The 57,671-nt window shown below is 63.2% G+C and carries 48 protein-coding genes (2 of these 48 cut by a window edge); 22 read left to right on the forward strand and 26 right to left on the reverse strand.

The window, feature by feature from the left end; translation table 11 throughout:
- Positions 1-606 carry the 3' portion of a dihydrodipicolinate synthase family protein gene (locus tag KR227_RS09245; protein WP_218365163.1) on the forward strand. Its footprint begins 315 nt before the window's first position, so 606 of the gene's 921 nt are visible here — the last part of the coding sequence; its start codon lies off the left edge, out of view; it ends in the stop codon at positions 604-606.
- Between the two features lie 93 nt (positions 607-699).
- Positions 700-1,905: an aromatic acid exporter family protein gene (locus tag KR227_RS09250; RefSeq protein WP_255549249.1), complete on the forward strand. Its 1,206-nt coding sequence runs from the start codon at positions 700-702 to the stop codon at positions 1,903-1,905.
- Positions 1,906-1,929: 24 nt separating this feature from the next.
- Here the strand turns inward: KR227_RS09250 and KR227_RS09255 are convergent, their stop codons facing one another.
- On the reverse strand, positions 1,930-2,766 hold the full coding sequence (locus KR227_RS09255; protein WP_218365071.1) for a hypothetical protein: 837 nt from the start codon (positions 2,764-2,766) through the stop codon (positions 1,930-1,932).
- A 33-nt stretch (positions 2,767-2,799) separates the two neighbouring features.
- Here KR227_RS09255 and KR227_RS09260 point away from each other — a divergent pair, with 33 nt between their 5' ends.
- From KR227_RS09260 to KR227_RS09285, 6 genes are all read left to right on the forward strand, one after another.
- Complete coding sequence (locus tag KR227_RS09260; RefSeq protein ID WP_218365072.1) at positions 2,800-4,170, forward strand: deoxyribodipyrimidine photo-lyase; 1,371 nt, start codon at positions 2,800-2,802, stop codon at positions 4,168-4,170.
- Between the two features lie 87 nt (positions 4,171-4,257).
- Positions 4,258-5,550, forward strand: a complete 1,293-nt coding sequence (locus KR227_RS09265) for an adenylosuccinate synthase (RefSeq protein WP_218365073.1) — start codon at positions 4,258-4,260, stop codon at positions 5,548-5,550.
- Positions 5,551-6,265: 715 nt separating this feature from the next.
- Positions 6,266-8,719: an LPXTG cell wall anchor domain-containing protein gene (locus KR227_RS09270; protein WP_218365074.1), complete on the forward strand. Its 2,454-nt coding sequence runs from the start codon at positions 6,266-6,268 to the stop codon at positions 8,717-8,719.
- A gap of 254 nt (positions 8,720-8,973) precedes the next feature.
- Positions 8,974-10,503, forward strand: a complete 1,530-nt coding sequence (locus KR227_RS09275; protein ID WP_218365075.1) for a SpaH/EbpB family LPXTG-anchored major pilin — start codon at positions 8,974-8,976, stop codon at positions 10,501-10,503.
- A gap of 123 nt (positions 10,504-10,626) precedes the next feature.
- Entirely contained in the window at positions 10,627-11,523 is an 897-nt protein-coding gene (locus tag KR227_RS09280) for a class C sortase (protein ID WP_218365076.1), read from the forward strand.
- 4 nt (positions 11,524-11,527) lie between these two features.
- On the forward strand, positions 11,528-12,844 hold the full coding sequence (locus tag KR227_RS09285) for a SpaH/EbpB family LPXTG-anchored major pilin (RefSeq protein ID WP_218365077.1): 1,317 nt from the start codon (positions 11,528-11,530) through the stop codon (positions 12,842-12,844).
- 120 nt (positions 12,845-12,964) lie between these two features.
- Here the strand turns inward: KR227_RS09285 and KR227_RS09290 are convergent, their stop codons facing one another.
- Positions 12,965-14,242 carry a phosphoribosylglycinamide formyltransferase 2 gene (locus KR227_RS09290; RefSeq protein ID WP_218365078.1) on the reverse strand — a complete coding sequence of 426 codons (1,278 nt, stop codon included), beginning with the start codon at positions 14,240-14,242 and terminating at the stop codon, positions 12,965-12,967.
- A gap of 127 nt (positions 14,243-14,369) precedes the next feature.
- Here KR227_RS09290 and KR227_RS09295 point away from each other — a divergent pair, with 127 nt between their 5' ends.
- Positions 14,370-14,870 carry a phosphoribosyltransferase gene (locus tag KR227_RS09295; RefSeq protein ID WP_151530152.1) on the forward strand — a complete coding sequence of 167 codons (501 nt, stop codon included), beginning with the start codon at positions 14,370-14,372 and terminating at the stop codon, positions 14,868-14,870.
- Positions 14,871-15,012: 142 nt separating this feature from the next.
- Here KR227_RS09295 and KR227_RS09300 read toward each other — a convergent pair whose 3' ends face one another.
- The 6 genes from KR227_RS09300 to KR227_RS09325 all read right to left on the reverse strand — a co-directional run bounded on the left by KR227_RS09300 (position 15,013) and on the right by KR227_RS09325 (position 22,569).
- Positions 15,013-15,831 (reverse strand): metal ABC transporter permease, encoded by an 819-nt coding sequence (locus tag KR227_RS09300; protein WP_218365079.1) that lies wholly within the window; start codon positions 15,829-15,831, stop codon positions 15,013-15,015.
- 7 nt (positions 15,832-15,838) lie between these two features.
- Positions 15,839-16,684 (reverse strand): metal ABC transporter permease, encoded by an 846-nt coding sequence (locus tag KR227_RS09305; protein WP_218365080.1) that lies wholly within the window; start codon positions 16,682-16,684, stop codon positions 15,839-15,841.
- On the reverse strand, positions 16,674-17,330 hold the full coding sequence (locus tag KR227_RS09310; protein ID WP_218365081.1) for a metal ABC transporter ATP-binding protein: 657 nt from the start codon (positions 17,328-17,330) through the stop codon (positions 16,674-16,676). The genes KR227_RS09305 and KR227_RS09310 overlap by 11 nt, the downstream gene beginning before the upstream one ends.
- Positions 17,327-18,415 (reverse strand): metal ABC transporter substrate-binding protein, encoded by a 1,089-nt coding sequence (locus tag KR227_RS09315; RefSeq protein ID WP_218365082.1) that lies wholly within the window; start codon positions 18,413-18,415, stop codon positions 17,327-17,329. Before KR227_RS09315 ends, KR227_RS09310 begins: the two co-directional genes overlap by 4 nt.
- A 212-nt stretch (positions 18,416-18,627) precedes the next feature.
- Positions 18,628-20,997: a glycogen/starch/alpha-glucan phosphorylase gene (locus KR227_RS09320; RefSeq protein WP_218365083.1), complete on the reverse strand. Its 2,370-nt coding sequence runs from the start codon at positions 20,995-20,997 to the stop codon at positions 18,628-18,630.
- 204 nt (positions 20,998-21,201) lie between these two features.
- Positions 21,202-22,569 carry an FAD-dependent oxidoreductase gene (locus tag KR227_RS09325; protein ID WP_218365084.1) on the reverse strand — a complete coding sequence of 456 codons (1,368 nt, stop codon included), beginning with the start codon at positions 22,567-22,569 and terminating at the stop codon, positions 21,202-21,204.
- Positions 22,570-22,919: 350 nt separating this feature from the next.
- Between KR227_RS09325 and pta the strand changes: the two genes are divergently transcribed.
- Together pta and KR227_RS09335 are read left to right on the forward strand one after the other, a co-directional pair.
- Positions 22,920-24,275: a phosphate acetyltransferase gene (gene pta, locus KR227_RS09330; protein WP_370625221.1), complete on the forward strand. Its 1,356-nt coding sequence runs from the start codon at positions 22,920-22,922 to the stop codon at positions 24,273-24,275.
- Between the two features lie 2 nt (positions 24,276-24,277).
- Positions 24,278-25,480: an acetate kinase gene (locus KR227_RS09335; RefSeq protein WP_151549965.1), complete on the forward strand. Its 1,203-nt coding sequence runs from the start codon at positions 24,278-24,280 to the stop codon at positions 25,478-25,480.
- Between the two features lie 51 nt (positions 25,481-25,531).
- Here KR227_RS09335 and KR227_RS09340 read toward each other — a convergent pair whose 3' ends face one another.
- The 4 genes from KR227_RS09340 to KR227_RS09355 form a co-directional block, all read right to left on the reverse strand.
- The gene (locus KR227_RS09340) at positions 25,532-25,939 is read right to left on the reverse strand and encodes a hypothetical protein (RefSeq protein WP_218365086.1); all 408 of its coding nucleotides are present in this window, start codon (positions 25,937-25,939) and stop codon (positions 25,532-25,534) included.
- Between the two features lie 227 nt (positions 25,940-26,166).
- Entirely contained in the window at positions 26,167-28,500 is a 2,334-nt protein-coding gene (locus KR227_RS09345; RefSeq protein WP_218365087.1) for a serine/threonine protein kinase, read from the reverse strand.
- On the reverse strand, positions 28,500-29,516 hold the full coding sequence (locus KR227_RS09350; protein WP_218365088.1) for a glutamate ABC transporter substrate-binding protein: 1,017 nt from the start codon (positions 29,514-29,516) through the stop codon (positions 28,500-28,502). Before KR227_RS09350 ends, KR227_RS09345 begins: the two co-directional genes overlap by 1 nt.
- Positions 29,516-30,970: a hypothetical protein gene (locus KR227_RS09355; protein ID WP_218365089.1), complete on the reverse strand. Its 1,455-nt coding sequence runs from the start codon at positions 30,968-30,970 to the stop codon at positions 29,516-29,518. Before KR227_RS09355 ends, KR227_RS09350 begins: the two co-directional genes overlap by 1 nt.
- Positions 30,971-31,029: 59 nt before the next feature.
- On the opposite strand from KR227_RS09355, the gene KR227_RS09360 reads away from it, so the two are divergent.
- From KR227_RS09360 to KR227_RS09370, 3 genes are read left to right on the forward strand one after another with little or no spacing between them, the layout of a single operon-like run.
- The gene (locus tag KR227_RS09360; protein ID WP_218365090.1) at positions 31,030-31,518 is read left to right on the forward strand and encodes an NUDIX hydrolase; all 489 of its coding nucleotides are present in this window, start codon (positions 31,030-31,032) and stop codon (positions 31,516-31,518) included.
- Between the two features lie 45 nt (positions 31,519-31,563).
- On the forward strand, positions 31,564-32,517 hold the full coding sequence (locus tag KR227_RS09365; protein WP_218365091.1) for an ABC transporter ATP-binding protein: 954 nt from the start codon (positions 31,564-31,566) through the stop codon (positions 32,515-32,517).
- A gap of 3 nt (positions 32,518-32,520) precedes the next feature.
- Positions 32,521-33,303 carry a multidrug ABC transporter permease gene (locus KR227_RS09370; protein WP_218365092.1) on the forward strand — a complete coding sequence of 261 codons (783 nt, stop codon included), beginning with the start codon at positions 32,521-32,523 and terminating at the stop codon, positions 33,301-33,303.
- Here the strand turns inward: KR227_RS09370 and KR227_RS09375 are convergent.
- From KR227_RS09375 to KR227_RS09385, 3 genes are all read right to left on the reverse strand, one after another.
- Complete coding sequence (locus KR227_RS09375; protein ID WP_218365093.1) at positions 33,300-34,526, reverse strand: Na/Pi symporter; 1,227 nt, start codon at positions 34,524-34,526, stop codon at positions 33,300-33,302. The two genes, KR227_RS09370 and KR227_RS09375, sit on opposite strands and share 4 nt — an antisense overlap.
- 82 nt (positions 34,527-34,608) lie before the next feature.
- Positions 34,609-36,099, reverse strand: coding sequence for a cardiolipin synthase (cls, locus tag KR227_RS09380; protein WP_218365094.1), 1,491 nt, complete (start codon positions 36,097-36,099; stop codon positions 34,609-34,611).
- 14 nt (positions 36,100-36,113) lie between these two features.
- The gene (locus tag KR227_RS09385) at positions 36,114-36,893 is read right to left on the reverse strand and encodes an exodeoxyribonuclease III (RefSeq protein ID WP_218365095.1); all 780 of its coding nucleotides are present in this window, start codon (positions 36,891-36,893) and stop codon (positions 36,114-36,116) included.
- Positions 36,894-37,006: 113 nt separating this feature from the next.
- Here KR227_RS09385 and KR227_RS09390 point away from each other — a divergent pair, with 113 nt between their 5' ends.
- The gene (locus tag KR227_RS09390) at positions 37,007-37,588 is read left to right on the forward strand and encodes an RDD family protein (protein ID WP_151641171.1); all 582 of its coding nucleotides are present in this window, start codon (positions 37,007-37,009) and stop codon (positions 37,586-37,588) included.
- A 3-nt stretch (positions 37,589-37,591) separates the two neighbouring features.
- Here KR227_RS09390 and KR227_RS09395 read toward each other — a convergent pair whose 3' ends face one another.
- Positions 37,592-38,611 (reverse strand): GNAT family N-acetyltransferase, encoded by a 1,020-nt coding sequence (locus KR227_RS09395; protein ID WP_218365096.1) that lies wholly within the window; start codon positions 38,609-38,611, stop codon positions 37,592-37,594.
- Entirely contained in the window at positions 38,611-39,240 is a 630-nt protein-coding gene (locus KR227_RS09400) for a peptide deformylase (RefSeq protein ID WP_218365097.1), read from the reverse strand. Before KR227_RS09400 ends, KR227_RS09395 begins: the two co-directional genes overlap by 1 nt.
- An 18-nt stretch (positions 39,241-39,258) precedes the next feature.
- Between KR227_RS09400 and KR227_RS09405 the strand changes: the two genes are divergently transcribed.
- The 3 genes from KR227_RS09405 (at position 39,259) to KR227_RS09415 (ending at position 41,414) form a co-directional block, all read left to right on the forward strand.
- Complete coding sequence (locus KR227_RS09405; protein WP_151549979.1) at positions 39,259-39,474, forward strand: DUF3263 domain-containing protein; 216 nt, start codon at positions 39,259-39,261, stop codon at positions 39,472-39,474.
- Between the two features lie 52 nt (positions 39,475-39,526).
- A complete protein-coding gene (locus tag KR227_RS09410; RefSeq protein ID WP_255549276.1) occupies positions 39,527-40,171 on the forward strand; it encodes a LytR C-terminal domain-containing protein in 645 nt (214 codons plus the stop codon).
- Positions 40,172-40,232: 61 nt separating this feature from the next.
- Positions 40,233-41,414 carry a glutamate--cysteine ligase gene (locus tag KR227_RS09415; RefSeq protein WP_218365099.1) on the forward strand — a complete coding sequence of 394 codons (1,182 nt, stop codon included), beginning with the start codon at positions 40,233-40,235 and terminating at the stop codon, positions 41,412-41,414.
- Here the strand turns inward: KR227_RS09415 and KR227_RS09420 are convergent.
- The 7 genes from KR227_RS09420 to KR227_RS09450 form a co-directional block, all read right to left on the reverse strand.
- A complete protein-coding gene (locus KR227_RS09420) occupies positions 41,411-41,857 on the reverse strand; it encodes a monovalent cation/H(+) antiporter subunit G (RefSeq protein ID WP_218365100.1) in 447 nt (148 codons plus the stop codon). The genes KR227_RS09415 and KR227_RS09420 overlap by 4 nt on opposite strands.
- Complete coding sequence (locus KR227_RS09425) at positions 41,854-42,132, reverse strand: monovalent cation/H+ antiporter complex subunit F (RefSeq protein WP_151530177.1); 279 nt, start codon at positions 42,130-42,132, stop codon at positions 41,854-41,856. The genes KR227_RS09420 and KR227_RS09425 overlap by 4 nt, the downstream gene beginning before the upstream one ends.
- A complete protein-coding gene (locus KR227_RS09430) occupies positions 42,125-42,679 on the reverse strand; it encodes a Na+/H+ antiporter subunit E (protein WP_218365101.1) in 555 nt (184 codons plus the stop codon). Before KR227_RS09430 ends, KR227_RS09425 begins: the two co-directional genes overlap by 8 nt.
- Positions 42,679-44,313 (reverse strand): Na+/H+ antiporter subunit D, encoded by a 1,635-nt coding sequence (locus tag KR227_RS09435; RefSeq protein ID WP_218365165.1) that lies wholly within the window; start codon positions 44,311-44,313, stop codon positions 42,679-42,681. The genes KR227_RS09430 and KR227_RS09435 overlap by 1 nt, the downstream gene beginning before the upstream one ends.
- Positions 44,313-44,816, reverse strand: a complete 504-nt coding sequence (locus tag KR227_RS09440) for a Na(+)/H(+) antiporter subunit C (RefSeq protein ID WP_151530180.1) — start codon at positions 44,814-44,816, stop codon at positions 44,313-44,315. Before KR227_RS09440 ends, KR227_RS09435 begins: the two co-directional genes overlap by 1 nt.
- A complete protein-coding gene (locus KR227_RS09445; protein ID WP_218365102.1) occupies positions 44,806-47,724 on the reverse strand; it encodes a Na+/H+ antiporter subunit A in 2,919 nt (972 codons plus the stop codon). The genes KR227_RS09440 and KR227_RS09445 overlap by 11 nt, the downstream gene beginning before the upstream one ends.
- A gap of 636 nt (positions 47,725-48,360) precedes the next feature.
- A complete protein-coding gene (locus KR227_RS09450; protein ID WP_218365103.1) occupies positions 48,361-48,930 on the reverse strand; it encodes an acetyl-CoA acetyltransferase in 570 nt (189 codons plus the stop codon).
- A gap of 534 nt (positions 48,931-49,464) precedes the next feature.
- Between KR227_RS09450 and KR227_RS09455 the strand changes: the two genes are divergently transcribed.
- On the forward strand, positions 49,465-49,737 hold the full coding sequence (locus KR227_RS09455) for an immunity 51 family protein (RefSeq protein WP_218365104.1): 273 nt from the start codon (positions 49,465-49,467) through the stop codon (positions 49,735-49,737).
- Positions 49,738-49,828: 91 nt separating this feature from the next.
- On the opposite strand, the gene KR227_RS09460 is transcribed toward KR227_RS09455, so the two are convergent.
- Positions 49,829-51,184, reverse strand: a complete 1,356-nt coding sequence (locus tag KR227_RS09460) for a dipeptidase (protein WP_218365105.1) — start codon at positions 51,182-51,184, stop codon at positions 49,829-49,831.
- Between the two features lie 232 nt (positions 51,185-51,416).
- On the opposite strand from KR227_RS09460, the gene groL reads away from it, so the two are divergent.
- From groL to ppk2, 3 genes are all read left to right on the forward strand, one after another.
- Entirely contained in the window at positions 51,417-53,063 is a 1,647-nt protein-coding gene (gene groL, locus KR227_RS09465) for a chaperonin GroEL (protein ID WP_151549988.1), read from the forward strand.
- 82 nt (positions 53,064-53,145) lie between these two features.
- A complete protein-coding gene (locus KR227_RS09470) occupies positions 53,146-53,940 on the forward strand; it encodes a DUF2520 domain-containing protein (RefSeq protein WP_218365106.1) in 795 nt (264 codons plus the stop codon).
- Between the two features lie 37 nt (positions 53,941-53,977).
- Positions 53,978-54,883 carry a polyphosphate kinase 2 gene (gene ppk2, locus KR227_RS09475; protein ID WP_151530189.1) on the forward strand — a complete coding sequence of 302 codons (906 nt, stop codon included), beginning with the start codon at positions 53,978-53,980 and terminating at the stop codon, positions 54,881-54,883.
- Between the two features lie 73 nt (positions 54,884-54,956).
- On the opposite strand, the gene KR227_RS09480 is transcribed toward ppk2, so the two are convergent.
- Positions 54,957-57,671: the 3' portion of a Pls/PosA family non-ribosomal peptide synthetase gene (locus tag KR227_RS09480; protein WP_218365107.1), read on the reverse strand. Its footprint extends 1,173 nt past the window's final position; the window shows 2,715 of its 3,888 coding nt (coding positions 1,174-3,888); its start codon lies beyond the right edge, outside the window; the stop codon is at positions 54,957-54,959.

Below are 57,671 nucleotides of genomic sequence, written 5' to 3' on the forward strand. Positions count from 1 at the left end.
ACCGCCCCCTTCTATGCCATCACTGGCCCGGAGGAGATCACCCAGCACTTCCGTTTGGTGGCACAATCCACCGAGCTGCCGGTGATCGCCTATGACATCCCGGTGTGCGTGCACACCAAGCTCGCCCCGGAGCTGCTCGTGGCCCTTGGCACGGAAGGCGTGCTCGCGGGAGTGAAGGATTCCTCCGGCGATGATGTCTCCTTCCGCCGCCTCGTCCAGCTCAACGAGGCCGCCGGCCACCCGCTGGTGGTGCTCACCGGCCACGAGGCTGTGGTGGATGGTGCCTTCGCCGCGGGCGCTGATGGCTGCGTGCCGGGGCTGGGCAATGTGGATCCTGCCGGCTATGTGCGGATGTGGCAGGCCTATAAGGCCGGCGATTTCCCCACGGTGATCGCCGAGCAGAACCGCTTGGCCGCGCTCTTCGAGATCGTATTCCAGCCGGTGGGCAAGGTGGGCCCGGCCGCGGGAGTGGGAGCATTTAAAACCGCCCTCGAGCTGATGGGCGTATTCTCCTCCAACCTCATGTCCCCGCCGCTGCCCCAGATCACGGATGAGCCCTCGCGCGAGGCCATCCGCTCCATCGTGGACCGCGCCGGTTTGCTCTAGCAGCACAGCGCTTATCGACGCCCACCCTCCCGTTGCTCACGCTCGGGAGGGTGTATGTGCGGGGTAGGCGGGGCCGACCTAAAATAATGAGCCATGCCCCAGCCACCCCGCACGTCATCCACCACCGGCCGGGTTCTCCGCCGGCTCCGCGTCCCCAGCAGTCTCTCCGGCCGGGTGAAACGCGCCATCACTCATGGCACCCACCGCTTGAACGATTCCTGGCTGAGTATCGTTCAATCCGCGCTCGGTGCCGGTCTCGCGTTCTTCATTGCGCTGCACATCACCCACCACAACGTTCCCTTCTTCGCCCCCATGGCGGCGGTGATCGTCACCGGTATCTCCGGGGTGGGGCGTATGCGCCGCGCCATCGAGCTGATGGTGGGCGTGGTCATCGGCGTCGGCATCGGCGATCTTCTCATCGTGCAAGTGGGCTCGGGCCCCATACAGATCGCGGCCGCGGTGATCATCACCCAGGCGGTGGCCCGCTTCATGGACAAATCCCCGCTGGTCTCTAACCAGGCGGCGATCGGTGCGGTGCTGGTGGCCACCCTGCTCCCGCCGGGCGATGCCGGCGGCTTCGACCGCATGATTGATGCGGTGATTGGCGGGCTGGTCGCCATCCTCATGATGGCGCTCATCCCGGCTTCTCCGCTCAAAGCGGGCCGGCGGGAAATCGCCAAGGTGCTCGGCATCGCCTCCGATGTCCTGGCCGATGTGGCAGCCGCCCTGCGCAGCAATGATGCTCGCGCCATCGCGGAAGCCCTGGACGAGGTGCGAGGTACTCAGGGATATATCAACTCCATGATCGCCGCCGCCAAGGAGGGCAAGGCCTCGGTAGAGGTATCGCCTTTCCTCTGGGGCGATGCCTCCCGCCGCGTCAATACGCTGCTGAGCACCCTGGAGCAGGTAGATAACGCGGTGCGCACCACCCGCGTGCTGGCGCGCCGGGCCCAGGTGCTCATTGAAGATGGGGATACGGTCAGCGATGAACAGCTGGCTCTTATTGATGAGCTCTCGGATATCACCCTGCAGCTCTCCGAGCTTTTCGACCGCGGCGAGAAGAACGTTCGTTTCCAGCAAATCCCGCAGGTGGTGCGCCGGCTCCGCCGCCTCGGCGCCCGCATGGGGCTGGCCGTGGCCGAGGGGCGCGTGCTCTCGGCGCATATGATGCTCGGGCAGTCCCGCTCGCTGGTGGTGGATCTGCTGCAAGTATGCGGCTTGTCCCGTGATTCGGCGCAGGCGGTACTCAAGCCCACCTCCGATACCCCGCATGTGCCGCCCGAGCTCTGGGAGGACTAAGCCGCCCAGGTGCTCGCAGCCGCGCTAGAGGCGAATAATCTGCGCATCTCGTAAGTGCCGGTAGAAGGTCACAGCCTCTACTGGCTTCGGGCGGGTCACCCCATCAATACTCACCCGCAGCTGCGGCCCACCGGCCTGCACGGCACGGCCCGTGAGCAGGGAGGAGGCATCGCGTTCACCGGCGGGGCTGCGGCGAAACCACCGGCGACCGCGTGCCGGAGCGAGGGAGGTGCTCAGCCGCACCGCCGCGATCCCGGGCGCATCCACCATGGGCACCACGCGGGCGCCAAAATACCCGCGCCGAGCGGGGGAGTGCTCCTCGTTATGGTGCAGACGCGCATCATCGACGATGATCTCGCCGACGAGCTGCAGATCCTCGGGGTCGCTGATCGTCGCATGCCCGGCTATCACGCTGCCTTTATCGTCGCGGATGAGGCAGCTCGGCCGCGGCGAGCCATAGCGCGCCAGCCGCCAGGCAGCCGTCGGCTCGGTGGGAATCCCAAAATTCCGGGCGGCCACCGAGTCCGGATCCGTGGGCACAAAACCGATCTCGGCCCAGAGCGCGTCGATCTTCATCAACCGGCTGAGCACCGCTGATAGGGCGGCATCGCTGCCTACCACGATAATCCGCCACGGCTCCGCTGGTTGCTGCGGGGCAGGTTGGGGCTGGCCGAGGTGCTCCACATCGGGGCGCGCCTGGATCTCGGCCAGGCTCGGGGTGGGATCCTCGGGCAAAATATCGCGCGCCCGCGCGCCGAGAAACATCAGGTCACGCCGTTGCGGCAGCTCCGGCAGCTGCATGAGCTCGCCGGCGTCGAGGGGGCAGGAGTGAGCACCACAATTAAGCACGAGGGTGGACATGACTGCCATAGTATCTGGCTACACTGGGGGATTATGATTTTGGTGTGGTACCGCGATGACCTGCGCACAATCGATCACGCCCCGCTGGAATGGGCGAGGGAGCAGGGCGAGGACATCTGCGCGGTCTACATCTGGGAAACCCCGCCGCCGGGGCTGCGACCGCTCGGGGAGGCGAGCCGCTGGTGGCTGGCCTATTCGCTGCAGGCGCATCGCCGTCGCCTCGCCGCTCTCGGCATTCCTTTACATATTGTGTCTGGCGATCCCGCCCAGCTGCTGCCGCAGCTCGCAGCGGGGTGCGGTGCGCACACGGTGCTCTGGCAGCGCCGCTATGTGCCGCAGCTCGCGGAGCGCGATAAAGCCATCAAATCCGAGCTCTCCACCACCTATACTGTGCGCAGCTTTCCCGGCTATCTGCTGTCTGAGCCCTGGGAAGTAAAAACTAATAAGGGCACCGCCTATGCGGTCTATTCCCCCTATGCCCGTAAAGCGGGGGAGCTGCTCGAGGAGCAGGGCGGTGTCGCTGACGTGCGGCCGCCGGCGCCGCAGGAGCCGTCCTGGGAGCTTGATGAGGATATTCGCGCGCTCGGCTTGGTCAGTGAGATCGATTGGGCGGCGGAGTTTCGCGAGCAGTGGCAGCCCGGCGAGGTGGGGGCGTGGGCGGCGTTGCACCGCTTTGCGCAGCGCTGTGAATCCTATGGCGACTACGCAGATAAGCGCGATTTCCCGGCCGTGCCCGCCACCTCGCGGCTCTCACCCCATCTGCGCTTTGGTGAGATCAGCCCCGCGATCCTGTGGCAGCGGGTGTCCGATCCGACGTTCCGTTCCGAATTATTATGGCGCGAGTTCGCCTGGACCCGCCTATGGGAGCATCCGGACCTGGCCACAACGAATGTGCGGCAACACTTCAATTCCTTCCCGTGGGCGTGGAATGGCGACGCCACCGCCTTCCCGCTGACCCCGCCCCACGAGGAATATGCCGAGGAGCTCACCCAGTGGCAGCGCGGCACCACCGGCGTTCCGCTCGTCGACGCCGGCATGCGCGAGCTCTGGGCCACCGGCACAATGCATAATCGCGTGCGCATGGTGGTGGGGTCGTGGCTGACAAAAAACCTGGGTATTCATTGGCGCCACGGCGAGGAGTGGTTCTGGAATTGCCTTGTCGACGCCGACTATGCCGCCAACCCCTTCAATTGGCAGTGGGTAGCGGGCTGCGGGGATGACGCCGCCCCCTACTTCCGTATTTTCAACCCCCTCACTCAGGAAAAGAAGTTTGACGCCGAGCACCGCTATATCCAACGCTGGGTTCCGGAGTGGGCAACACCGCTGTATCCCGAGCCACATGTGGACGTGAAGGAGTCCCGCGCCCGCGCCCTGGCCGCCTATAAAGACACCACACAACGCTGAGATAGTGGTGATGTAGACTGATTCCGGCTCTTCAGGGGGCTAGGACACTCCATACCTCTCAATAGACATAAAGGGAAGTGACACACCATGGCGGTTGTGGTCATCGTCGGCGCCCAATGGGGCGATGAAGGCAAGGGAAAAGCCACCGATATCCTCGGCGGACAAGTAGATTATGTGGTCAAGCCCAATGGCGGAAATAACGCTGGGCACACCGTGGTGGTGGGCGGTGAGAAGTACGAGCTCAAGCTGCTGCCGGCGGGCGTACTGTCAGAAAACGCCACCCCTGTGCTGGGCAATGGCGTGGTTATCAACCTAGAGGCGCTTTTCGACGAGATTGATGGCCTTGAGGCCCGCGGCGCCAATGCCTCGCGGCTGCGCATCTCCGCGAATGCTCACGTCGTGGCCCCCTACCACCAGATCATTGACCGTGTGGGGGAGCGCTTCCTCGGCAAACGCGCCATTGGTACGACCGGCCGTGGCATTGGCCCCACCTATGCGGACAAGGTTTCCCGCGTGGGCGTGCGGGTGCAGGACATCTTTGATGAGTCCATCCTGCGCCAAAAGGTGGAGTCGGCCCTCGACCAGAAGAACCAAATTCTGGTGAAGATGTACAACCGTAAAGCCGTGGACCCGGAAGAGGTTGTGCAGTACTTCCTCTCCTATGCGGAACGCTTGCAGCCGATGGTGATCGAGTCCGAGTTGGAACTCAATCGCGCCATCGACGAAGGCAAGCATGTGCTCATGGAGGGCGGCCAGGCCACCATGCTGGACGTGGACCACGGCACCTATCCCTTCGTCACCTCCTCGAACCCTTCAGCGGGCGGCGCCTGCGTGGGCTCCGGAATCGGCCCCACCAAGGTCACCTCCTCGCTGGGCATCATCAAGGCCTACACCACCCGTGTGGGCGCCGGGCCATTCCCCACCGAGCTCTTCGATAAATGGGGCGAATTCCTGCAGACCACCGGCGGGGAAGTGGGAGTGAATACCGGCCGCAAGCGGCGCTGTGGTTGGTACGACTCCGTTGTGGCCCGCTACGCCTCTCGCGTGAACGGCTTCACCGATCTCTTCCTCACCAAACTCGATGTGCTCACCGGCATCGGAGAGATCCCCATCTGTGTTGCCTATGACGTCGACGGCACGCGCTTCGACGAGATGCCGATGACGCAATCTGACTTCCACCACGCCACGCCTATCTATGAGACCATGCCGGCGTGGGAGGAAGATATCACCGGCTGCCGCAGCTTTGAGGAGTTGCCGCCCAAGGCCCAGGACTATGTGCGCCGGCTGGAGGAGCTCTCCGGTTGCCGCATCTCCTATATCGGCGTGGGGCCGGGGCGTGACCAAACTCTCACACTCCACCATGTGATAGATCAGGCATAAAATAAGCCTCAGCTACCTCCCTCCGTGCCCAAACGGGGGGAGGTTTTTTGCAGCCGTGGCGGGGGAGCGCAGCGAGCCGGCGAGAGATTTTTTTAGGACGTCCTATCACTGCTAAAAGTGCAGGTGATAGGGTTATTTGCAGAGTTTCGTACGCAAATTTTTTCAGCTAATTTTCACTGACATGAAACGAACACGTATGTCTGCGCGATCTACCCAGTAGACACGCCGCAGATTTACCTGAAAAAAGGATAATTTTTTCCTCTTGTGGCGCCGCGCAGGGTGCTATAGCATGAGCACCATCGCTGAATTTTACAGCTATGAACTACAGGAATTTTTAGTCCTCCCAAGGATCACTCATTCTTGGTGCTTTTTCTTGTTAATCCTCTAACTTTCCGAGGTCAGTATATTGAATCCTTCACAACCCTCTAAGCGGCGGCTCATGAGCGCCATGGCAGTGCTCATGGTGCTTATGCTTGTTGTCGGCGTAATTACGTATGGTGCCGGTGGTGCAGCTTATGCTGAGGATATTGAAGATTCCTCTACCACTACGACCTCGGAGACTGAGAGTGAAAATGCTGAGGCTGTGCAAGACACTAAGCCCAGCAGCTCTACTACGTCCTCCCCTTCCGTAACTAAGACTCCCTCCAGCACCTCTAAGGCCCCCTCCAGCACGTCTAGGGCTCCGCAACCTCAGCCCAAAGAGACACAAACGCAGGTGGAGTCCACGAAGGAGACGGAGACTGTAGAGGCCACCTCTAAGGAGGAGGACGCAGCTGAGGACGAGGCCAGCTCCGAGGACGAGGAAAATTCCGAGGATGAGCCCGTTGACGAGCCACCGTTGAGGACCCTGAGCCGCAAGCCCCGTGCGGCCGGCGATCCTTATCAGAAGCTCTGTGGCCACAGAGTGGGCATTCTTATCGACGTCTCTGGTTCTACCACTAACTATAAGGACAAGTATAAAAAGGCTCTTCGTGTGGTTCGAGATAACCTGGCCGGTACCGGCTCTGTGGTCGGTGTGCGTCCCTTCGCCGACCAAGCACCAGCGAGGCCCAATAGGGGGTTCGCGCCTGTGGAGCTCGATGGTCCTGGTCTCGCCAAATTCGATAGGTTCATTGATGATCTCGACAAGGAATGGCCGAGTATAAAAACGGAAAATGACCTTGTCAACTCAAACTATAGTATCGCTCTAAAGAGTGCCCTTGGTAAAGGGTATGACGAGATCATTCTTATTGGCGATGGCTATATTGAAAACGGTGGTCTCGTTCCAGGTAGGAGCGGCACCTACAGTGGTCGAGTTTTTGATTCAATTGATTACGCCGACCAGTTACGCGCTGAAGGTACTCGACTTGTATCTCTGAAGTTGGATAATAGGAATACTGAAAACGCCAAGGTATACTGGTCAGACAGCCCTTATGGTTTGAATAACTACTTCCCAGACGAGTTAGATCCACCGCCCGGTTTCGAGCGTGGCACCGAAGGTGCGGTGCGGAGCAAAAATAAGAATCGAAAACAGCTCGTCAAGACTAAATGGAGCAAGGTCCAAGGTGAAGTTGGTAGCCGAACTGGTTTTGCTCAGGGTCGCCGCTCACCTCTCTACGTCAATTGGGTCTTTAGGAGTACTAAGGAATATCTCGACCGCTTAACGGATCGACTGATTAAGACTGACTACGATCAGATGGCTGAGCACTTAGATGCACTCACGTCTGGTTGTACCGGCACTGTCACGGTGAACAAGAAGCTTGTTGATGCCAACGGCAAGGTGAATAATCAAGCCGACACCAGTGGGTTTACCTTCCGAGCGGATCGTGCCTTCGTTGATCAGAGGGAAGAGTCCGACGTGGAGCGGTCTACCGGTAAAAAAGGTTTGGCCACGTTTAACTTCGCGGTCGAGAAGGATGGAACGACTTCCATGTCCATTCAAGAGATTTTGGAAGAAGGTTCCGTTCACAAGCTGCGCCCGCAGGACGTGTCCGGCGGTAAGAAGACTGTCGCAACCTGCGAAATAAAAAACTTAGGCAAGGGCGTCAACGTCAGCTACGGCAGCGGCTCGGATCGTGTAGTTACGTCCGATGTGTCCAACAATAGCTTCACTATCAGTGGGTTGAGGGGCAACGACATCGTCAACTGCACTGTTCATAACACTGCCGGTGAGCCTGATCTGAGCATTGCTAAGTCGGCCAGCACCGAGCCGCGAGTGATCACCAGTGACGGCCAGGAATTCCAGGCTAGCTATCACGTGAGTGTGAAGAACAGTGGTACCGCAGAGGGAACTCCCGAAAGCATTCGGGAACTTCCGGCGGCACCGCAGGGACTGCGCATCCTCCGAGTAGAGGTGGACGATCCCGAGATTACGGGTAATTCTCTGATCAAGGAGCCTATCGAACTTAATAACGACGGCTCTGCGTGGGTTCTGCCCAAGAGCGCTATGAAGCCCGTCCCTGCTAAGATGACACGCTCCGCCAAGGTGAATGTGATCTACCGCGTGGACAACATGGCCGATCTTCAGGGCAACCTTGAGTGCCCGGACGGCGGCCTGACCAACCGCGTGGAATTGGATGGCGACAACAACGCCGAAGCGTGTGTCGGCCTCTCCATTCCGAGTGTGGGCGTGGTGAAGTTCATCAACGGTGAAGATGCAGACACCCGCGAAGAGGCAGCCACTACTACCGGCGGCGGTGACACCACGATCACCTACGACATCCGTAATGATGGAACTGCCCCCTTGGAGAGGTTCACCATTACTGATGAGCGCTTGGACCCAGAGACCGGTAACCCAGCTGGAGCCATCGTTCCCGAGGGACTCACCTGTAATCGTGATTCCCGCGTAGAGAAGCAAGGCGACACCATCACGGTGATCCCCAACGAGCCCTTGGCTAATGGGCCTGTCATCACCTGCACGTGGACCTCTGCCAACTTGGCAGCGGAGCCCGGCGAGTATCACGCGAACCGGGTAACGGTGTCAGCTAGCGCGGCAGTGCCAGGTAACCAAAAACTCGAAGAAGGCGACATCGCACCGGTGTCCGCAACGGATGATGCGTGGTTGTTCACGCTGCCCGTTCTCACCGGCAACATGCCACTCACCGGTGGCAAAGGAGTCTGGCCATTCCTGCTCGCAGGCCTAGCTTTGGCTCTCGGAGGAGCATTCGCTCTACGTCGCAAGACAGCATAGAGCCGGTGCTTTCAGCAGATACTGGCTACGACCACAAGAACAATAAGGAGTGACAATGCAGATCGACCGTCCCCGGTGCAATAGCGAATGACATGGGCACCGCCCAGCTCATTCCCTCGCTTTCAACAGATGATGGCGAGGAGCAGCTGGAAACATCCCGTCACCACTCAACGGCGGGACCACCCCCTCGCCAACCATTAGGTGCTAGCACCCTGCTACACCTGATACTTTCTCTCAATCTTTAAGGATTTTTTATGAATAAGTTCGCACGCAGCGCCTTCGCTGTTGCCGCCTCCGGCGCACTCGTGTTCGGCTCCGCAGGAATCGCCGCCGCACAAGGTGGCTCCGAGGACGAAACGCCCAACTCCGGCGTTCAAGAGGGCCAGACCAACGAACAATGTGAAGGCATCGTCTGTGGCTCCATGGAAGCTGCTAAGGATGCCGGCATGAAGCTGCACATCCACAAGTTCGACAACGCCAACCCCGGCCCTGCCGGTAACGGCACCCAGATCGAGGGCGAAGGTTCCCTCGGCGACCCCCTCGACGGCGCGACCTTCAAGGTGGAAAGGGTCACTGGCGTTGATCTGAAGACCAACGACGGTCAGAAGCTGGCCGAGCAGATCGCCAAGGATCAGGCTGAGGCTCCCGGATTCAGCGAGGTGGGCTCTAAGACTACCTCCAACGGCCAGGCTGTCTTTGATATCACTGAGATCGGTCTCTACCGCGTCACCGAGACCGCTGCTCCCACCGGCTACGAGGCCACCCAGTCCGATCCCTTCTTCGTGGCTGTGCCGCTGACCGACCCGGATAACCGTCAGGGCTTCCTGCGTGAGGTGCACGTCTACCCGAAGAACAAGAAGCAGGAAGACGTCGTCACCAAGTCCGTGACTGACGCCGCCACCGTCAAGGCCGGCGACACCATCACCTACGATGTTGCTGCCAAGGTTCCTTCCGCTTCCGAGTTCGCCAAGGTCGTCCTGACCGACCAGTACCCCGCTGATCGCCTCGAGAGCCCTGTTGTCCAGCAGGTTTCCCTCGGCGACGGCACCGTGCTGCAGGATGCCGACTACACCGTCAACACCGACACCGCCGGCGAGGTTGTTATTGCGCTGACCCAGAGCGGCATCGACAAGGTCGTTGCCTTGGATGGCGCCCAGCGCACGGTGCAGGCCAAGATCGACTTCAACGTCAAGGAGAACGCGGACGGTCAGACCTCTCCGATCAAGAACAACGCCTCGATCACCACCTCTACCGATGAGGACGATCCGGGCACCACTGTTGACATTCCGGACGAGGATCAGCCGGAGACCTACTTCGGTAACGTGACGATCAACAAGACCAACACCGCTGGTGATGGTATTGCTGCAACCTTCGACCTCTACACCTGTAACGACGCCAACTCCATCGAGGAGAGCAACAAGGTCACCGAGGGCATCCAGGTGGCAGCCGCTGGCACCACCATCAAGGGCCTGCACGTGAACGACTACGTGAACGGCGAGGCTAAGGAAACCGACCCGACCGGCTACTGCCTCGTTGAGACCGAGGCTGCCGACGGCTACGAGCTGCTCGCTGAGCCGGTGTACTTCACCGTTGAAAAGGGTGAGGGCGAGACCATCGACCTCACCAACGTCAACATCGAGAACGTTGAGTCCAACGCTGGCTTCGACCTTCCGCTCACCGGTGGTCGCGGTGTCACCATGCTGCTGGTTCTCGGTGGCGTGCTGATCGTGGGTGGCGGCGCTTACGCCTTCTACTCCAACCGTCGCCAGAACGCTGCTTCCTAATAGGAGCTAGCCACAACGGCTGACATCTCTTTTGGGGTCAGAGACTAAACAGACCCCACCTAAACGTGAAAAATGTAATTTCATAGCCCGATATCAATAACTAGTGAAACTTAAGGAGGCGCCGTGACTACTATCGTTAATTCGGACGCGCCGAGGCCGACACAGGCACGTGCGGGGTCGCTCCGGCGCCGCCTCGTTCCTCTGATCATCATCTTTCTTGGGCTTGCGATCCTCAGCTATCCCGTGGTCGCCACGTATATGGCGAACTCGAAGCAGAGCTCAGCAGCACAGGCCTACTCTCAGACAATCGTGGATAACACCACCCAAGAAGAGCGGGACGACGCCATTCGTCGAGCACACGAGTGGAACGAACAGCACGCAGAAGGCCCAGTGCTCGATCCATGGCTCGCGCGAATCGATAGCTCTAATGCTCAATACCAAGAGTATTTGCAGCAGCTCGACCTCGCCGATGTCATGGGCCGTATCGTCATCCCGAAGATCAAATCCGACCTCCCGATTTACCACGGAACCGATGAGGAAACACTCAATCGTGGTATCGGGCACCTCTATGGCAGTTCCCTCCCGGTAGGCGGGGAATCCACGCACACCGTACTCACCGGTCACACCGGGCTATCACACGCAACGCTGTGGGATAACCTCACCGACGTGGAAAAGGGAGACGGGATTTACCTCAGCGTCTCCGGCCAAAAGATGAAGTACGTGGTGAGCGATATCAACGTCGTTCTTCCCGACGAAACCGATCTCCTCAAGCCAGAAATTGGCGCAGACAAGATCACCCTCATCACCTGCACCCCCTACGGCGTGAACTCCCATAGGTTGCTGGTTACTGGCCAACGGGCACCGTTGGATGATGAAGAAGCCAGCCAAACATTGGAACAGACCTACACACCGTGGCAATGGTGGATGTCGCTGGTCGCGGCAGTCATCGTGGCCGTGCTCATCGCAACGTTCGTGTGGATCATGAAACAGCGCCGGCGCGCCGCCGGACAAGGAGAGTAAGAGTATGCCCACCACTGCTCAACACCGCCTGCACAGTATCTGCGGCTGGATCATCGGAGCACTACTTCTCGTAGTCGTGTGTGCACCACAAGCGTGGGCTGCCGACACACCGCGACCCTCCTCTGTCGATCCCTACGCCCGCGGCGAACTCACCGTACACAAGGCGCTCGGCGATCCGCTCACTCAATTCGGCGATCCCACCAATCCCGATGCGGACCTCAGCAGGGAACCGATCCAAGGCCTGAAATTCCAGATCCAACGGATCGAGGGCATAGACCTCACTACGAACGACGGTTGGTACGAACTCGAAGACAGCTTTATTGTTGACTACTTCGAAGGCGGCAGGGAAGTCGACAACTTGGGCCAGGCTTATATCGAAGAAACCGATGACAACGGTGTGGCACATTTCAAAGAGCTTCCCATCGGCGCCTACCTCGTCCAGGAATTGCCGAGCGCTGCACAAAAGGATTCCCTCTCTCTGGTGAGCCCCTTTATCGTCACCATTCCGACGACGAATCCCGACAACCGCAGCGAATGGACCTATAGCGTCGAAGTGAACGCCAAGGACCAGCGCATCATGGCGAATAAGGATGTCTCCGCAACGTGCATCGAGGCTGGAGACACCATCACCTATGGAATTTCCTCCACCACTCCGGCTCCCGATCACAACGGTGTGATCCACCGCTTCGAGATTGCCGACCCGATCTCCCCAGAACTGGAGTTCATCAAGCTGAAGTCGAAGGTCAGCATTCAGCAGCCCGGCCCGGATGGCAAGAACATCACCTTACACGCCGATGAAGACTTCTCGGTCGTGCTCACCGGCGGTGTGGCAGTGCTGAAACTCCAAGACAGGGGTCTGGAGAAGCTCGCCAAGCTCCGTAGCGGCAATCCAGAAACCACTGTCTCGTGGACCTTCGAAGCTACGGGCCCCGCCGAGGCCACGGGCCAGAAGATTCACAACCGCGGTTACGTCCTCGTTGAGGGATACCCGCAGTTCGATCCCCTCACCACTCCAGGTGTGCAAACGAATCGCGTCACCACCCAGGTGGGGAGCTGCACGCCCACGACCTCGGATGTAGAGACCCCAGTCACCGATCCTCAGATGCCCGGTGACACCGACGAGCCCACCACCTCGACCCAGACCGGTGAACCTGGCACGGATTCCCCCGGTAGTAGCGGTGGCGGATCTTCCTCAGGCAGCAGCGGCAGCTCCGGCCCGCTCGCCAGCACGGGTGCTAGCGTGATCGGCCTCGTGATCGCTGGTGCACTCCTCGTGGCCATCGGTACCTGGCTCAGCACTCGCCGAGGACGCTCTGAATAAGAGCACCTAATCGGATACTCGCAGTGCGGCCGCTTCCCCTCAGAAGGAAGCGGCCGTAGTCGTATGTTCAGCGTTCCTCCCGCAACAGCGAGAGCTTAAACCCCGCCCGGGAGGCGGGGTTTAGGCATCATCGGTAATGGGGGTGACGGCCTTGGCGGCGCGGCGGGCATGGGTGCGCGCCTCCTCCACCGTTTCCGCGGTAGCCAGCGCCACTCCGAGGCGACGCCCAGGATAACTATCGGCTTTACCAAAAAGACGAAGATCCACCTCGGGGATACTCATGGCCTCAGAAATGCCGGTATAGCGCACGGCATGACCATCCTCTGCGCCATTAATCACCGCCGCGGCACCAGGCGAGGTGAGCGTGACATCGACAAAAAAGCCCATCACAGCCCGGGCATGCAACTCGAATTCCGAGAAACGCTGCGTGGCCATGGTGACCATACCGGTATCGTGCGGCCGCGGCGCCACCTCCGAGAAGTACACATCCTCGCCCTTCACAAAGAGCTCGACCCCAAATACTCCGCGCCCCGAGAGCGCATTGGTAATGCGGGCGGCAATAGAGCGCGCCAGATCACGGGTGGATTCCGACATCGGGGCGGGCTGCCAACTCTCCAGAAAATCACCGCTCGATTCGGCGCTATCACTGGCGCGCCCAGCACTCATGGCGCCCAATTCTGCGACCTCTCCCAACCGGGTATGGCCAATAGGCTCACAGAACCACGTGGCCTCAGAATCCGAATAGGGGTCCTTAGAACGCACGGTGAGGATCGTCACCTCATAGTCAAAGTCCACGAATTCCTCGGCGATCACCTGTGCCGGGCCACCATCGATGGCATCCAGCGCGTTAGCCCACGCCTGCTCTACATCCGCCATCTCCCGCACCAGAGTTTGGCCGCGGGCGGCGGTGCCCTGATTGGGCTTCACCACACAGGGCAGACCCACATTGAGTACAGCCTGTTTCAGCTCCTCTAGGGACGTGGCAAAGGCGAAACGACAGGTCGGCACACCCAGCTCATAGGCGGCGAGCTGCTTGAGTGTTTCCCGCGAATTCGTCATCTTCGTGGCATGAGTAGAAGGCACCACGGTCGATAGGCCCTCGGCCTCAATACGCTCAAGAGTGGCGGAATCCACCTGCTCGGTTTCGGGCACGAGATAGTCGGGGCGCACCCTATTCACCAGCTCGTAGAGCGCCTCACCATCGCGCACATCCAGCACATAGGCGGCGTGGGCCACCTGGTGGGCGGGGGCGTTTTCATAGCGGTCCACGGCGTGCACCTCTACCCCAAGCCTTTGGAAGGCGATGGCCACCTCCTTGCACAGTTCGCCGGCTCCGAGCAGCATCACTTTCGTGGCGGTATCGGAAAGGGCGGTACCGATCCAGTCCTGGGAATACACGCAGTGCCTCTTTTCCACACGGGTCGTAGGAATTAATGAGCTCTATTCTAGTGGGCGTGAGCGCAATGGGAAGAAGGCGCCGACACATAACGTAGGCAGAAAACAGTCGGCGGGGTAGAGTTTAAACATGGCTTATCACGCAGATTCAGCGGATCTACCCGAGAAGGAAATCCTCACCTGGGACGGTTTCGGCCGCGCTTCCCGCGAGCTCGCCCAGACGGTTGTCAATGACGGTTTCACGCCAGACATTATTGTGGCTGTCGCCCGCGGCGGCCTCGTACCGGCTGGGGCGCTGTCCTATTCCATGGGCGTTAAGCTCTCCGACGCCATCAACGTGGAATTCTATACCGATGTGCACGAAACCTTGCCGGATCCGGTGCTGCTGGAGCCACTGCTGGATATCGAGGCGATTAGCGATAAGAAGCTGCTCGTCGTCGACGATGTCGCCGACTCCGGCCGTACCCTGTCCCTCGTGCTGAAACTTTTGGCCACCCACGGCGCCGATGTGCGCTCCGCGGTGCTCTACGCCAAGCCCACCAGCGAAGTAGATCCCACCTATGTGTGGAAACGCACCGCCGAGTGGATCGTGTTCCCCTGGTCCGCGGAGCCGCCAGTGGAGGCCGAATAACGGCCACCGTCGCCCCTGTCCTGATTGCGCCCTGCACCCTTCATTGCGGTGCGGGGCGCGCTGCGTTGCGCATAAGAAAACCCCGCATCCTCCAGTGGGGGAGTGCGGGGCGTGGTGCGTGCCAGATAGTCTCTGGCGCGTCTTAGCTGCGTCCGAGGCCGGCGAGAGACATGAGCTTCGCCACGGCGTAGACCAGCGCGGCGGTCAAACCGATACAGCCGCCGGCGGAGAGATGAAAGACCACGGCTATCGCCAGCCCACTCAAGCCCATGATGATGCCCATCACGGGCGAAACGAGCAGCAAGGTGCTGGGGCGGGTGGCAAAGATCGCCACCGTGGCTGCAGGAGCGGCCAGCAGGGCGATGGACAAAATGGTGCCCACTGCCGGGATCAGCGCCACCAAGGTGAGCACGATGAGCGCGCTGATGAGTGCCTGGGCGAGGCTGCGTCGATGCGCCACCCCGAAACCAGCTGGGTCGAAAGCAAAGAACACCAGCCGTCGCCAGCCGCCGGCGAGCACGATGATCACGCTGGCGAGCAGGATCAGTGCGAGAGTCACATCGGTGCGGGTAACGGTGAGCACGCTGCCCACCAGGAAGCTCTCCACCTTGATCGGTAGCGGCGCGAAGAGCTTATTGAGGAAATAGCCCAAGGCGAAGCCGGTGGTGAGCACGATTCCCGCCGCGGATTGGGAGGTGCCCACCCGCGAGAGCGAAAACAGAGCACCAATGGGCCAGCACATCACCAGCGCGCCGATAAAGAGCGCGAGCGATAGCTGCGAATGGTTCAAGCCGAAGGCGGCACCGATAATCACGCCCACGACCGCACCGGGAAAGGTGGCGTGGGTGATGGCCTCGGCAAAAAAGATTTGCTTATTCAACAGGGCGAGGCTGCCGACCAAACCGGCGAGCGCACCCACTATAACGAGCTCCACAATGGGAAGCGTGAGAATGTCGAGCATGAGTGGCTCACCTCCTTGTCACGGTGCGGCTGCGACGATCCTGCAGCAAACGAATGATGAGAAAAACGAAGTACATGGCCACCACAGACAGCGCGACGACTGCCTGGGGCGAGATCGGCCCGAGCGGAACCAGGCTCAACCCAATGACGCCCGAAACCACCGAGATACCGATGGCGAGGGGAATCATGTGCTGGACGCGGTGTACCACCAGCCGCGCTGCGGCGCCGGGAACGATGATGAAGCCGATCACCAGCAGCACACCGATGGCGGCGGCGGAGGCCACCACCACGGCGGCGATGGCGGCGTTGATCGTGAGATCCACGATCCACAAATTCACCCCAGCGGCCTGGGCACCATCGCGGTCAAAGGCGGTAAACACCTGGGTGGACCAGGTGGCGATCAGCAACGCGAGTGCCACGGCGAAGACTAGGAGCGCCGTGGTGAGGCGGTCATCGGTGATTTCAAGGAGGCGGCCAAACATCAGCGCCTCTAACTGCCCAGAGCGATCTCCCTTATAGAGGGAGATGATCACGCCGAGCGAAAAGAAACCAGTAAGCACAATGGCCACCCCGGATTCGCCGACGCGGGCGCGGGAGACAAGGGTGAGCACAATGGCCACCACCACCGCCACGGCCGAGGCGGTGGGCACGATCATATCGATCCCGCCGAACACCGCTCCGGCCACCACTCCGGGGAAGATGGCGTGCACGCTGGCCTCGGCATTGAACTCGAGGCTGCGCAGGTTCACAATAACCCCCAGCACGCCACTAACTACGCCAAGGGCGAGCAACAAAATGAGGGGCCGAAACATGAAAGGGGCCATGCCCACTTGGTGAGCTAGCTCAGTCCACATAGGCCGCAACTCCCTCAGTCACCGGTCCGAACTGCGGGGGATTCAACAGCGCCAGAACGTTATCGCACGCCCCCTCTGCCAGTTCATAGTCGTGGGTCGAAGCGATCAGGGCCGTGCCGGTGCTCTTGAGCTCGTTGAGCAGCTCCAACAGGATCTCGCGATTGGCCGTATCGAGGCCATTGAAGGGCTCGTCGAGCAGCACCAGATCGGGTTGGGCCACAATGGCGCGTGCGAGCAGCACGCGCTGTTGCTGGCCGCCCGAGAGGCTGCCGAAGTGGGAACCGGCGCGATCGCCGAGGCCCACCTTCTCTAGGGCAGCGCGCACCCGGCGCTTGTGCTTACCCAGCGGTTGGAAAAAACGCAGCTGGGCAAGCACCCCCATGGCCACTACGTCGAAGGCAGTGACGGGGAAGGTGCGATCAATATCAGCTGTCTGCGGCACATAGGAAATACGGGGGGCCTGGACCTCCAGCTCGCCGGAACACAGTCGGGCAGTGCCGATGATGCCGCGCAGCACCGTGGTTTTACCGCAGCCATTGGGGCCGATGAGGGCTAGGCCCTCGCCGGCGTTGACATGGGCGGTGACAGAATCGACGACCGTTGCGCCGCCGTAGCTGAAGGAGGCGTCGCGAAGCGACACGATCATTGAAGCTGCTCCGGCAGTTCAGCGACCTGGCCATCCCATGCATCCACCAAGGTGTTCACGTTGTGCTTGATGGAGCCGATGTAGGTCTCGCCATCAGTGCCGGCCGGGCCGAGCGAGTCGCCATAGAGGGCGTCATCGCCCACCACGGCCTTGACTCCGGCGGCCTTAGCGACAGCCTCGATGGACTTGGAGTTATTGGAGTTCTCCGCGAACAGCACGGTAGCGCCAGACTCCTTCACCGTCTCTGCGGCTTCGTTGATGTGGCTGGCGGTGGCGTCCTGCTGATCGGAGAAGTCGCTCAGTGCGGCGCCAATGAAGTCCACGCCGTACTCCTTAGAGAAGTAGCCGAAGGCATCGTGGCTGGTGAAGAGCACCGGGTTGTTCACGCTGCTGATGGACTCGCGAGCCCACTGATCCAGCTGATCGAGCTTGGCGTTGTAATTCTTCACATTCTGCTGGATTTCTTCCTTCAGCTCAGTGTTGCCGCGCTCTTCGGCTTCCTTTTCCAAGGCGTAGCCGATGTTTTCCACCTGGATCTGAGCGTTCTTCGGGGAGGTCCACACGTGCGGATCGTAGGTGAACTCTGCCTCCTCGCCGGGCTCCGGGGCGAAGGGCCACGGGGCGACGTCCACTCGGGCGATGCCGCGGTCGATGTCATAGCGGCCGCTGGCGGACTTCTCCAGCTCCGACTCCCTATCGGTCGGGGCCTCATCCACATCGCTGGCGGTGAGCACGCCGGTGGTGACCAGCATGGTGCCGGAGAACTCGCTGGAATCGATGGCCGAATCGAGGAAGTGCTCGAGGTCAACGCCGTTGACCATGATCAGATCAGCCTCGGAGGTCTTGACGAGCTGCTCGTGGGTCATCTCCAGCTGGTGTGCTGTGGCATTCGGTGCCAGCAGGCAGGTGAGATCCACCTGAGAGACCTCAAGCTGCTTCACATAGTCACAAATTTGGGTGGTGGAGGCCACCACCTTGATGTCGTCATCTGAAGATTCGGACTCGGAGCTGCAGGCGGCCAGGCCGCTGCCAAGAAGGGCAGTGGAGGCCACAGCTGCGAGTACGCGCCTTGTGTAGATGTTCATGGTTATCCCATCGTGTGGAGGAAATCAGTCAAAGTGTTGCCGATGCCGCCCAGTGACACATCGCGGCGGAACGTTCATCGACCTTTAAATTTTTGCATACTGATAGCCTAAGTTCAATGCACTGAACATTTATGTGCAGGTGTGTTTCCTCACGTACACACAAACCCCCGCCCCTCCGGAGGGAGGAACGGGGGCGAGGTGCGGTGAGTGTATTAGGACTCGAGGGGCTGCGGCTCGATCTTCCATACCTCTTCTGCGTAGTCGCGAATGGTGCGGTCAGAGGAGAAACGGCCGGAGGAGGTGATGTTGATCCATGCCTTCTCGGACCACGCCTGCTGATCGGCATAGTCTGCGGCCATGCGGTCGCGGGTGGCGCGATAGTCGGCGAAATCGCCCAGCAGGTAGTAGACATCCGCCGGCTCCCAGTTATTGGAGTTCAACAGGGACCAGTGGAGATCGTGGAACCAGCCGGAGCCGGAATCGTCCAGAGTGCCGTCGACAAGCGCATCGAGCACCCGCTTCAGCCCGGGCACAGTTTCATACTCGTGCCGCGGGTCATAGCTCTTGCGCAGCTCGGGAAGCTCCTCTTCCGTGGCGCCAAAGATATAGGCATTCTCATCGCCCACCGAGTCGAGGATCTCCACATTGGCGCCATCCAAGGTGCCCAAGGTGAGCGCGCCGTTCATCATGAACTTCATATTGGAGGTACCCGAGGCCTCCTTACCGGCGGTGGAGATCTGCTCGGAGACATCGGCGGCGGGAATGATCTTCTCGGCGGGGGAGACGTTGTAGTTCTCCACGAATACCACCTTGATGGTGTCATTCACCGCGGGATCATTGTTCACCATGCGGCCCACCTCGTTGATGAGCTTGATGATGGCCTTGGCGCGCACATAGCCCGGGGCGGCCTTGGCGCCGAAGATGAAGACGCGCTTCGGCACCTCCAGCTCCGGGTTGTCCTTGATGCGGAAGTACAGATCCAGCACATAGAAGATATTGAGCAGCTGGCGCTTGTACTCGTGGAGGCGCTTGATCTGCACATCGAAGATGGCGTCCGGGTCGATCTCCATGCCGCTGCGGTTGCGGATCCACTCCGCGAACTCCACCTTATTAGCGTGCTTGATCTCGCTCAGGCGCTGATAGATCTCCGGGGTGCCCTTATCGCGATAGTCGGCGAGAACATCCAGCTGCCGCACCCACTCATCCGAGCCGGTAACCTCAGTGAGCAGCGCGGATAGGCGCGGGTTGCACTGGTTGAGCCAGCGGCGCGGGGTGACACCATTGGTCTTATTGTTGAACTTCTCCGGCCAGATATCGTGCCACTCGCTCAGGGTTTCACGCTTGATGATCTCGGTGTGCAGGGCGGCCACGCCATTGATGGAGTAGGCGGCATAGCAGGCGATCCACGCCATGTGCACCGAGTTATTAGATACCGGCGCCATGTAGTCGATGGTTTCCTGGGACAGGCCACGCTCGGCCATGTCGATGCGGAAGCGGCGATCGATCTCGCGCACGATCTCCATGATGCGCGGGAAGAGACGATCAAAGATCGAGCACTCCCACGTCTCCAGGGCCTCGGCCAGCACCGTGTGGTTGGTGTAGGCGAAGGTCTCGGACACGATATCCCAGGCCTTCTCCCAGCCCATGCCGTGCACATCCATGAGCAGGCGCATGAGCTCTGGGATGCCCAGCACCGGGTGGGTGTCATTGAGCTGCACCGAGTTGTACTTCGCGAAGGTGGACAGATCACCGTGCTGGGCGACGTGGTTCTCCACGATCTCCTGCAGAGAGGCGGAGACAAAGAAGTACTGCTGGCGCACGCGCAGCACCTTGCCCTCGAAGGTGGTGTCATTCGGGTAGAGCACGCGCGAGATGTCCATCACGGCTTCGCGGCCCACGATGGCGTCGGTGAAGCGCTGGGAGTTGAAGGCATCGTAGTCGAACTCCTGCATCGGCTCGGCCTTCCACAGCCGCAGGGTGCCCACATTGTCGGTGCCATAGCCGGTGATCGGCATGTCATAGGGCACGGCACGAACCTGCATGTCGTTATAGCTAATGATGCGCTGTTCGTGGATGCGGCGAATGATGAAGGGATAGCGCTCCTCCATCCAGGAATCCGGGTGCTCGGTCTGGAAACCATTATCGAATTCCTGCTTGAACAGGCCATAGCGGTAGAGAATGCCATAGCCCACCACGGGCAGGTCTTGGGTGGCGCAGGAATCCAAGAAACACGCGGCAAGACGCCCCAGGCCGCCATTGCCCAGTGCGGCGTCCGGCTCCTCCTCCAGTACCTCGGAGAGGTTCAGGCCATAGTTCTTGGCGGTGGCGGCGGCCTCATCGAACAACCCCAGGTTGAGCAGGTTATTCAGCAGGGCGCGGCCCATGAGGAACTCGGCAGACAGATAGTGCTGCCGGCGGCCCTTCTTATATAGCTCGGTGGTGGCCGCCCAGTTCTCGGCCAGGGCGTCCATCACCGTGGCGGACAGGCCCTGCCAGAACTCCATGGTGGTGGAATCGGTGGGGGTGCGGCCAGATACCGAACGGATATGCCCGCCGGCTGCCTCGTGGAATGTCTGCGTCATCTCTTAATAACCTTCTCTCACACTATGGGTAAATCAACGCAGACCACCTTAGCTGAGAGCCAGCTACTTGTAGAGTTGTCGCGAGCCGCAGGCCCATGGATATTACCCAGCTCACAACCGGCGACGCGGTGCCCCCGACGAGCAGCGCCCGCCACCACCTCCGCAAGGGGCAGTGACGGGCGCGATATGAGTTGTGGCTGATGCCTAGATCTCGTATTCGGGGTGGGCATGGCGCACCATGTCATCCCACTCCACAATCTTCTTGCGCTCGCGGCCCTCGGCCTCGCCGGCAGCGCGCTCGGCGGCATCTAGGTTATGCCAGCCCGTCCAGGTGGTATAGGGCACCTTGCGCTCCTCGAGCAGCTCAATAATGGCATCCTCGCCCGGGTGGGCGGGGGCTTCGAGGGTGCCGGCCTCATAGTCCTCGAGCAGCATAGCGGTGGTTTCCTTGGCATCGGACTTGGTATTGCCGATCAGCCCCACGGGGCCGCGCTTGATCCAGCCGGTGGTGTACAGCTTCGGCAGGGGCTGGCCGGTCTCGGAGTCCAGCACGTGGCCGCCATCATTGGGGATCACCGCGCGCTGGGAGTCGAAGGGCACATCCTTCACCTCATCGGAGCGATAGCCGATGGCGTGGTAGACGGCCTGGGCCGGCCACACGGTGAACTCGCCGGTGCCGGTGACCCCACCATTGCCGTCGAGCTGCATGCGCTCGGTCTTGAGCCCGCTCACATGCCCATCCTCGCCGAGGATCTCCACGGGGGACTCGAAGAAGTGGATGTAGAGCTTGTGCGGCGCGTCCTGGGGATCGCGGATGGCGTACTGCTCCAGGGTGGAGCACACCAGATCCTGCGACTTGGAGGTGCGGCGGGCCTCGATGGAGGCTTCGTCGTAGTCAATATCCTCCGGGTTCACCACAACCTCGATGGTGGGGGAGTGATCCAGCTCCTTCAGCTCCAGCGGGGTGAACTTGGCTTGGGCGGGGCCGCGACGGCCAAAGATGTGCACCTCGCGGGCCTGGTTGGCCTTGAGGTTGGCATAGACATTGTCCGGGATCTCGGTCACGTGCAGCTCATCGCCGGTCTTCGCCAGAATGCGGGCGATATCGAGGGCCACATTGCCCACGCCGATCACGGCCACCTGCTCGGCGTCGAGATTCCAATTGCGCTCGAAGTCCGGGTTGCCGTCATAAAAGCCCACGAATTCGCCGGCGCCATAGGCCTCGGGCAGATCCGCGCCGGGCACCTCGAGGGCGCGGTCGCCGGTAGCGCCGGTGGAGAAGATGATGGCGTCATAGAAATCGCGGAGCTCATCGACGGTGACGGTGCTGCCCACCTCGATATTGCCGAGCAGGCGCAGCTGCGGCTTATCCAGCACGCGGTGCAGCGATTGGACGATGCCCTTAATGCGCGGATGGTCCGGGGCCACGCCATAGCGGATCAGGCCGAAGGGGGCGGGCATCCGCTCGAAGAGGTCGATGGAGACCTCGTGACCGGACTTCATGAGCAGGTCAGAGGCGTAAATGCCGGCGGGGCCGGCGCCAACTACGGCGACGCGAATCGGGCGAGACATCGTATCCTTCACTTGTGCTGGTTGGGGGCGTTATCTGCGGCGTCGCCGGCGCAGAGAAAGGGTGCGGCGGCGACGCTAATCCGCATTTACCTTACGCTGGGCAAACACAAACTGCCAGTGGCCTGCGTCGTGGCGTGTCAGGCAAGCCTCACTCCGCCATGGTGTGTGTTTTGCCACAAATATAGTGTGGGTAGGTGCGTGCACTCGGCTGATATGTCCAGCGCGCACCGGTATTCTGTGTCCCAGTAAGGTTTAGCAGCCTAATCGATAGATGTACTACGTTGCCGCTAGACTTATGCGGTGAATCACATACAACGAATCACAAGCGATGTGCCAGAAGGAAAGGCTCGATTATGACCGCCGTACTGTTGAGTGCCCTTGGTGTCAATCTCGCCACCTATGATCCCACTCTTCTCGCCCAGCATCTCAACCTTAAGCCCCATTCGCTTATCGACGGCGCCCCGCAGCTGTCCACCGTACTGGGCAGCAGCTATCCCGAGGACGCCCTGCTGTGCGGCACCGGCGATCTCGATTTTGATGCCCGCGCCGCCGCCGGCCTCGGCCTGCCATTGCTCCTGCTCGCCGACGCCCCCGCCGCCACCATCGAACTGGTCACCAAAAAGGCTGCCGAGCAGCACGCGCCTGCCGCCGCGGTATTCGCGCCGGGCGAGGAGGCCTCTATTAATAAGGAGGAGTTGGCTGCCACGGAGCCGGTGATGAGCCCCGAGCTCTTCGAGCACTCCCTGCTTGCGCAGGCCCGCGCCATCGGCGCGCGGATCGTGCTGCCCGAGGGCGATGATGATCGCGTGTTGCAGGCCGCCGCGCAGCTGCTGTCCACCGAGGTGTGCGAGCTGACCATTCTGGGCGATCCGGAGGATATTTCTTCCCGCGCCGCCGCGGCTGGGCTGGATCTTTCCCGCGCCGAGCTGGTGAATCCGCTCACCACCCCCCGCGCCGAGGACTATGCCGCCGAGTTCGCCAAGCTGCGCGCCAAGAAGGGCGTGACTATCGAGCAGGCTCGCGAGCAGATGAAGGACGTCTCCTATTTCGCCACCATGATGGTGCACTGCGGCGACGCCGATGGCATGGTCTCGGGCGCGGCCCACACCACCGCCGAGACGATTCGCCCCGCCCTGCAGATCATTAAAACCACCCCGGATGCCTCCGTGGTCTCCTCCGTGTTCTTCATGGTGCTGCCCGGCCGGATCTGGGCCGTGGGCGATTGCGCGGTGAACCTGAACCCCACCGCCGAGCAGCTGGGCGAGATCGCCGCGATTTCCGCCCGCACCGCCCGCCAATTCGGCCTCGATCCCAAGGTGGCCGTGCTGTCCTATTCCACCGGCTCCTCCGGCGCCGGCCCCGATGTGGATCGCGCCGTGGCCGCCGTGGAGGCCGCCCGGGCCATCGACCCAGAGCTATCCATCGACGGCCCGCTGCAGTTCGACGCCGCCATTACCGCCTCCGTCGCCGCCAAGAAGGCCCCGGAGTCCCCGGTGGCCGGTGCGGCGAATGTGTTGATCTTCCCCGATCTTGAGGCCGGCAATATCAGCTACAAGGCTATCCAGCGCACCGCTGGCGCCCTGGCCGTGGGCCCAGTGCTCCAGGGGCTGAACGCACCCGTCAATGATCTTTCCCGCGGCGCGACGGTGCCCGATATCGTCAATACCGTGGCCATTACCGCCATCCAGACCGGAGGACACCGCTAACTATGAGCTACTCTCTCGTTCTTAACTCTGGCTCCTCCTCCATCAAGTTCCAGCTGGTGGATCCCGCCTCCCACGCCCAAGATGAGCCTTTTGCCTCTGGGCTGGTGGAGCAGATCGGGGAGGACTCCGGCCGCGTCACCCTCAAACACCTGGGGGACAAGCATGTGGTGGAGGCGCCGATTCCCGATCACTCGGTGGGGCTGAAGCTGGCCTTCGACCTCATGCGCGAGCATGGCTGCGGCATCGAGGATGTGGATATCTCCGCAGTGGGCCACCGCGTGGTGCACGGCGGGCTGGTGTTCTCCCAGCCGGTGATCCTCACCGATGAGGTCATCAGCATGGTTCGCGATCTCATCCCGCTTGCCCCGCTGCATAACCCGGCCAATATCGACGGCATCGAGGTAGCGCAGTCGCTGCTGCCGGACATCCCGCACGTGGGCGTGTTCGACACCGGTTTCTTCCATTCGCTGCCGCCCGCAGCCGCCCTCTACGCCATCAACAACGAGGTGGCTGGCGAGTATGGGGTGCGCCGCTATGGCTTCCACGGCACCAGCCACGAATATGTGTCGCAGCATGTGCCGGCGTTGCTCGATAAGCCCGCCGATATGGTCAATCAGATCACCCTGCACCTGGGCAATGGTGCCTCCTGTGCCGCTATTCGCGGCGGGCTGGCTATCGATACCTCCATGGGGCTGACCCCGCTGGCCGGTCTGGTGATGGGTACCCGCTCCGGCGATATTGATCCCGGCATCGTCTTCCACCTGGCCCGCCAGGCGAATATGAGCATCGATGAGATCGATGAGCTGCTCAACCGCAAGTCCGGTGTGAAGGGCATCGCCGGGGTGAATGATTTCCGCGTGCTGCGCGAGCGCATCGAAGAAGGCGATGATGACGCCTGGCTGGCCTACAATATCTACATCCACCAGCTGCGCCGCTATATCGGCTCCTACATGGTGGCCTTGGGCCGCGTGGACGCCATTACCTTCACTGCCGGTGTGGGAGAAAACGATAAATTCGTCCGCGCCGATGCGCTAGAGAACCTCGAGTGGTTCGGCATCAAGATCGATCCCGAGCGCAATGAGCTGCCGAATGACGGCCCGCGTGAGATCTCTGCCGATGATTCTCAGGTGAAGGTTTTTGTGGTTCCCACTAACGAGGAACTCGCCATCGCCCGCTACGCAGATCAATTGGCGCAGAATAGCTAGCACCAAAAAGCACTGTGGCGGTACCGCAAGGGTACCGCCACAGTTGTGTATTTAGCTGTGTTCTTGGGTGTGTAACTTGAAGAGGCCATTGGCCCAGAACATGCAGGAGAGCGCAAGCATGATGCCCAGTACTCCGCCCATGTTGAAGAGATCCGTGACCACGATAAACCACACGGAGCAGACCACCGCCAGCACTGCTGAGAATCTCACTGTCATGCACATTGCCCGGAGGAAGCGCGTGGTCGACCACCCGGTGATGGACAGATACAGGGAGTACACAATGAGTGCAGTGACGCTCAAGCCCGCGAGAAGAAAACACACGGAGTAGGGCAGACCGCCGTTATGGACCTTGCTGGCTGTATCCAGTTCTTCTTTTACCGTGATGGCCGCAGAAATAGTAATCAAAGCGCAGGCCAGGGCGAAAAAAGCACCTGAAATGAGTGGGCCTTTACGTAGCATCGGCTGAACGTTCTCCTTGTGGTTCTTGGGGGATCACGAGTATCCCAAACGGTTGAGTATCCGAATCGCCCAGTGGCGCGTGGTTTCCGGAGGTTGCTTTCAATAGTGAGCTAAACCAAACATTACCCGTGGGGGGGGGGAAATGCGAGAGAATCCGGCGTGGTTTGTGAGTTGTCCCCCTCTATGGGTGGTGCGGCTGCGCCCATCCACGGGTTGCCTCGTGGCGTCTACAGCCAGGTGGTGGGGCGCACTTTATTGGCCATGTCGATGAGCTCATAGCGATGCAGGGTGTGGTGGGCGCTGCGGGCCAGGCCACGGAGCCAGCGAGCAAGGCCGTAGCGCAGGCCGGTTTGGGTGAAGGGGTCGTCGAAAAGCTCATTGGGCGAGCATGCCTCACTGAGGTCATTGCTGCGCAGCCAGTAGAGCCCGGCGGCGGTCACCGCGGCCTGGAGCTGTAGGTAGCGGGGCTCGTTGGTGGGGATCTGTTCCAAGCGGCGGGCGGCGCGGCGGATGGCGGATTCGGTGGACTCCCCAGAAATGAGCATCATGATGGTGCTCAGCTGCGCCATGCGCTGATGCCGCGAGGCCTGCGGCACCCGATCGAGCGCCGCCACCGCCAGGTTGGTTTGGCCCTCGGCATAGAGCTGCCGGGCCAGGCCGAAGGCCGAACTCACCGTGGTGGGGTTGGTGGCCCACACCAGCTGATAGAGCTGAATAGTGTGAAAGCGCAGCTTCGCCGGCACGCTCGTGACATAGTTCCAGTCATCGCTGATGGAGCTCAGCTGCTCCGGTGTCACCTCCGCCGCATCGGGGCCGAGGAGAGCGGCCTTCAGCGCGGTGTCGCTGAGCAGCGCCACATGGTCGTGGGAGCTTTCCTGCAGCAGCATGTCATTGACCGCCGCCAGCGCCAGCTTCGGCGCCGGCTCCCCAGGCAGGATGTGCAGCACCTGGTTGAAATGCCGTTGGGCGGCCAAGAGATCCCCGGTGAGCATCGTGGTCACCCCAGAAAACCACTGGTGGCGCCAATCATCGCCGAGTCGTTCTTCCAGCGATTCCAGCCAGGATTTCGCCTCGTCCCGGAAACCTAAGTCCAAAAGGGCGCGCACCACGCCGAGGGGGATCTCGGTGGAGTGTTCATACTCGCTGGACTGCATAGCTTGGTGCAGGGTCTCCAGGGTCTCTGTGGGCTCGGAATAGGAGCTACCCGAGAGCAGCGCCGCCCCCGGATCGGAGCGATCAATCAGCGGCACCGGTAGCGCCGAGATCACCTCGTCTGGGGTGATGCGCACCGTGCGATCCACGCCATCAATGAGCTGATCGGTTTGGAATACCAGGTGCTTGGTGCCGAAGGTTGTACGCTGCGGGGAAAAGGCCGAATGGTGCGAGGGGTATTGGATGTCATCGCGAATGGCGAGGATTTCCCGCAGCACACCATAGAGCTGGATTTCCAGCTGGGAGACGTCCGTGAAGCGCTGGGCGGGATCCTCGTGGGTGCAGCGCAGCAGCAGCCGGTAGAAGCTCAAATAGCGGCGCAGCAACGGCTCCGCAGTGGGGGAGGGGATGCCCGGCTCGTACACCCCATCGCTCATCGGCAGCGGCAGCGTCAGCGCGGCGAGGGTGCGCCCGATGGTGTAGATGTCCGAGGCCACCGAGGGCCCCTCGGTGGCGACCTCGGGGGCCTGGAAGCCCTTGGTGCCGTAGATATAGCCGAACGCCCCGATACCGGAGACCGCGCCGAGATCAATGAGTTTGACTTGGTCCTCGGTGACGATGATGTTGTCCGGCTTGAGGTCGTTATACACCACGCCGCGGGAGTGCAGATAGGCCAGCGCCGGCAGCACTTCGAGGATATAGCCGATGGCCACGTCGATATCGATGGTGCCGCCGGAGCGCTTCGCCCGGTCCCGCAGCGAGGGTCCGCCCACGAACTCCATCACGATGAAGCCGCCCTCCACCCGCGGATCGTCGATGAAGTTAAAGATCTTCACGATCGCCGGGTGGGTGATATCCGCCAGGAATTCCCGCTCGGCCTCGGCCACGCCCTGGGAGGGGTGCGAGGTCTCCGCCATCATGCCTTTGAGCACCACCCAGCGGCCCGAGACATTGCTGTCCTCGGCGAGATACACCCAGCCCATGCCGCCGTGGGCGATCACGCCCAGCACGGTGTACTGGTTGGCCACCACATCGCCGGGGCTGAGCGCCGGCGGCTCGGTGCCGTTGGCGATGTCCTCGCTGGGGTCAATGAGCGCCCGTTCGGGATCGTGCAGGGGCACGAAGGGAAGCTGCACCATGCCCTCGGCCACCAGCCGGCCCACGCGGGTATGGGTGCGCCGCTCGCGGAAGGTGGACAGCGCCTCGCGGCGGCTGCGCTCGGAAGGATCGTCCTGCACTTTGGTGGGGGCGGTGGGCTGATTCGGCCCATCGCGCAGCGCCCCGAGGTCCGCGAGCAGCGCCTGGATGGAGCTATCGGAATCGAGCTCCTGCTCCTCCTCGCCATCCTCTGCGAAGGGGTCAAAGGGCACGGCCTCGGTGCCCATGACGGGATAGTCTTCATCGCTCATCAGCGTTCTCCCTCCTCATCCACATAGTGGGGCGTGGGCGGAGACACCGAGGTTTGGTAGGGGCCGAGGGTCTGCGCATACATGTCTTGCCACGTGCCATCGCTGATAATGCGCTCGATCGTGGAATTGACTTGCCGCACCAGCCCCGTGGTGTCGTGGCCCTTCTCGGCCGGCGGGATGCCCACCCCATAGCTTTCCTTATCAATGGGGCGGCCCACGATCTCCGTGGTGGGGTCTTGGGCGGCGATGCCGGCGAGAATCGAATCATCCCCCACCACGGCATCCACCTGGTCCTGTTGCAGGGCCACGAGGCAATCCGCCCAGTTCCGCACGCGCAGAATATCGGCATTGGGCGCATAGGTGCGGGTGTGCTGCAGCGCCGTGGACTCATCCACCACGCAGACGCTGCGCCCGTGGAGCGAGTTCACTCCGGTGGTGCCGGAGCCCTTGTGTACCAGCACTCGGGTTTGGGAGGTGAAATAGGGCGCCGAGAACTCCACCTGGCCCTGGCGTTCGGGGGTGATCGTCATGGTACGAATCACCATGTCCACGGTGCCGCTATCCAGCGCCGAGACCCGGTCGGAGGCGTCGATGAAGCGAAAATCCACGGCGTCGGGATCGGCGAAGATATCCCGGGCGATCTCCCGCGCAAGCTCGATCTCGAAGCCGGAGAGTTCCCCCGTGGCGGGATCGCGGTAGGAGAGCAGGTTCTGGGATTGGTCCACGCCCACGATCAGGTAGCCGCGCTGCACAATGTCCGGAATACGCTCCTCGGGGGTGCGCTCATCGGGGCGCAGGGAGGCAAAGTGTTCGGCCTCGTCCACCTGCACCGGCGGCTGGCTGCCGGCCTTTTCCCACTGGGCGCCGGCGGGAAAGGAACGCTGTTCATGCGCCAGCTCCTGCACCCACGTGGGGGCGGGGTCGCGCTCGGGTTCCACCTCGGAGCAGCCGGCGATCCCGGCGCTCAGGGCAAGGCCCAGCGCCACGAGGCGGCGGTGCGGTGCGGGCGGGCGCATTAGAGGAACTCCAAGAGTCGGGGGCGAATACCTATCCACACCAGTACCACAGAGAGCACGGAGCAGATACTCACCATGATGGCGAGCAGGCGGGTGGCGCGCAGGCCGTCGGCAATATAGTCGCGCATGGTGGCGCGGGCATCGCTGATGAGCGTGGAGAGGTTCGCATCGAGCTCATCGAAGGCGGTGGCCGCGGAGCGGGGATGATTACCGAGGGTCACATCGAGGGCGGTGTCATAGTTGCCGGAGGACTGGGCGTCGCGCAGCCGCTCGTGATACACCCGCCACTGCTCCACGGACTGCTCGGCGCGGTTGGTGGCCATCCGATCCTGCGCGGAGTCCAGCAGGGGCGAGGAGCGATAGCTGTCGATCGCGTTATCGATGCGGTCCATGCTGGCATAGAACAAGGTGGCATTATCGGCCACGGATTGGCGTCGCACCAACGCCAAGGTTTCCTTGGTGCGGGCCTGCTGCGCGGCGATACGCGCATTGGTTAATTCACTCATCGGCCCGGCGGCTTTATTAAAGCCCTGCTGCCCGGCATTCCACGTGGCCCAATTGGCCGATCCCACCCACAGCAGTGCGGCGAGCATGAGGACGGTGGCGGCGGCGAAACCTCGGTTGAGGATGCGGCGGGTGCGGTTATAGAGCCACGCCTGCGCCAGCACCAGCAGCACAAACGCAGCCACCAGCCCAGAGATCGGCACCCACTGGGGGCGGGTGAGGTCCTGCTGCTGCTCGGCCACCGTCGCCGAGGTGAGCTCGTAGAGCCGCGAGGCATTGGGCAGGATCTCGCTGCGCATGAGGCTCGAGGCCTCGGCCAGATAGGCCGTGCCCACCGGGTTGCCCATGTTGTAGTTCGCCCGGGCGGTCTCGATCAGCCCGGTGTAGACCGGCAGTTTTTGATTGATGGAGGCCAGCAGCCGCATTTCCTCGCTATTGCTATCGCGGACCTCCCCCATGGTCTGCGCCGCGGCGATACTGGCCTGCGAAATCGCATCATTGTAGCGCTCCCGCACCCGCGGCGACCCAGCGCGATTTTCCACAAAGCCGGTGGTGGCGGAGGTATCGGCGATGGAAAGCGAAGTATAGAGATTCAGCGCCGAATAGCTCATGGGCTCCACATGGTCGAGCAGCTGATTCAGGTCGCGCTCTTGATCCTCGGAGGAGCGCGCGATCGACAGCCCCGCCGCCAGCAGCGCCACGCTGAGGATGACGCACATCAGCGTCATTAGCCCGGGCGGGGTGCCCACGAAGCGAATAAAGCGCCGCAGTTGCAGCAGCGGCACATCCACCAATTCGCGGGTGACGTCGGCGAATCGCCGTTCGGCGGGTTCTGGCTGATCGAGCCAGGCATCGCCTTCGCTTGTCGACGCCGCCCTCAACTCCGTGACAGCCTCTGTCACGCTGTCACCCGTGGGGCCGGCTTTCTGGCCCGTACCGGAAAGAGTCATGTCCACAAGTCTAGCGAGGATATCTCGCCATACCCAGTACTCGAACTACACTCGCGAACATGGATGGAGACGGAAACGGTTGGAGCCTTGCCCCCGATGGCTCACGGCGCTGGGGCCTCTTTGGCGCGGCGGGGCTTTTTCTCATCGCCTCGCCCCACACCGCGCCCCGGGTATTGCTGCAGCATCGCGCCCAGTGGACGGCCGAGGGCGGAACCTGGGCGCTGCCGGGCGGGGCGCGGGATTCCCACGAAACCGCGGTGGCGGCCGCCTTGCGGGAGGCGCGCGAGGAAACCAGTATCGATACCGCGCAGGTGCGGGTGGTCGACGCCATCACCACGGCGGGGCCGTATGTGTCTGGCTGGAGCTATACCCAGGTGCTGGCCACCTGCCCGCAGCCGCTGCCCACCGCCGGCAATGAGGAATCCGTGGAGCTGCGCTGGGTGCCCTTGGCCGCACTGGAGTCCTATCCACTCATGTCGGCGTTCGCGGAGTCGCTTCCCTTGATGCGCTCGGTGATCGCTGCCGGCGAGGTGGCGTCGACAAGCTAAGGGTAGCCCTAGCACTGCGGGCGGGGCTGTGCCACACTGTGCTACATGATTGAAGTAACTGGGCTGAGCAAACGCTATGGCTCCACGCTGGCGGTGGATAATCTCACTTTCAGCGTGAAGCCTGGCGTCGTTACCGGATTCCTGGGGCCAAATGGCGCCGGCAAATCCACCACCCTGCGCATGATTCTGGGGCTGGATAGCCCCACCTCTGGGCAGGCCACGATCAATGGGCGCACCTACGCCGAGCTGGAGAATCCGCTGCGCACGGTGGGTTCGCTGCTGGATGCGAAGGCGGTGCACCCCAAGCGCAGCGCGGCCAATCACCTGCGGTGGATGGCGGCCTCTAATGGTATCGATACCCGTCGCGTCGACGAGGTATTGGGGCTCGTGGGGCTGAGCGATGTCGCAGGCCGCAAGGCGGGGGGCTTTTCCCTGGGTATGGCACAGCGCCTGGGTCTTGCCGGGGCGCTGCTGGGCGATCCGGAGTATCTCCTGCTCGATGAGCCGGTCAATGGCTTGGATCCGGAAGGTATCCGCTGGGTGCGTACCTTCCTGCGCTCCCTGGCCGAGGAGGGACGTACCATCCTCGTCAGCTCCCACCTGCTCTCCGAGATGTCCCAGACCGCCGATCACCTGCTGGTGATTGGTCGCGGCCGGCTCGTCTCGGATTGCCCCACCGAGGACTTCATCCGCCAATCCGCGCAGTCGACGGTGCTGGTGCGCACCGATCACCCGCAGGAATTGGCTGCCGCGCTGCAGGAGGAGAACTTCCACGCCGAGCGCTCCCACGACCCCCAGGGCCGAGAGATCCTCGTGGTGCAGGGGACCACCACCGATGTGGTGGGCGGGCTGGCCTACTCCATTGGGGTGGCCGTGCACGAACTCACCGAGCAGCGAGGCTCCCTCGAGGATGCCTTCATGCGCAGCACCGGCGACTCCGTGCAATACCAATCCCACACCACCACCGCTGCGCCGCAGCGTCCGGAAGGGGAGATCTAAACCATGTGGAATGCCATTCGTGCAGAGTTCATCAAGCTCACCACCACTAAGTCCTTCTACATCACCTCGCTGCTCTATGTGCTCATCGCCACCGGCTTGGCCGGTATGTCGGCCTATGGCACACGGCAACTAGCGCAGAATCCCGAATTTGCTGGATCCGAGGTCGAGTTCATCGTCGAGCCCCGCGGCCTGGTCTTCACGCTCGATGTCGTTGCCACCATCGTGATGGTCCAGGCGGTACTCATGGTGACCTCCGAGTACAGCCGCAATCAGTCCACTGCCACCTTCACCGCCATGCCGCGTCGCTGGCGGGTGGCCGCGGCCAAATGCGTGCTCTATGCCGTGGTGGTGGCGATCCTCTCTTTCCTCACCCTGATCCTTGTCCTCTACGTGGGCAAAATCATGGGCGGCGAGGCCGCCAGCTCCATGCAGATCTGGGGCGATGACTACGTCCAGCACGCCCTCTGGGCCAAGCCGGTGGCGCTCGTTCTGAGCATCGTCTTTGCCATGGGTTTCGCCTGGTTGCTGCGCAACACCGCCGGCGCCCTATTGGTAGTGCTGGTGTGGAGCCTCGGACTCGAGCTCATCTTAGGAAATATGCTGCCGCGGGTGGGCACCTATATCAGCGGCTACGGCCCCTTCAACCATCTCACCGCCTTCCAGACCACCCAGCCCGTCATCGAGGGCCCGGACTGGGATCCGATTGTTAGCGGCCTCTACTTCGCTGTCTGGGCCGCCGTGATCTTCGCGGCAGGGCTGCTGGCGATGAAGAAGCGCGACGCCTAGTTCAGCAGCACATACAGCGCCACCACCGCGCCGGGCAGCGCCAGATAATAGGCCAGCACCGCCGCGGTGCTCAGCGCCGGGTGCGGCTGGGCCACCTTGGCCAGCCAGATGGCGAGCCGAATAATGCCGTCCGTGGCCGGCGGGATGAGCATTACCAGCAGCACCCCGACGAGGTTGAAGAGCACATGCACCAAGGCCACCTCGAGGCCCGTGGCCCCCGCCGGTCCCTGTACCGCGAGCGTGGCCATGAGCGTGGTGAGCGTGGTGCCGATATTCGCCCCGAGGGTCAGCGATAGCGCCTCCCGGGTGGTGATCGAGCGCACCGCCGCGAAGGGCACAATCGAGCTGGTCACCGTGGACGAGGAATGAATCAGCGCCGTCAGCGCCGCCCCGGCCGCCACCCCGGTGGCTTGGGAATCGCCCAGGGCCCGTTCCATGAGGGTGCGGGTGGCCTGGGCCATCAGCACATGCAGCTGCCGCGTAATCAAATAGACGGCGCTGAGCAGCAGCGTCGCCCCCAGCACCAGCACCACCCACGGGGCGGCCTGGGCGCCGACAAGCGCCCCGGCGGCACCGCGGGTGCCCACCAATTCCACGAGGGGATCGCTGAGCCGGCGCACAAACTCCGCAGTAGGGATTTCCTGGTGGGAGCTCTCGTCGAGGATCCGAGTGCTCAGCCAGTGGCTGCTGCGTTCTAAGGGATGAAAGAGCAGCTCGAGGGGGAAGAGCACCGCCACACTGGCGCTATTAAAAATGCCCTGCACCGTGGCGGCGGCGAAGGCGCTGCGAAACTCCACCGGCGAGCGCACAAAACTCAAGGCCACGATCGCGGAGGTCATCGAGGTGCCGATATTGGCGCCCATGGTGATCGCGATCGCCAAAGGCAAAGGCACCACCCCAGTGGCCACCGCGGCCACGGTCACCGTGGTGATGGTGGTGGAGGATTGCACGACCGCCGTGGCGGCGATACCCAAACACAGCCCCACCACGGGGTGGGCGGCCGCCGCGACCAGGGTGGCGATGGTGTCGCGGGAGAGCATCGAGGTGGCGTCGCCAAGCAATGCGAGCGCAAAAAGGAGCAACACCACAGCCCCTGCCACGCCCGACCAGCGCACCGCCATGCCCAACAGGGAGGGCGCGAGAACATCGGAATCGGAGGTGGTGATCCGCGGATTGCGGGGATGGGTGGTGCCCGGCAGCCGGGTGGGTGAGTCAGCTGCCACCTCGTGAATCCTCCTCCTGCGCTGCCGGTTGCTGTGGCCTCAACATTAATGGGGGCTGGTGGGAAGCCCTAATCTCCTCCCCCTATGCCAAACCTGAGGTGAGCTTGCAGGCATTATCCAGATACTTGCGCCAGAAACCGCGGGTAGACCACTCCTCCAGCTCAATCTGCGAGGAACTGGCGATATAGCTATCGGCCAGCTCGCTGAGTCGGGTGGTGAGCGAGCCGCGTGCCACCATCAGCGAGATCTCGTAGTTGAGGTTGAAGCTGCGCATATCCATATTGGACGAGCCCATCACCCCGATGGCATCGCGGTCGGAGGAGGCGGGGTCGGCCACCATGAACTTCGAGTGCAGCACATAGGGCTTGGGGTAGGTGTGGATGTTCACCCCGGCCTCCAGCAGGGCCTGGTAGTAGCTGGACTGGGCGTGGTGGACGATGAAATTATCGGCGCGCTCGCTGACCAATAGATCCACCTGCACGCCGCGGTAGCAGGCGCTGGTAATGGACTCAAAGAGGGACTCGTCGGGGATGAAATAGGGCGAGCACAGGATCAGCCGCTGCTTCGCGTGGTGGGCGATGGAGTTAAAGAGGCGCAGATTCGGCGAGGTGGGAATACCCGGGCCAGAGGGCACCAGCTGCAAAATATTGATATCCGAGTCCGGTTCCTCCGGCAGCTCCGGGCTGGGTTTTTCCTCCAGCACGTTCAGCGCCTCGCCGGTTTCGAAGTACCAGTCCATGGCGAACACGGCGCGCAGCGAGTTCACCACCGGCCCCTCGAGCTCCACCATGAGATCGATCCAATGGCGATCGGCCTCAATATTGGCGTCGAGCAGATAGCTGGTATCGATGAGGTTTTGCGAGCCCATGAAGGCCACCTCGGAATCCACGATCACCATCTTGCGGTGATTGCGCAGATCCGGGCGGCGCCAGCGACCAAACCAGGGGCGCAGCGGAAGCATCACGTGCCACTCCACCCCGATGGAATCCAGCCGCTTGCCCAGCCGCATATAGCCGGGGTACTTCCACGAGCCCACGTGATCAAAGAGCAGCCGCACCTTCACCCCGCGCTGGACGGCGCGTTCGCAGGCGCGGAAGAAGGGATCCGTGGTGTCATCCCAGGCAATGATGTAGATCTCGATATGCACATACTCGCTGGCATTATCGATGGCCTCGGCCATGCGGCGCAGGCTGTTGTAATAATCCGGCAGCAGCCCCTTGGTGGTGCCGGTGACGGCGGGGATATTGGTGAGCCGGCGATTGAGCTTGACTATGGATTCCAGCTCCGGGCTGAGCGTGGTGTGCTGCGGATAGTCGGGGGCCTCGGACTGCACGGCCTCAATCGATTGATTGGCCTCCTGCTGCAGCCGGTGGCGGCGGCGGTTGATATAGGCCGAGCCCATGAGCAGAAACAGCGGCAGGCCTACGATGGGCAGCACCAGAATGATCAGCAGCCACGCCGTCGATGCGGCGGGACGACGCCCCTCCGGCACGATGCCGATGGCCAAGATACGGATGGAGTAGTCGATGATCAGGCCCGCCGTCTGCCACCACTCCAAGTGCACGCTAATCACACTCTGCGCCCCCGCTAGTCATAATCCACCACCACGGGCACGTGATCGGAGGCGCCTTTACCGGCGCGCTCCTCGCGATCAACAAACCCGCTGCGGGCGCGGGCCGCCAGGGCGGCGGTGGCCACCTGAAAGTCGATGCGCATGCCCTCGTTCTTGGGGAAACGCATGGCCGTATAGTCCCAGTAGCTATAGTCGCCCTCGCTGAAACGGCGGGAGGTTTCTTCCACCCCCTCGCTGCACAGGAACTCGAAGGCGTGGCGCTCTGGTTCGGTGAGATGGGTTTTGCCCGCGAAGAAGGAAGGATCCCACACATCGCTATCGCGGGGAGCGATATTGTAATCGCCCACGAATACCGCCGGGGTGTCCAGGCTGTGGGCATAGGCGCCGAGGGTATAGAGGAAGCGCAGCTTGTAGTCATAGTGCGGGTGGGCGATCTCGCGCCCATTGGGCACATAGAGGCTCCACACCTCCACCCCGCCGCAGTTGGCGCCGATCGCGCGGGCCTCGATGTCCTGCGGCTGCGCGGGATCATTGTGATAGCCGGGCTGCTGCGGGAAGTGGGTGCGCACATCCGCAATGCCGACGCGGGAGATCAGTGCGACGCCGTTCCACTGATTGAGCCCATAGTGCGCCACCTCGTAGCCGGCCTCGGTGAAAGGGTCGGTGGGGAAGGCCTCGTCTTTGACCTTCGTCTCTTGCAGCGCGAGCACGTCCACGTCGTGGCGCTGCAGAAAATCCACGGCACGCTCAATGCGCGTGCGCACGGAGTTAATGTTCCACGTGGCAATTCGCATGCCCACTACAGTAGTCGTTGGAACAACTGGGGGTAATCCGACGTTGTAGGGGATAAGAACGGAGATTCGTGCCGTCTTCGGCGGTGCCTCAACCTAGGAGTGATGTGGTGTTCATGGAGGATGAGTACCTGCGTACTCAGCAGCTGCAGCAGCCGCGGCGGGGCTTTCCTTTCGCGGGGGTGCGCGATGCCATGAGCCCGCCGGTGGCCTATTCCGAGCTGGAGCGCTACCAGGCCTTCGGCCCGGGCCGGAATCGCGGCCGCCGTGATACCTACTGCGCCCCGGTGCTGCGGCGCATGGCCGCGCACGCACTCGATGCCGCCGGTGTCACCTTGGCGCTGCTGGCCATGCTCCTAGTCGTGTCCACCGGCAGTGTTAGCACCGTCGCCCTCCTGAGCGTCCTGCTCGGCTGGCCGGCCGCCTATTACCTCTATCAGGTAGCCGGCGATGTCTGCGGCGGCAGCGTGGGCAAGCGGCTCCTCGGCCTGCGGGTGGTGGCTCCGGCCGCCCTGCCGGTGAGTATCACTTCCGCTTCTCGACGCAACCTGTGGATCTTGCTCAACTACATCCCCATCGCCGGCCCGGTGGCGGCGCTTGGCGTGGCGGGATGGCTCGGTGCCGATGCCGCCACCGATGCCTTCGGCATGGGCCCGCACGATCGCAGCGCCGAGCTGCGCGTCATCCGCCCCGACTAGCCCCTAGCCTCTAGCCCCTAGCTCTGTGGCATAGCGGTGGCGGTGATGTTCGATGAAGCCGAGCCGCTCATAGAGCCCGATACCGGCGGTATTGGAGGCGATCACCTGCAAATAGGCGTCGGTGGCCCCGTTCTCCGCGCCCCAGTGCAGCACCGCCTGCCCGAGCTGGGTGCCCAGCCCGCGGCGGCGCCACGCATCCTTGACCTCCACGGCGGAATAGCCCAGCCAGCGCCGCCCATCCGGGGACTCGGTGATAGTGGCGCGGGTAATTGCCACCGTCTGCTCGCCCACGCGGATCCGGGCGAATCCCATGCGCCCCTCGATCTCTCGCATGAGCAGCTCTAGGGCGTGCACCGGCAGCGCCTGGCCGCGGAAATGATATTGCTCCAGCCACGCCGCATCGGGCTGCTCCTCCACGCTCACCGTCATGCCCTCTGGCAGCGTCGGTGGCGTGTCGGTGTCGTAGTCGCTGAGCGAGCGGCTCATCACAATAATGTCCGGCCCCAGCTCCCAAGCGGGCGGTCGGCAGAGCCTTTCGGCGTTGCGGGCGATACGCTCCGGCAGGTGCACCCGCACCGGCAGCTCGTGGCGGGCATAAAACTCGCGCATCTCCGCCAATGGCGGCAGGCTAAACCCGGCCGACGCGCCCAGCGGGGTGGCGGAATTGGAGCGCTCGGTAATGCCATCGCCGGCGCGCATCAGCCACTGCCCGTCCTCGCTCCAGGCGTGCTCGATGCCCGGGAACGCGAGGGCGGTGGCGTGCTCGATGGCGCGGATATCGGAGTTCATCACCCGGCGCGGGCTGAGCACTTTCAGGATTTTCACCAAGGAAGCGTCGATAAGCACTGTCGGCGCAGAGGACGGCAGCCCGCCCACTGACTGGGGCCGCAGGATCAGCGGTTCCAGGCTCACCACGTGCCCGATCACATCCGTCAGATGTCCGGGCGTGTGGGGGATGCGGCGGCGCACAATCACCCGATCGCCCACTGTGGGGGCGCGGCCACTAAAGGGGAAACTCAGCATTAGTTGTCAAAACCGAAGGGGTCGGGGTCGGTGCCGGGCAGCCAGGTGCGGCCGGCTTCCGTCCAGCCATTGCGCTTCACCATCTTCTTCGCGGCGCGCTTATTCCGGCCGATGAGCATATCGGTATAGACATAGCCATCGAGATGGCCCACCTCGTGCTGCAGCAGGCGGGCGAAGAAGCCATAGCCTTCTACCGCGATCTTCTCGCCATTCTCATCGAGGCCGGTGACCCGCGCCCAATCGGCGCGGCCGGTGGGGAAACCCTCGCCCGGCAGGGAGAGACAGCCCTCATCCTCGGAGCCATCCTCGGCGGGCATGGTCTCCGGGATCTCGGAGGTTTCCAATACCGGGTTGATCACGCAGCCCACCCGAATCCGGCCCCCATCGCGGGCAATATCCGCCGCGGACTTATCGCTGCCCTCAGGGCCGTCGATATCGGGGCAGCGGTAGACAAAGAGTCGCTTATTCACGCCCACCTGATTCGCCGCCAAGCCCACCCCATTGGAGGCCACGAGGGTCTCGTGCATATCGGCAATGAGCTCGGCGAGCTCGCTCACCGGCTCGGTCACGGGCTCGGTGGGGGTGTGCAGGACGGGGTCTCCGTAGATCACAATCGGGCGAATCGTCATGCAATAGAGTGTAGACCCATGAGTCAGTTGAGTGAGCACGACAAAGCGATCCTGGAGCTGGAAAAGAAGCGCTTCGTGCAGTCCGGGCGGAAGGAGGAGGCCATTCGCTCGCTCGGCACCACCCCGGTGCGCTATTACCAGCGCCTGAATGAACTGATCGATCTGCCGCTCGCAGCCGAGCGCGAGCCGCTGCTCATCGCCCGTCTGCGGCGGCTGCGGGAGCGGCGATCTTAAAACACTTTCAGCTCCACCAATAGTTCACGTTAAGATGGCAGGCGTGTCTGAGATGAACTACTCCCCCCACGAGTCCACCGAGCACGATTCCGTGCTCGACGAGCGTGCCGCCGCCCCCGCTGCCGCCGGTGCTTCGCGCGGTTCCGAGGCGCCCATCCGCGGCCTAGCGATGATCCTCATCAGCGTGGCAGTGCTGCTGGCGCTATGGGGAGTATTCACCCTCATCGATTCCGATGATCCCAATGACACCGTGGTGGCCGATCCCGGCTCCTCTAGCTCCGCCGCGCCATCCCCCGCGCCGAGCAGCGCCGCCGAGCGTCCCGAGGGCGCCGAGCAGGCCCCGCCCGCTCGCCCCGAGGGCGAGAAGCCAGCCCGCCCGGCAGATCAGGGTACTGCGGTGGATCCGAAGACCGTGCCGGTGACCACCCTGAATAACTCCACCATCACCGGCCTGGCCGATAGCGTGGCCACCAAGCTGCGCGATACGGGCTGGAATGTGCGCGAGGTGGGCAACTTCGCCGATACCCCGCTGCCGGAAACCACTGTGTTCTTCACCCCCGGTAATGCCGATGAGGAGCGCGCCGCCCGCGCCCTCGCCGAGGAGCTGGGCGTGCAGGCCCAGCCGCGCTCGGAGGCTGTCGCCACCGCCCCGCAGGGCGTCGTCCTCATTCTCACCAAGGACCTCCGCACTCCTTAAAGTCGGCGATCTTTTCACCCTGTGGGCGCGCCCGCCTGCTGGAATCGAGTAGTACTTCACCATGACTCAGTCTTCGTCAACCTCGCTGTCTGCCGGTGAGAAGCGCCGTTCTGTCTCCCACCACCAGAGCTTTAAACGCGGCGGCCCCCATACTCTCGGGGTGGAATGGGAGATCGGCCTGATTGATCCCGTGACCCGCGATCTGGTGCCCCGCGCCCATGAGGTGGTGGATTATATCCACGAGCACTATCCAGAGGTGCACGTGGAGCGGGAGTTTTTGGCCAATACCGTGGAGCTGATTACCGGGGTGGGTTCCACCGTGCCCGAGGTAGTCGAGGAGCTGCGCTACGGGCTGGCCGCCTTGCAGGAGGCCGCCGAGCACCTGGGCGTAAAGCTCTGGTCGGCCGGCTCCCACCCCTTCGCGGACTGGCGGGAACAGCCCGTCTCGGAGAAGGGGCCCTATTCGGAGATCATCGAGCGCACCCAGTACTGGGGGCGGCAGATGCTCATCTGGGGCCTGCACGTGCACGTCTCCGTGGAACACGAGGACAAGGTCTGGCCGCTGATTAATGCGCTCATGACCACCTTCCCGCACCTTCTGGCCCTCTCGGCCTCCTCCCCGGGCTGGAATGGGCTCGACACCGGCTATGCCTCCAATCGCACGATGCTCTATCAGCAGCTGCCCACCGCGGGGCTGCCCTTCGTCTTTGACACCTGGGAGCAGTGGTCGGAGTACATGGAGGATCAAGATACCTCTGGGGTGATTAGCCACACCGGCTCGATGCATCTCGATATCCGCCCCGCCGGCAAGTGGGGCACCATCGAGGTGCGCGCCTGCGATGCCCCCTCCACGATCACCGAGCTCGCCGCTATCGTGGCGCTCACGCACACCCTGGTGGTCTACTTCGATCGCCAGCTCGATGCGGGCGCGGAGCTGCCGCAGCTGCCGCTCTGGCACAACGCGGAAAATAAGTGGCGGGCAGCCCGCTATGGCATGGATGCGCTAGTGATCACCGGCCGCAATACCGAAGAGGAATGGGTGCGCGACTCGCTGCGCGGAATTATCACCACCCTCCGCCCGCTGGCTGAGGAGCTGGGCTGTGCCGAGGAGTTCACCGAGCTTGAATGCATGGTGGATCGCCCGGCAGCCTATGCCCGGCAGCGGGCCGTCTTTGAGGCCAGCGGCGATTGGAAGGACGTGGTGGACCTCAGCATCGAGGAGCTCTACCGCGGTCGCCCCTAGCCTTCTGGCTGCTCCGCGCGCCCCCGCTGCTCTTTGCGGCGGCGCTGCTCTTCCTTCTGCCGCTGCTGTTCCTTCTCCCGCTCCTTGCGCTGTTTCTCGGCGGGCTCGTCGCTGGTCAGCAGCTCGGCGTCGTAAAGCTTTTCCTGCCTGGCGATCCTGCCGAAGCGCTGCGCCACCACCGGCGCGGTGAGCAGGGCGAAGAGGATCACCAGCACCATGGCGGTGATATCGCCGCGCTCTGCGGAGCCGAAATCTTCAATAGCGATCACCCGCAGAATCGCCCCGAGCATCACCAAGATCAGCCCGAGGGTTTGGGGTTTAGTGATGGCGTGTAGCCGCTGCATGGTGTCGCGGAAGCGGGCAAGCCCGAGGCTCGCCGAGAGCGAGAGCAGGGCGCCGAAGGTGAGGCAGACAAAGGAGGCGATCAACAAAGCGGAGGTCATCGGCGGGCGTCTCGCTTCCGGAATCGGGTGACGGCCACGGTGGAGATGAAGCCGAGCAGCGCCAGCACCATCATGGCGTTCGACACGGTGGTATCGAGGGTGTAGCAGATATACAGCGCCAGGGCCGCCTGGGACATGGCCACGATCGCATCGAAGCTGAGCAGCCGGTCCAGAGAGTTCGGCCCCACGAGGATCCGCCCCAGCGCGATCAGCGCCGAGACCGAGAGCATGATCGAGGGGATGATGAGCAGGGCAGTGTAGAGATCATTATCCACGAGGGCTCACCTTCTCTTTGTGTGTCCCGTTTTTCTGCATATCGCTTTCGAAGATGGCGATCAGCCGCTTCTCTAGGTCGCGCACGCTTTCTTTGGCGGCGGCGATGGCGGCGGGGGAGCGGCCATCGAGCACGTGGTAGACCATGCGGCGATTGGCCACATCGAGATCACAGACCGAGCCACCCGGGGTGAGGTTTAAGACGGTGGCGGCGAGGGCAAAAACGAACTCGTCTTGGACGCGCATGGGCACATAGACGATGGCGGAGCGCGGCGGCTGCCCGGGGCGCAGCGCGATCCACGCCACCCGGGCGGAGGAGACCACCAGATCCCCCACGAAGGCCCCGGCCAGCCGGAGGAGCTGCCACCAGGCGATGCGGGACCACGTCATGGGCACGCTCGGTAGCGGCAGCAGCACCGTCACCGCCACGCCGATGCCGAGGCCGGCGAGAATATTGCCGGGGGTGATCTCGCCATAGAGCATCACCCAGATGATGGCCAGCAGCACTACGGAGAGCGGCCGGAAGCGGCGTTTGAATCCTTCGATCATCACTGGTCTCCTCGAAGTGCGGGCTGGCGGCCCGGCTCATCGTTGCCGCTGTCATGGCCGAGCACGGCGCTGCGATAGTTCGCCAGATCCTGGGTGGACTCCGCGGCGCGGGTGGTCACCTCGGACAGCGGCCCGGCGAGCACCGTGATGGCCAGAGAGGCGGCCACCAGCAGGGAGGTGGAGGCCACCATGCCGCTGGGCATCCGGCCCACGTCGGAGCGCTCGGTGATCTCGATGGTGTCGGTGCTTTCGATCAGCGTGGTGGGGCGAGCAAAAGCCTGGTTGCCCTCGGGGGCATCGGAACGATCCCGCCAGAAGGCCTTGGACCACACCACGGCCATGGTGTAGAGCGTGAGCAAGCTGGTGAGCACTGTGCCGCCGATGAGCAGCCACACCAGCGCCCCGGAGCGGGTGGCGCCGGCCTCGATGAGTAGCACTTTGCCCAAGAATCCGGAGAAAGGCGGGATGCCACCCAGGTTGAGGGCGGGGATGAGAAAGAGCGTGGCGAGCACCGGCGAGGTCCAGGCCAGCGAGCCGAGCCGCCGCAGCGAGGAGGAGCCCGCCTGGCGCTCGATCAGCCCCACCACCAAAAACAGGGCGGTTTGCACCAAAATGTGGTGCACGGCGTAGAAGATCGCCCCGCTCAAGCCCTCCGCGGTGCCGAGGGCGATGCCGAAGATCATGAAGCCGATGTGGCTGACCAGGGTGAAGGAGAGCAAACGCTTGATGTCGTTTTGGGCCATCGCGCCGAGGATGCCGAAGATCATGGTTAATAGCGCCGCCCACATCAGCACGGTATCGAGGCTGCCATCGGGAAACACCACGGAGCGCATCCGAATAATGGAGTACACGCCCACCTTGGTCAGCAGCCCCGCGAACACCGCGGTCACCAGGGCCGGGGCGGTGGGGTAGGAGTCCGGCAGCCAGGAGTAGAGGGGAAAGACGGCGGCTTTGACCCCGAAGGCCACGAGCAGCACCGCGAAAATGGCGGTGCGCACCCCAGAGGGCACCTCCTCCATGCGGATGGAGATATGCGCTAGGTTCAACGTGCCCACGGCGGCATAGGTGAGGGCGATGCCGATGAGGAAGATCACCGAGGAGAGCATATTCACCATCACATAGGCGATACCGGCGCGGATACGCTCCCGCGCCGCGCCGAGGGTGAGCAGCACATAGGAGGCCACGAGCAGCACCTCGAAGCCCACATAGAGATTGAAGAGATCCCCGGCGAGGAAGGCGATATTCACGCCCATGCTCAACAGCAGATAGGCGGGTAGGAACACGCTCACCGGGTCCTTCTCCGAGCCATCGCGCATGCCCTGGGCGATGGCAAACCACATCACCGCCAGCAGCACCAGCGAGGAGACGGTGAGCATCAGCGTGGAGATGCGATCGGCCACGAGGGTGATACCGATGGGCGCATCCCAGCCGCCGACTTGCAGGCTCTGCACCCCGGCCTGGTCCACGTAGACCACCATGAGGGTGCACAGCGCCAGCAGCAGAATGAAGGTGCCCATGGCCACCACGTGCTGCACCCGCCGGCTGGAGAGCAGGTGGATGAGCGCGGTGGCGATCACCGGCAGCAAAATCGGGCCGGGGATCAGATAAGGAAACAGCGGCGCGAGGGTATCTATCACTGCTCGTCTCCTTCTTTTTTGCCTTGGCCGTGCACCGGCGCCTCGAAGCTGGAGGGACCGAAGAGATCGCCGCGCTCCGTCGGCTCGCCGGTGAGCGGATCATCGGAGGCGTCGTGGTCCGGCGCGGCCGAGGCGGCCAGCGGCCGAGTGGCCACGGCGGTGTCCTCGGTGTCATCCTCCACCAGGTCGGCGGTGCCATAGCGATACTGCCGGTAGGCGAGGCCGAGGATGAAGGCGGTCATCGCCATGGAAATCACGATGGCGGTGAGGATCATCCCTTGGGCGAGCGGGTCGGAGTCGGCGTCGTCAAGCGCCGAGCTGCGGCCCATAATCGGCGGCGCTCCCGCGGGGCCGCCGGCGAGCAAAATCAGCAGATTCACGCCATTGCCCATGAGAATCAGGCCCATGAGCATTTTGGTCATGGCGCGCTCGAGTAGCAGGAAGGTGCCCGCCGCCACCAACACCCCGGCGGCGAGGACGAGTGAGAGATTAACTACCATGGCGTGCCATCTCCTTCCTAGCGGTCTCCTTCTTCACGGCCTTGCGGCGGCGGCTGCGCTCATCACGATCCAGCTGCCCGCCCAGCGATTGCAGAATGTAGAGCACCAGCCCCACCACGATGAGATACACCCCGAGATCAAAGATCAGCGGGCTCACCAGGTGCATCTCGCCGATCAGCGGCACATGCAGATCCAGCACATAGCTGCGCAGCGGGGCGTCGCCGAGCAGCAGCGGGGCCACGGCGCTTATCGACGCCAACCCCAAGCCACTACCGATGATCTTGCCCGGATCCACCGGCATGGTCTGCTCCAGCTCCTCTGGGCCGCCGGCCAGGTAGCGCAAGGCAAAGGCCAGCCCCGCCACCAGCCCGCCGGCGAAACCGCCGCCCGGGGCATTGTGCCCGGCGAAGAAAAAGAACACGCTGAGCACAATCATCGCCGGGAAACTCAGCCGGGTCGCCGCCTCCACTACCAGGGCGCGGTTGCGTTCGCGCTCATGCGCGCCGGGGGCGGAGAGCCACTGCCCGCCGAAGGTACTCTCGTGGAGCACCGGCCGCCGCGAGACGCGGGAAAAGCTGCGGGTGCGATAGACCAGCGAGGCCACGCCGGTAGCCACAATCACGATCACGGAGATCTCGCCCAGAGTATCCCAGGCGCGAATATCCACCAGCAGCACGTTCACCGCGTTCGCCCCGTGGGCGATGTCCTTGGCTAGGGCGGGGATCGCCTCGGAAATCGGGGCCACGCTGCGGGCGTTCATGGCGAAGACCCCCAAGACCACGGTGGTCATGCCCACCGCGGCGGCCAGCCACGCCCGGCCGCGCAGATACCCGGTGCGGGTGCGGGCCGAGGTTTCCGCCGGCAGCTTCCGCAGCACCAGCATGAACACCACCATGGAGACGGTTTCTACCAGCAGCTGGGTGAGCGCGAGGTCTGGGGCGCCATAGGTGGCGAAGATCAGCGCCAGCCCATAGCCGGTCACCCCCAGCAGCACCACCGCGGAGAGGCGGTTATCCATCCGGGTGGTGGCGATGGCCACCACAATGATGATCAGCGCCAGCACTCCCTGCACCGGGTTGTCCCAGAGCGTCATGCGCACATTGGTGCGCTCGCCGAGCAGGATCGCCACCATGGGCAGCACGCAGAAGGTCAAAAGAATCACGGCCTCGTTGATGGGCAGCGAGCCGCGCTGCGTATTCGCGGTGATGCGCAGCGACAGCCGCCGCAGCGTATCCAGGGTGGAATCATAGGCGGCATCCGCCGAGCCCAGCGCGGGCTTGTCGAAGTGGAATCGCTCGAGGGTTTTGCGCTGCCAGTGCATGATCGCACCGGCGGCGATAATCACCGCGGTGAGCAGCAGCGGGATGCCGAAGCCATGCCATAGCGCCAGCTCGCCGGAGGGGGCGACGGCGCGCATCTCGGCGTCATCGTAGACGGTCCCCGCGTGAATGCTGATCGCCTGATCCAGCAGCTCGGGGCGCAGCCCGAAAAACAGTCCCGCCAACGCCAGCACCAGGGGCGGGGCCCATTGGGTGAAGCTCAGCGTATCCATGGTGGCCACCGCCGGCGAGATGCCGCCGCCGCTGGGATGATCGGGGCGTTTGCGAAAGAAGGCGGCGTGGAAGAAGTACAGGGTATAGGCCACGGTGAGCACCGAGCCCACCACCAGGCCCAGCAGGGTGGCTTGGCCGGGTAGCCCCACCAAGAGTGGCTCGTGCAGCAGGGTCTCAAATACCGCCTCTTTGGCCACGAAGCCGAAGAAGGGCGGGAGCCCAGCCATGGAGGCCCCGGCGAGGGCGGCGATCAGCGCCAGCCCGGGCTTCTTCCGGCCCAGCCCGGAGAGCTTATTCTTATTGCGGGTGCCGGTGCAGTGGTCGATGGCGCCCACCACCATAAACAGGGTGGCCTTGAACATCGAGTGCGCCAGCATCAGCGCCAGGCCGGCGATGAGCGCGGCTTTCGCGCCCACGCCCATCACGGTGATGATGAAGCCCAGCTGGGAGACGGTGCCATAGGCCAGAATCAGTTTCAGATCCTTTTGCCGCAGCGCCATCCAGCCGCCGAGCAGCATGGTGAAAATGCCGAGCGGCAGCACAATCAGATGCCAGGCGGTAATGCCATTGAGCGTGGGCGAGAGCCGCGCCACCAGGTAGATGCCGGCCTTCACCATCGCCGCCGAGTGCAGATAGGCCGAAACCGGGGTGGGGGCGGCCATCGCGCCGGGCAGCCAGAAGTGGGCGGGGGCGATGGCGGATTTACTGAGCGCCCCGGCGAGAACGAGGGCCACGGCCGCGCCCATCCACGGCGCATCCGGGCCGATACCGTGGCTGACCAACCCAGAGAGCGTCCATTGCCCGGAGCGGGTGCCGAAGACCACGATGCCCACCAGCATCGCCAGCCCGCCGAGGGAGGTGACCATCAGCGCCTGCCCGGCGGAGCGGCGGGAGGAGGCGCGCTCGCCGTAGTAGCCCACCAAAAGGAAGGACAGCACGGAGGTGATCTCCCAGAACACGTACATGAGCAGCAGGTTGTCGGAGATCACCAGCCCGTACATGGCCATACAAAAGGCCACCATGCAGCCGCCGAAGGTGGCGAGCCGGCGCGGGTTGGCGTTGAAATAGCCCCAGCAATAGAGCAGCACGAGGGCGCCGACGCCCAAGATGATGAGCGCAAAGAGCGCGGAGAGGCTATCGAGGCGGAAATCGAGGTCCAGGTGCGCGCCGCTCATCCACGGAATCTCCGCGGTGCGGGTGGTGGGTTCCGGGGTGGTGAAGAAGGTGGTGAGCACCCACCAGAACCCGGCGGCGGGAACCAGTGCGACCACGCCAAAGGCCGGCCGCCCCAGCACCCGCAGGAGCGCGGGCGTGAGTAGCGACGCGGCAATTAAGCAGAGGAGCAGAAGAAGCACACATCCACCTCATCTAGTAGAGGAAGCAACGTGTCTCATTCTAAACGAGGCCTCGGACACCACCACGCCCCACGCGAGCGCGGTATTTCGCAGCTATGCCGCACACCCCACCGCCGCGGAAATGAAGATCCACGGCCACGTGGATGGATCGAACCAGCTCCGATAGCCTATGTCTCTCTCCCAGTAGAGCTCGTTGAGTGCTTCTGCCACGTCCAAAGCTTCATCAGATACCCCGGCACTACGCGCCCTAGAAGTATCTATATGGATACTGTCACCAGGTCCGGGTTCGACACATGGTTGCAATTCCTGCTCAATCTTGGTGGGGCGTCACGCCTGGATTGATGTCCACCGACACTGAGCAGCCAGTACTAGCTTGGGCACTACCACCTCCGGAATAGATGGCAATGGTGGTGTGGAGTAGAGACGCGGCAGGAAGCCTTCGAGGGCCGCAAGAGGGAAGCCGCCAATCAACCCATGTGACACCCTCGGCTCCCGGGGAGGATTGTGACAGTGCCGTGCCTCTGGACAGTGAGAAAGTAATCGGCGGCAAGTTCGATCTCCTGCGGAGCGCACGTGTGGCTTCGCAGAACAAGATCAACACACCCTCAAACAAGAGGAACCGCGTGCCGAATGCTTTTAGCCGTGCAGGCGAGCAGCAGCTGTGCTCAGTGCTGCGGCAACGGAAGCCTCCGAGGTCGGGCCGAACCCCATGGCCCATGCCCGCTTGTTGTTCTCGCAGGTGTAGATGAAGGTGACGGTGGCTTCGAAGATCTCGAACTGGTGGTAGCTGAGGATTTCGACGCGGCGGCCCATATCGGCCAGCAGGTTGGTGACAGCAGAGCAGGCGCCGGTGGCGATGATCTCACGGGTGGAGTCGATGCGGGCACCGGAGCTGGTGTCGGTGATGTGGGCGGTGTAGCGGTAGCGGCCGCCGCGCAGGTTCTCACGCTCCAGGTGAGTGATGCGCATATCGCCTAGCGGGGCGTAGGTGGCGGCGAAGGTGCGCCATTCCATGCCGCGAGCCTCCTCGCGCAGGCCGCGCGGCAGGCGGTGGCCGAAGCGGGCGCGGAAGGGGTCCTCGGCAAAAGTGCGGGAGGTGGTGCGCTCGGCGGGGATCGGAGTGTGCGTGCTCGCCGGGGTAGGACGGCGGTGGTACTCGATGATGGTGGAGCGCTGAGACTGGGGAGCGTAGGTGGTGGTGGGCATGATGCCGGATCACATTCCTTTACAACGGAGCGAAAAACAACGGTGTGAAGCACTGAAAATTTCATCGCCTGCGATGAGGCGGTTCTGGGGGGTCTTAACGACTACTTCCTTGTGCGGAGGTTTCAGTCCTCGCTGTGCGCTCCTCCGCCAAGGTACGTAGCCTTCAGTACTCGTACGCCCTTGAGTCCGGCGGCTCGAAGGGCCACGCTCTCACGGGGTGCGCGTGCGTTCGCGGCTAGGGCGCGAAGGCTGTGTGCTTGACGGGTGATCATGTGGGGCATAGTAAGCCGTGTCACATGCCGGTGGCAAATGTTAGTCAGACGTAGAATGGGATGGGGGTACCCACAGGGTGGGATGGCAAGTGGGGTGAGGTGCATCAGTCGTTGGGTGCGGCTCTCAACGACGTCGCTGGGAATGCGTGTCTATAGCCGCAGGAGAGGGCGAGCCAGCCCTGCTACGGCTTCACCGCCCTAGCGTGCGGCCTGTAAGTCCCACATGATTATTCATGGCAGTACCTCCTAAGGAGGAACCCCCATGGCCACCGATACTGACGCCATCAGTGAAGAGGTAGAAGAGGTGGTATCCAAGGCGGGCTATGAGCCCCATGGATACTTCATTGAAGGCCTTGCCTCTTTCCTTCTTATATCGAACGGCCAAGCCCCCGAGGAGTTGAGCTGTGATAGCGAGGCCGGCATGTTCAGCGTCATCGGCAGTAAGGACGTCTTGGAGCCGTTGAAGCAACAGCGAGCGCGCCGGCACTCATCGGCGTCGTGCGGTGAACTGACGCTGCTCCCAGGGTGGGCATGAGGAGACGAAGCCATGCCTTTATGGAAAAGCCTGCGACAGCAATATACGCCCTCCTAGCTGGCTGGGAGGGCGTATATGTGAACAGGCGTCCTTACTTTGCGTAGTTCTGCAGGAAGAGCGTTTCGGCCACGGCGATGGAGAGGATCTCTTCCGGATCGACCGACTCATTGGGGGAGTGGATGGTGCAGGAGGGCTCCTCCACGCCGAAGAGGGCGATCTCGGCCTCGGGGAACTTCTCCTGCAGCTTCGAGGTCAGCGGAATCGATCCGCCGGAGCCAATCACCACGGTCTCCTTGCCCTCATAGGCTGCAGAGAGGGCCTCGCCAAGCACGCTGAGCGTGGTGCTTTCCGGGGCGGTGGAGAAGGGTGAATTCACGTCGAAGACGGTCACGTCCACGTGCGCGCCCCAGGGGGTGTGGTTGATCAGGTGCTGCTTCAGTGCCTCGGTAACCTCCGCGGAGTCCAGTCCGGCCGGCACACGCAGGTTCAGCTGCGCCTCGGCGGTAGCGGGCACGGCATTGACGGCCTCGCTCACCGGGGTGGAGGTGAAGCCGATGATGCTTACGGCGGGACGCGCCCACAGCATATCTGCGGGGCTATCCTCCTCGGTGCCCATGATCTGGGTGCCCTCAAGCATGCCGGCGTCGCTGCGGAAGGTCTCGCGGTCATAGTCCATGCCCTGCCACTTCGCGGTGCAGTCCACGCCCTCGATCACGGTGCGGCCATGCTCATCGCGGAGCGAGTCCAGCATGCGCATGAGAGCGGCCACCGCATCCGGTGCGGCGCCGCCGAAGGAGCCGGAGTGCACGGCCGTGGCGAGGGTATCGACCTTCACGTTCAGCAGTGCCCCGCCGCGCAGCGAGGTGGTGAGGGTGGGCACGCCCACGCCGGCGTTACCCGAGTCCGCGATGAGAATGGCATCGGCGGCGAAAAGCTCGGGGCGTTCGTCGATAAGCGCATCAAGGCCGGCGCCACCGCGCTCCTCGGATCCTTCAATAACCACCTTGATATTGCAGGACAGTCCGCCGATCTCTGAGAGGGTGCGCAGCACGGCGAGGTGCATCACCAGATTGCCCTTACAGTCCGCGGCGCCGCGGGCGTACCAGCGGCCATCGCGCTCGGTGAGGGTGAACGCATCCGAGGTCCAGGCGCTCGGGTCGCCGGCGGGCACCACATCATAATGGGAATAGAGCAGCACCGTGGGCGCGGAATCATCGATCACCTTGGTGCCGATGAAGGTGCGGGTGCCGTCGATGGTGTCATAGGCGGTCACGTCCAGCCCGTGCTCGCGCAGGGCGGCCAGCACCCAGTCGCCGGCGGCGGTGTGCTCCTCCTTGAGCTCCTCCACGCTGTGCACAGAGTTAAAGGAGCAGAGCTCGGAGAGATCGGAAAAAATACGGCTTTTTTGCTTCTCGACGCTTGCTCGCGCCGCAGTCGGAGTAGTCATGGTGACCAGCGTACGCGGCACTCCGGTGTTCTTGCACTCAGTAGGGTAGAGTGCTAGAACAGGTCTTAGCACTTGGACATTTCGAGTGCCAGCCTAGAACAAAAGAAACAACGATAAACGCGGGTGAAGTTGGCATCACCAACACTCACCAACTGCAGCCGTCGCGGGCGCCCGCCGATATCGACGCTTGAGTGTCGTCCCTTAACTTGTATATAAGGAGCACTAAAACAACATGGCAAAGATCATCGCTTTTGATGAGGAAGCACGCCGTGGCCTGGAAAAGGGCCTGAACACCTTGGCTGACGCCGTGAAGGTGACCCTCGGCCCCAAGGGCCGCAACGTGGTTCTGGAGAAGAGCTGGGGTGCGCCGACCATCACCAATGACGGCGTGTCCATCGCGCGCGAGATCGAGCTCGAAGAGCCTTATGAGAAGATCGGCGCCGAGCTGGTCAAGGAAGTTGCGAAGAAGACTGACGATGTCGCCGGTGACGGTACCACCACCGCTACCGTGCTGGCCCAGGCTCTCGTCTCCGAGGGTCTGCGCAACGTCGCCGCTGGTTCCAACCCCATGGGCATCAAGCGCGGTATTGAGAGCGCCGTGAAGGCCGTGACCGAGAAGCTGCTCGAGGGTGCGAAGGAAGTCGAAACCCAGGAGCAGATCGCCGCGACCGCCGGCATCTCCGCTGCGGATCCCGCTATTGGCGCCAAGATCGCCGAGGCTATGTACGCCGTCGGCGGCGGCAAGCTGAACAAGGAATCCGTCATCACCGTCGAGGAGTCCAACACCTTCGGTGTGGATCTCGACGTCACCGAGGGTATGCGCTTTGATAAGGGCTACATCTCCGGCTACTTCGCTACCGACATGGAGCGTCAGGAAGCCGTCCTCGAGGATCCCTACATCCTGCTGGTCTCCGGCAAGATCTCCAATATCAAGGATCTGCTGCCGCTGCTGGAGAAGGTCATGCAGTCCGGCAAGCCGCTGCTCATCATCTCCGAGGATGTCGAGGGCGAAGCCCTGTCCACCCTCGTGGTGAACAAGATCCGCGGCACCTTCAAGTCCGTCGCTGTGAAGGCCCCGGGCTTCGGCGATCGCCGCAAGGCCATGCTGCAGGATATGGCTATCCTCACCGGCGGCCAGGTCATCTCCGAGGAGGTCGGCCTCTCCCTCGAGACCGCCGACATCCCGCTGCTGGGTACCGCCCGCAAGGTTGTGGTGACCAAGGACGAGACCACCATCGTTGAGGGTGCCGGTTCCGCCGAGCAGATCGAGGGTCGCGTCAACCAGATCCGCGCCGAGATCGAGAACTCTGATTCCGAGTACGACCGCGAGAAGCTGCAGGAGCGCCTGGCCAAGCTGGCCGGTGGCGTGGCAGTGATCAAGGTCGGCGCCGCCACCGAGGTGGAGCTGAAGGAGCGCAAGCACCGCATCGAGGATGCCGTGCGCAACGCCAAGGCTGCCGTGGAAGAGGGCATCGTTGCCGGCGGTGGCGTGGCCCTGCTGCAGGCCGCCCACGTGCTGGACTCCGACCTGGACCTCAGCGGTGACGAGGCTATCGGCGTGAAGATCGTGCGCGCCGCACTCTCCGCTCCGCTGAAGCAGATCGCCGAGAACGCTGGCCTGGAGCCGGGCGTGGTGGCCGATAAGGTCTCCAACCTGCCCGTCGGCGAGGGCCTGAACGCCGCTACCGGCGAGTACCAGAACCTCATGGAGGCCGGCATCAATGACCCGGTGAAGGTCACCCGCTCTGCGCTGCAGAACGCTGCCTCCATCGCGGCTCTGTTCCTCACCACCGAGGCCGTCGTGGCCGACAAGCCGCAGCCCGCTGGCTCCGGCATGCCGGACGCCGACGCCATGGGTGGCATGGGCGGCATGATGTAAGCATCACCGCTCACACGCACTAACAAGCCTCAGATCCCGCACGGGTCTGGGGCTTGTGTGCTGTGCGCTAGCATCGGCAATCATGAACGCACCACGCATGAGGGTATCCATCGTGTCCGCGGGAGCAGTGGGCACAGCCATCGGGGAGAAGCTCGCCGCCGTCGGCCACCGCGTCGATTACACGGCCGCACCCGCCACGGCGGCGGAGAACGCCCAGCTACTGGTGCTCGACCTTGGCGATAGCGACCTGGAGGCGGCGGTGGCCGAGCTCCTGCCACACGTGCAGCCACGCCAGATCGTGCTGCACACCGCCGCTAGCCACGGGGTAGGGGTGCTGCAGCCGCTGGCCGAGCGCGGGGCGCTCACCATCGCCGCCCATCCCGCCATGATCGCCGCCGATGCGGCGCGCCTCGATGGCTGCGGCTGGGGTGTGACTACGCGCGATGAGCTCGCCGCCACCGTCGCGGAATTGCTCATCACCGAGATGAACGGCCATGCCATCGCCATCGCCGAGCAGCAGCGGGATCTCTACGCCGCCGCCATAGCCCACGGCTCCCACCATGCGGCGGCGATCGCCGCCCAGACCGCCGAGCTGCTCGAGCAGTGTATGGATGCCCCCTCGATGCGGGGCGCGCAGCTACTCAGCGAGCCGCTTGCGCAACAGAGCATGAGCCTCGCGCTCAGCGGAGAGTTCACCCCAGCCGCCCCGGCGGATGCCGCCACCGTAGAGCGCCAGTTGGCTGCCATCGGCGCTGGTCCAGCCCGTGACAGCTATGTGGCCGTAGCCCGGTCGCTCGCGGCACAGAGCGCTCCGGCAGCGGTGTGGGAGGTGCTCGAGGCGGCGTCGACAAGCCAAGAAAAGGATTTCCGCTTTTGACCAACGCAGCCGCGATCTCGGGACTAGACTGATTAGTATGGCTGACAAGAAAAAGAAGGATGAAGAGCTGCCCGTCATCGACCTTGCGGCAACCGAGGGTTATTACGTTGATGACTCGGATGAGGATGATCCGGTACTCGTTAAGCCCGATGGCAGCCCGGTGGATACGTGGTTTGAGAACTATCCCTATGACGACCGGATGAGCCGCGATGAGTACGAGCACGTCAAGCGCGCCCTCCAGATCGAGCTCTTGAAGTGGCAGAACTGGACCAAGGACACCGGCCAGGCGCACATCATTCTTTTCGAAGGCCGCGACGCCGCCGGTAAGGGCGGCACGATTAAGCGTTTTAATGAGCACCTCAACCCCCGCGGTGCCCGCACTGTGGCCTTAGAGAAGCCCTCGCCGCGCGAGTCCACCTCCTGGTATTTCCAGCGCTATATCGAGCACTTCCCGTGCGCCGGCGAGATCGTGTTTTTCGACCGCTCCTGGTACAACCGCTCCGGCGTGGAGCGCGTCATGGGCTTCTGCACCGAGGCGCAGCACGCCGAGTTCCTCCGCGAGGTGCCCATGCTGGAGAACATGATCATGGGCTCCGGTATTTCCCTGACCAAGCTGTGGTTCTCCGTGACGCAGAAGGAGCAGCGCACCCGCTTCGCGATTCGCCAGGTCGATCCCGTGCGCCAATGGAAGCTCTCGCCGATGGACCTCGCATCCTTGGATAAGTGGGATGATTACACCCGCGCCAAGGAGGAGCAATTCCGCTACACGGACACCGATGAGTCGCCGTGGATCACCATTAAGTCCAATGACAAAAAGCGCGCCCGCATCAACGCCATGCGCTATGTGCTGAGCAAGTTCGAATACACCGGCAAGGATCACGAGCTGGTGGGCGAGCCCGATCCGCTGATCGTGCGTCGCGGCCGCGACCAGATCGGGGACTAACCCTTATTACGACACCAGGCGCCACCTATCGGTGGCGCCTGTGGTGTTTCTCGAGTGCTTCTCGCGGGCCGGCTCAGCGGGTCTGCGGTTCGATCGGATTGCCCTGCCAGCGGGAATGGGGCGGCACCTGATCGCCGCGCATCACCAGTGAGGCCGGGCCCACGGTGGTGCCTTCGCCAATGGTGCTGGCGGGCAGCGCCACGGAGTGCGCCCCCAAGGTAGCCCCGTCGCCAATGCTGACGGTATCGAGGCTCATCACCCGGTCCTGGAAGAGGTGGGTCTGCACCACGGTGCCCGGGCCCACAGTGGCCCCGGCCCCCACATGGCAGAGATCCGCCTCGGGGAACCAATAGGACTCTATCCACGCGCCGCGGCCAATATCCGCCCCGAGGCTGCGCAGGCACAGCGAGAGCGTTCCCGTGCCGAGAGCGTGGGTGAGAATCCACGGCGCCGCCACTGTTTCCACGAAGGCGTCTTGCAGCTCGTTGAGCCACACAAAGCGGCTCCACAGGGGATGATCCTCGGCGCGGATGGCGCGCACGCACAGCCACTTCATCGCCGCGGTCACCGCCATGGCCACCGCCCCGGCGGCCATGAGCAGCAGCCCGCCGCAGAGAACGAGCACCACCGCAGCGCCCGGGCCCAGCGCGAGCAGCAGGGCCTGCAGCGCCGCCGCCACCGCCACCGCGAGTGTCGCCGAGGTCATCGGCGCTAAGAGCCGCAGGGTTTCCACGACACCGCGGCGCGCTTTGAGCGAGGTGGGCGGATCATAGGTCACGGTCGTGCCCTCGCCGGCGCAGGCCTCGACGCGGCGCATGCGCTCGGGTGGGGAGCCCCACCAATTGGATCCCGCCTTCGGCTTCTTCGGCGTGGAGGACAGCACCGCCACCAGCGAGTTCTTGCTCAGCTTCCGGCCCGGCCCGGTCACACTGGAGTTGCCAAGGAAGCTCCTCTTGCCCACCTTGCAGCGATCCACATACAGCCAGCCGCGGCCGAGTTCATAGCTGGCGATGGAGGTGTCATCGGCGAGGAAGGCGCCATCGCGCACCTCGGTGAGGGCGGGGATCATCACGGCGGTGGATACCTCGGCATCGGCGCCGATGCGGGCTCCCAGGCTGCGCAGCCACACCGGGGTGAGCTGCGCGGCATAGAGCGGGAAGAGATAGTGCCGGGCATCGTCCATGAGCCGGTGGATGGTCCACGCCCGCCAGCCGCCCACCGAGCGCACCGGCACCACCCCGGGGGTTAAGCCGAGCTGGAGGGCGCGCACCAGCACCCAGATCTCCACGGTCAGGGCACAGAAGGCCACCAGGGCGCCCAGCGGGGCGGTGGCGAGGGCCACCAGCACCGTGGAGATAGAGCCAGACGCGAGCTGGGTGGCGGCTGCCACCACGGTCGCGCCAGCGGCCAAGGCCAGGATGGGCACGAGCCCCAGCAGCAGGGAGGTGAGATAGTACACCGGCACCCAGCGGGCATTGCGCGGCGGTGGCGAATTCGGGAAGTCATCCTTCGGCTTGCCCACCTTACGAGCCGGAGAGCCCGCCCAGCGGGACCACTTCTTCACCTTCTTATCCCCAGTCACGCACGATCCCGGCTCCACCTGGGCGCCTTCGGCGATGCGGCTGCCCGGCAGCAGCACCGAACGGGCACCCACCCGGGCATAGGCGTCGATACGCACCGGACCCACGTGCAGGGTATCGCCATCGAGCCAATAGCCGGAGAGCTCCACCTCCGGCTCCACACAGCAAAAATCGCCGAGGCGCAGCAGCCCAGTCACGGGGGCAGGGGTGTGCAGGTTCACGCCCTTGCCCACGCGGGCGCCCAGCATGCGGGCGAAGCTCACCGTGAACGCCGCCGAGGAGATCGACCGCGCGCCACAGACATCCGCTACCCGTTCCGCCGCCCAGATGCGCAGGTGCACACTCCCGCCGCGCGGATAGTCCCCGGCCGTGATGCCGCGGGTGAGCAGCCGAATGATGCCGGCCGCGAGCGGCAGCCGCCCCAGCGGGGTGAGAAAGACCAGCGCGCACAACAGCGATAGCTGCCAGGGCACCGGCACCGCCCAGTCCACCAGCGGCGTCCCGTTCGGGAGGGAGAGAAGAGTATTGATAATGAAGAGCCAGCTCACCCACTGGGCGGCCCGCAGCGCCATCACCGGAATCTGAATGAGCTCCTGGGCTAGGCGGCTGCGGCGAGACACCGGGGCGCAGGCTCGCCGGGAGCTGGTGTCCTCCGGCACCGGGGTGCCGAGGCTGTCGAGATAATCGGCGAGCGCCCCGAGGCGCGGCCGGTCATAGAGATCCCGCACGGACATGGTGGGGATGCGTTCACGGATCCGACCCACCAGGGTGGCGGCGGCAAGCGAGGTGCCGCCGAGGGAGAAGAAGTCCGCCTGTGGGCCGTCCACGGCCACCCCGAGCACGTCCACCCACACGGTGGCGAGCCAGCGCTCGGTCTCGCTCATGCCCTCGCTATGCACGGTGGCGCTCGGCAGCGGCCAGGGCAGGGCGCGCTTGTCTACCTTGCCGGCGGTGGTGACGGGCAGCTCCTCCATCACATGCATTCTGGGCACCAGCGCGGCGGGCATGAGCTCGGCGAGGCGTTGCTGCGCCCGCGCCATATCGAATCCGGCGGCCGGGTCGTCGAGGGAGACATAGCCCACCAGCACGGAATCGCCGCCACCGGTTTTTTGCACCACCACCGTGGAGGAACGCACATTCTCCACGCTGGATAGCCCCGCATCCACTTCGCCGAGTTCGATGCGGCGGCCGCCGATTTTCACCTGATC

Origin of the sequence: Corynebacterium sp. TAE3-ERU30 (assembly GCF_019209925.1) — a bacterium.
Taxonomy (GTDB): Bacteria; Actinomycetota; Actinomycetes; order Mycobacteriales; family Mycobacteriaceae; genus Corynebacterium; species Corynebacterium megadyptis.

Coding starts and splice junctions, on each gene's coding strand:
- KR227_RS09250 (WP_255549249.1), top strand. CDS start 700: ATGCCCCAGCCACCCCGCACGTCATCCACCACCGGCCGGGTTCTCCGC.
- KR227_RS09255 (WP_218365071.1), bottom strand. CDS start 2,766: ATGTCCACCCTCGTGCTTAATTGTGGTGCTCACTCCTGCCCCCTCGAC.
- KR227_RS09260 (WP_218365072.1), top strand. CDS start 2,800: ATGATTTTGGTGTGGTACCGCGATGACCTGCGCACAATCGATCACGCC.
- KR227_RS09265 (WP_218365073.1), top strand. CDS start 4,258: ATGGCGGTTGTGGTCATCGTCGGCGCCCAATGGGGCGATGAAGGCAAG.
- KR227_RS09275 (WP_218365075.1), top strand. CDS start 8,974: ATGAATAAGTTCGCACGCAGCGCCTTCGCTGTTGCCGCCTCCGGCGCA.
- KR227_RS09285 (WP_218365077.1), top strand. CDS start 11,528: ATGCCCACCACTGCTCAACACCGCCTGCACAGTATCTGCGGCTGGATC.
- KR227_RS09295 (WP_151530152.1), top strand. CDS start 14,370: ATGGCTTATCACGCAGATTCAGCGGATCTACCCGAGAAGGAAATCCTC.
- KR227_RS09300 (WP_218365079.1), bottom strand. CDS start 15,831: ATGCTCGACATTCTCACGCTTCCCATTGTGGAGCTCGTTATAGTGGGT.
- KR227_RS09305 (WP_218365080.1), bottom strand. CDS start 16,684: ATGTGGACTGAGCTAGCTCACCAAGTGGGCATGGCCCCTTTCATGTTT.
- KR227_RS09310 (WP_218365081.1), bottom strand. CDS start 17,330: ATGATCGTGTCGCTTCGCGACGCCTCCTTCAGCTACGGCGGCGCAACG.
- KR227_RS09315 (WP_218365082.1), bottom strand. CDS start 18,415: ATGAACATCTACACAAGGCGCGTACTCGCAGCTGTGGCCTCCACTGCC.
- KR227_RS09320 (WP_218365083.1), bottom strand. CDS start 20,997: ATGACGCAGACATTCCACGAGGCAGCCGGCGGGCATATCCGTTCGGTA.
- KR227_RS09325 (WP_218365084.1), bottom strand. CDS start 22,569: ATGTCTCGCCCGATTCGCGTCGCCGTAGTTGGCGCCGGCCCCGCCGGC.
- KR227_RS09335 (WP_151549965.1), top strand. CDS start 24,278: ATGAGCTACTCTCTCGTTCTTAACTCTGGCTCCTCCTCCATCAAGTTC.
- KR227_RS09340 (WP_218365086.1), bottom strand. CDS start 25,939: ATGCTACGTAAAGGCCCACTCATTTCAGGTGCTTTTTTCGCCCTGGCC.
- KR227_RS09345 (WP_218365087.1), bottom strand. CDS start 28,500: ATGAGCGATGAAGACTATCCCGTCATGGGCACCGAGGCCGTGCCCTTT.
- KR227_RS09350 (WP_218365088.1), bottom strand. CDS start 29,516: ATGCGCCCGCCCGCACCGCACCGCCGCCTCGTGGCGCTGGGCCTTGCC.
- KR227_RS09355 (WP_218365089.1), bottom strand. CDS start 30,970: ATGACTCTTTCCGGTACGGGCCAGAAAGCCGGCCCCACGGGTGACAGC.
- KR227_RS09360 (WP_218365090.1), top strand. CDS start 31,030: ATGGATGGAGACGGAAACGGTTGGAGCCTTGCCCCCGATGGCTCACGG.
- KR227_RS09365 (WP_218365091.1), top strand. CDS start 31,564: ATGATTGAAGTAACTGGGCTGAGCAAACGCTATGGCTCCACGCTGGCG.
- KR227_RS09370 (WP_218365092.1), top strand. CDS start 32,521: ATGTGGAATGCCATTCGTGCAGAGTTCATCAAGCTCACCACCACTAAG.
- KR227_RS09385 (WP_218365095.1), bottom strand. CDS start 36,893: ATGCGAATTGCCACGTGGAACATTAACTCCGTGCGCACGCGCATTGAG.
- KR227_RS09390 (WP_151641171.1), top strand. CDS start 37,007: ATGGAGGATGAGTACCTGCGTACTCAGCAGCTGCAGCAGCCGCGGCGG.
- KR227_RS09395 (WP_218365096.1), bottom strand. CDS start 38,611: ATGCTGAGTTTCCCCTTTAGTGGCCGCGCCCCCACAGTGGGCGATCGG.
- KR227_RS09400 (WP_218365097.1), bottom strand. CDS start 39,240: ATGACGATTCGCCCGATTGTGATCTACGGAGACCCCGTCCTGCACACC.
- KR227_RS09405 (WP_151549979.1), top strand. CDS start 39,259: ATGAGTCAGTTGAGTGAGCACGACAAAGCGATCCTGGAGCTGGAAAAG.
- KR227_RS09410 (WP_255549276.1), top strand. CDS start 39,527: ATGAACTACTCCCCCCACGAGTCCACCGAGCACGATTCCGTGCTCGAC.
- KR227_RS09415 (WP_218365099.1), top strand. CDS start 40,233: ATGACTCAGTCTTCGTCAACCTCGCTGTCTGCCGGTGAGAAGCGCCGT.
- KR227_RS09420 (WP_218365100.1), bottom strand. CDS start 41,857: ATGACCTCCGCTTTGTTGATCGCCTCCTTTGTCTGCCTCACCTTCGGC.
- KR227_RS09430 (WP_218365101.1), bottom strand. CDS start 42,679: ATGATCGAAGGATTCAAACGCCGCTTCCGGCCGCTCTCCGTAGTGCTG.
- KR227_RS09440 (WP_151530180.1), bottom strand. CDS start 44,816: ATGGTAGTTAATCTCTCACTCGTCCTCGCCGCCGGGGTGTTGGTGGCG.
- KR227_RS09450 (WP_218365103.1), bottom strand. CDS start 48,930: ATGCCCACCACCACCTACGCTCCCCAGTCTCAGCGCTCCACCATCATC.
- KR227_RS09455 (WP_218365104.1), top strand. CDS start 49,465: ATGGCCACCGATACTGACGCCATCAGTGAAGAGGTAGAAGAGGTGGTA.
- KR227_RS09460 (WP_218365105.1), bottom strand. CDS start 51,184: ATGACTACTCCGACTGCGGCGCGAGCAAGCGTCGAGAAGCAAAAAAGC.
- groL (WP_151549988.1), top strand. CDS start 51,417: ATGGCAAAGATCATCGCTTTTGATGAGGAAGCACGCCGTGGCCTGGAA.
- KR227_RS09470 (WP_218365106.1), top strand. CDS start 53,146: ATGAACGCACCACGCATGAGGGTATCCATCGTGTCCGCGGGAGCAGTG.
- ppk2 (WP_151530189.1), top strand. CDS start 53,978: ATGGCTGACAAGAAAAAGAAGGATGAAGAGCTGCCCGTCATCGACCTT.